General features: G+C 65.6%; 49 protein-coding genes and 1 tRNA gene (2 of these 50 running past the window's edge). 27 read left to right on the top strand and 23 right to left on the bottom strand.

Annotation, left to right across the window (positions count from 1 at the left end):
* Together flgK and ASF26_RS18500 are read left to right on the top strand one after the other, a co-directional pair.
* Positions 1-234: the 3' portion of a flagellar hook-associated protein FlgK gene (flgK, locus tag ASF26_RS18505; protein ID WP_056257404.1), read on the top strand. It extends 1,644 nt beyond the left edge of the window; 234 of the gene's 1,878 nt are visible here — the last part of the coding sequence; its start codon lies off the left edge, out of view; its stop codon occupies positions 232-234.
* Positions 235-382: 148 nt separating this feature from the next.
* Complete coding sequence (locus ASF26_RS18500) at positions 383-2,173, top strand: hypothetical protein (RefSeq protein WP_056257401.1); 1,791 nt, start codon at positions 383-385, stop codon at positions 2,171-2,173.
* Between the two features lies 1 nt (position 2,174).
* Here ASF26_RS18500 and ASF26_RS18495 read toward each other — a convergent pair whose 3' ends face one another.
* Entirely contained in the window at positions 2,175-4,238 is a 2,064-nt protein-coding gene (locus ASF26_RS18495) for a M3 family metallopeptidase (RefSeq protein ID WP_056257399.1), read from the bottom strand.
* Between the two features lie 170 nt (positions 4,239-4,408).
* Between ASF26_RS18495 and fliP the strand changes: the two genes are divergently transcribed.
* The gene (fliP, locus tag ASF26_RS18490; protein ID WP_056148808.1) at positions 4,409-5,173 is read left to right on the top strand and encodes a flagellar type III secretion system pore protein FliP; all 765 of its coding nucleotides are present in this window, start codon (positions 4,409-4,411) and stop codon (positions 5,171-5,173) included.
* An 8-nt stretch (positions 5,174-5,181) separates the two neighbouring features.
* On the opposite strand, the gene ASF26_RS18485 is transcribed toward fliP, so the two are convergent.
* The 4 genes from ASF26_RS18485 to ASF26_RS18470 all read right to left on the bottom strand — a co-directional run bounded on the left by ASF26_RS18485 (position 5,182) and on the right by ASF26_RS18470 (position 9,567).
* Entirely contained in the window at positions 5,182-5,487 is a 306-nt protein-coding gene (locus ASF26_RS18485; RefSeq protein ID WP_018044876.1) for a hypothetical protein, read from the bottom strand.
* A complete protein-coding gene (locus ASF26_RS18480; RefSeq protein WP_056257396.1) occupies positions 5,484-7,784 on the bottom strand; it encodes an FdhF/YdeP family oxidoreductase in 2,301 nt (766 codons plus the stop codon). Before ASF26_RS18480 ends, ASF26_RS18485 begins: the two co-directional genes overlap by 4 nt.
* 320 nt (positions 7,785-8,104) lie before the next feature.
* Positions 8,105-9,193, bottom strand: a complete 1,089-nt coding sequence (locus tag ASF26_RS18475) for a quinone-dependent dihydroorotate dehydrogenase (RefSeq protein ID WP_056257393.1) — start codon at positions 9,191-9,193, stop codon at positions 8,105-8,107.
* Positions 9,190-9,567: a DUF952 domain-containing protein gene (locus ASF26_RS18470; protein ID WP_056257389.1), complete on the bottom strand. Its 378-nt coding sequence runs from the start codon at positions 9,565-9,567 to the stop codon at positions 9,190-9,192. The genes ASF26_RS18475 and ASF26_RS18470 overlap by 4 nt, the downstream gene beginning before the upstream one ends.
* Before the next feature lie 204 nt (positions 9,568-9,771).
* Between ASF26_RS18470 and ASF26_RS18465 the strand changes: the two genes are divergently transcribed.
* The 3 genes from ASF26_RS18465 (at position 9,772) to ASF26_RS18455 (ending at position 12,729) form a co-directional block, all read left to right on the top strand.
* Complete coding sequence (locus ASF26_RS18465) at positions 9,772-10,404, top strand: helix-turn-helix transcriptional regulator (RefSeq protein ID WP_056148049.1); 633 nt, start codon at positions 9,772-9,774, stop codon at positions 10,402-10,404.
* 96 nt (positions 10,405-10,500) lie between these two features.
* Positions 10,501-11,613, top strand: coding sequence for an ATP-binding protein (locus ASF26_RS18460; protein WP_056257384.1), 1,113 nt, complete (start codon positions 10,501-10,503; stop codon positions 11,611-11,613).
* Positions 11,614-11,751: 138 nt separating this feature from the next.
* Positions 11,752-12,729: a TIM44-like domain-containing protein gene (locus tag ASF26_RS18455; protein WP_056257381.1), complete on the top strand. Its 978-nt coding sequence runs from the start codon at positions 11,752-11,754 to the stop codon at positions 12,727-12,729.
* 85 nt (positions 12,730-12,814) lie between these two features.
* Here ASF26_RS18455 and ASF26_RS18450 read toward each other — a convergent pair whose 3' ends face one another.
* Together ASF26_RS18450 and ASF26_RS18445 are read right to left on the bottom strand one after the other, a co-directional pair.
* On the bottom strand, positions 12,815-14,449 hold the full coding sequence (locus tag ASF26_RS18450) for a peptide chain release factor 3 (protein WP_056257378.1): 1,635 nt from the start codon (positions 14,447-14,449) through the stop codon (positions 12,815-12,817).
* Positions 14,450-14,554: 105 nt separating this feature from the next.
* The gene (locus ASF26_RS18445) at positions 14,555-15,307 is read right to left on the bottom strand and encodes an SDR family oxidoreductase (RefSeq protein ID WP_056257374.1); all 753 of its coding nucleotides are present in this window, start codon (positions 15,305-15,307) and stop codon (positions 14,555-14,557) included.
* Positions 15,308-15,396: 89 nt separating this feature from the next.
* On the opposite strand from ASF26_RS18445, the gene ASF26_RS18440 reads away from it, so the two are divergent.
* Positions 15,397-15,471, top strand: a tRNA-Gln gene (locus ASF26_RS18440).
* 1,016 nt (positions 15,472-16,487) lie between these two features.
* Here ASF26_RS18440 and ASF26_RS18435 read toward each other — a convergent pair.
* The 3 genes from ASF26_RS18435 to ASF26_RS18425 all read right to left on the bottom strand — a co-directional run bounded on the left by ASF26_RS18435 (position 16,488) and on the right by ASF26_RS18425 (position 20,890).
* The gene (locus ASF26_RS18435; RefSeq protein WP_244475986.1) at positions 16,488-17,342 is read right to left on the bottom strand and encodes an HAD hydrolase-like protein; all 855 of its coding nucleotides are present in this window, start codon (positions 17,340-17,342) and stop codon (positions 16,488-16,490) included.
* 98 nt (positions 17,343-17,440) lie between these two features.
* Positions 17,441-18,532, bottom strand: a complete 1,092-nt coding sequence (locus ASF26_RS18430; protein ID WP_056257366.1) for an alkene reductase — start codon at positions 18,530-18,532, stop codon at positions 17,441-17,443.
* Positions 18,533-18,742: 210 nt separating this feature from the next.
* A complete protein-coding gene (locus ASF26_RS18425; protein ID WP_056257362.1) occupies positions 18,743-20,890 on the bottom strand; it encodes a sodium-translocating pyrophosphatase in 2,148 nt (715 codons plus the stop codon).
* A 342-nt stretch (positions 20,891-21,232) separates the two neighbouring features.
* On the opposite strand from ASF26_RS18425, the gene ASF26_RS18420 reads away from it, so the two are divergent.
* From ASF26_RS18420 to ASF26_RS18405, 4 genes are read left to right on the top strand one after another with little or no spacing between them, the layout of a single operon-like run.
* Positions 21,233-21,823 (top strand): DUF1285 domain-containing protein, encoded by a 591-nt coding sequence (locus ASF26_RS18420; protein WP_056257359.1) that lies wholly within the window; start codon positions 21,233-21,235, stop codon positions 21,821-21,823.
* Positions 21,820-22,458, top strand: a complete 639-nt coding sequence (locus ASF26_RS18415; protein WP_056257356.1) for a CoA pyrophosphatase — start codon at positions 21,820-21,822, stop codon at positions 22,456-22,458. Before ASF26_RS18420 ends, ASF26_RS18415 begins: the two co-directional genes overlap by 4 nt.
* Before the next feature lie 33 nt (positions 22,459-22,491).
* Positions 22,492-22,749, top strand: a complete 258-nt coding sequence (locus tag ASF26_RS18410; protein WP_056257353.1) for a DUF6111 family protein — start codon at positions 22,492-22,494, stop codon at positions 22,747-22,749.
* Positions 22,746-24,014, top strand: a complete 1,269-nt coding sequence (locus ASF26_RS18405) for a CCA tRNA nucleotidyltransferase (RefSeq protein WP_056257350.1) — start codon at positions 22,746-22,748, stop codon at positions 24,012-24,014. Before ASF26_RS18410 ends, ASF26_RS18405 begins: the two co-directional genes overlap by 4 nt.
* A 14-nt stretch (positions 24,015-24,028) precedes the next feature.
* Here the strand turns inward: ASF26_RS18405 and atpC are convergent, their stop codons facing one another.
* The 7 genes from atpC to ASF26_RS18370 form a co-directional block, all read right to left on the bottom strand.
* Positions 24,029-24,430: an ATP synthase F1 subunit epsilon gene (gene atpC / locus ASF26_RS18400; RefSeq protein WP_056257347.1), complete on the bottom strand. Its 402-nt coding sequence runs from the start codon at positions 24,428-24,430 to the stop codon at positions 24,029-24,031.
* 76 nt (positions 24,431-24,506) lie between these two features.
* Positions 24,507-24,755 carry a hypothetical protein gene (locus ASF26_RS18395; protein ID WP_056257344.1) on the bottom strand — a complete coding sequence of 83 codons (249 nt, stop codon included), beginning with the start codon at positions 24,753-24,755 and terminating at the stop codon, positions 24,507-24,509.
* Positions 24,756-24,759: 4 nt separating this feature from the next.
* Positions 24,760-26,220, bottom strand: a complete 1,461-nt coding sequence (gene atpD, locus ASF26_RS18390; RefSeq protein WP_056257341.1) for a F0F1 ATP synthase subunit beta — start codon at positions 26,218-26,220, stop codon at positions 24,760-24,762.
* Positions 26,221-26,266: 46 nt separating this feature from the next.
* The gene (locus ASF26_RS18385) at positions 26,267-27,142 is read right to left on the bottom strand and encodes a F0F1 ATP synthase subunit gamma (RefSeq protein ID WP_018044915.1); all 876 of its coding nucleotides are present in this window, start codon (positions 27,140-27,142) and stop codon (positions 26,267-26,269) included.
* A 161-nt stretch (positions 27,143-27,303) separates the two neighbouring features.
* Complete coding sequence (atpA, locus tag ASF26_RS18380) at positions 27,304-28,833, bottom strand: F0F1 ATP synthase subunit alpha (RefSeq protein WP_018044916.1); 1,530 nt, start codon at positions 28,831-28,833, stop codon at positions 27,304-27,306.
* A 74-nt stretch (positions 28,834-28,907) separates the two neighbouring features.
* Positions 28,908-29,477 carry a F0F1 ATP synthase subunit delta gene (locus ASF26_RS18375; protein ID WP_056148001.1) on the bottom strand — a complete coding sequence of 190 codons (570 nt, stop codon included), beginning with the start codon at positions 29,475-29,477 and terminating at the stop codon, positions 28,908-28,910.
* Positions 29,478-29,763: 286 nt separating this feature from the next.
* Positions 29,764-30,459, bottom strand: coding sequence for a DsbA family protein (locus tag ASF26_RS18370; protein WP_056257338.1), 696 nt, complete (start codon positions 30,457-30,459; stop codon positions 29,764-29,766).
* 504 nt (positions 30,460-30,963) lie between these two features.
* On the opposite strand from ASF26_RS18370, the gene ASF26_RS18365 reads away from it, so the two are divergent.
* Positions 30,964-32,442, top strand: coding sequence for a PAS domain-containing methyl-accepting chemotaxis protein (locus ASF26_RS18365; protein WP_056257335.1), 1,479 nt, complete (start codon positions 30,964-30,966; stop codon positions 32,440-32,442).
* 135 nt (positions 32,443-32,577) lie between these two features.
* Here ASF26_RS18365 and ASF26_RS18360 read toward each other — a convergent pair whose 3' ends face one another.
* Positions 32,578-33,204, bottom strand: coding sequence for a 2-hydroxychromene-2-carboxylate isomerase (locus ASF26_RS18360; RefSeq protein WP_018044920.1), 627 nt, complete (start codon positions 33,202-33,204; stop codon positions 32,578-32,580).
* A 204-nt stretch (positions 33,205-33,408) separates the two neighbouring features.
* Here ASF26_RS18360 and ASF26_RS18355 point away from each other — a divergent pair, with 204 nt between their 5' ends.
* Positions 33,409-34,650, top strand: a complete 1,242-nt coding sequence (locus tag ASF26_RS18355) for an argininosuccinate synthase (protein WP_027172262.1) — start codon at positions 33,409-33,411, stop codon at positions 34,648-34,650.
* Between the two features lie 50 nt (positions 34,651-34,700).
* Here the strand turns inward: ASF26_RS18355 and ASF26_RS18350 are convergent, their stop codons facing one another.
* A complete protein-coding gene (locus ASF26_RS18350) occupies positions 34,701-35,270 on the bottom strand; it encodes a hypothetical protein (RefSeq protein ID WP_056257331.1) in 570 nt (189 codons plus the stop codon).
* A 129-nt stretch (positions 35,271-35,399) separates the two neighbouring features.
* Positions 35,400-36,086 carry a monofunctional biosynthetic peptidoglycan transglycosylase gene (mtgA, locus tag ASF26_RS18345; protein WP_339161556.1) on the bottom strand — a complete coding sequence of 229 codons (687 nt, stop codon included), beginning with the start codon at positions 36,084-36,086 and terminating at the stop codon, positions 35,400-35,402.
* Between the two features lie 124 nt (positions 36,087-36,210).
* Here mtgA and ASF26_RS18340 point away from each other — a divergent pair, with 124 nt between their 5' ends.
* The 4 genes from ASF26_RS18340 (at position 36,211) to leuB (ending at position 42,563) form a co-directional block, all read left to right on the top strand.
* Positions 36,211-37,170, top strand: a complete 960-nt coding sequence (locus tag ASF26_RS18340; RefSeq protein WP_026176129.1) for a polyprenyl synthetase family protein — start codon at positions 36,211-36,213, stop codon at positions 37,168-37,170.
* Between the two features lie 397 nt (positions 37,171-37,567).
* The gene (locus ASF26_RS18335; protein ID WP_056257327.1) at positions 37,568-39,052 is read left to right on the top strand and encodes a SulP family inorganic anion transporter; all 1,485 of its coding nucleotides are present in this window, start codon (positions 37,568-37,570) and stop codon (positions 39,050-39,052) included.
* Between the two features lie 344 nt (positions 39,053-39,396).
* Positions 39,397-41,031 (top strand): HAMP domain-containing methyl-accepting chemotaxis protein, encoded by a 1,635-nt coding sequence (locus tag ASF26_RS18330; RefSeq protein ID WP_082477698.1) that lies wholly within the window; start codon positions 39,397-39,399, stop codon positions 41,029-41,031.
* Between the two features lie 422 nt (positions 41,032-41,453).
* Complete coding sequence (gene leuB / locus ASF26_RS18325) at positions 41,454-42,563, top strand: 3-isopropylmalate dehydrogenase (RefSeq protein ID WP_056257319.1); 1,110 nt, start codon at positions 41,454-41,456, stop codon at positions 42,561-42,563.
* Between the two features lie 94 nt (positions 42,564-42,657).
* Here the strand turns inward: leuB and ASF26_RS18320 are convergent, their stop codons facing one another.
* Both ASF26_RS18320 and ASF26_RS18315 read right to left on the bottom strand, forming a co-directional pair.
* On the bottom strand, positions 42,658-43,062 hold the full coding sequence (locus ASF26_RS18320; RefSeq protein ID WP_056257314.1) for a hypothetical protein: 405 nt from the start codon (positions 43,060-43,062) through the stop codon (positions 42,658-42,660).
* A gap of 101 nt (positions 43,063-43,163) precedes the next feature.
* Positions 43,164-44,186: a hypothetical protein gene (locus ASF26_RS18315; RefSeq protein ID WP_244475984.1), complete on the bottom strand. Its 1,023-nt coding sequence runs from the start codon at positions 44,184-44,186 to the stop codon at positions 43,164-43,166.
* Between the two features lie 341 nt (positions 44,187-44,527).
* Here ASF26_RS18315 and ASF26_RS18310 point away from each other — a divergent pair, with 341 nt between their 5' ends.
* The 3 genes from ASF26_RS18310 to ASF26_RS18300 all read left to right on the top strand — a co-directional run bounded on the left by ASF26_RS18310 (position 44,528) and on the right by ASF26_RS18300 (position 47,647).
* Positions 44,528-45,559, top strand: a complete 1,032-nt coding sequence (locus ASF26_RS18310; protein ID WP_018044930.1) for an aspartate-semialdehyde dehydrogenase — start codon at positions 44,528-44,530, stop codon at positions 45,557-45,559.
* Between the two features lie 283 nt (positions 45,560-45,842).
* Positions 45,843-46,955, top strand: coding sequence for a hypothetical protein (locus tag ASF26_RS18305; protein WP_056257306.1), 1,113 nt, complete (start codon positions 45,843-45,845; stop codon positions 46,953-46,955).
* Positions 46,952-47,647 (top strand): hypothetical protein, encoded by a 696-nt coding sequence (locus ASF26_RS18300; RefSeq protein WP_056257302.1) that lies wholly within the window; start codon positions 46,952-46,954, stop codon positions 47,645-47,647. Before ASF26_RS18305 ends, ASF26_RS18300 begins: the two co-directional genes overlap by 4 nt.
* Positions 47,648-47,762: 115 nt before the next feature.
* Here the strand turns inward: ASF26_RS18300 and ASF26_RS18295 are convergent, their stop codons facing one another.
* Positions 47,763-48,410 carry a CatB-related O-acetyltransferase gene (locus ASF26_RS18295; protein ID WP_056257297.1) on the bottom strand — a complete coding sequence of 216 codons (648 nt, stop codon included), beginning with the start codon at positions 48,408-48,410 and terminating at the stop codon, positions 47,763-47,765.
* 239 nt (positions 48,411-48,649) lie between these two features.
* Between ASF26_RS18295 and rimP the strand changes: the two genes are divergently transcribed.
* The 7 genes from rimP to ASF26_RS18260 all read left to right on the top strand — a co-directional run.
* Positions 48,650-49,423 (top strand): ribosome maturation factor RimP, encoded by a 774-nt coding sequence (rimP, locus tag ASF26_RS18290; RefSeq protein WP_056257292.1) that lies wholly within the window; start codon positions 48,650-48,652, stop codon positions 49,421-49,423.
* Positions 49,424-49,508: 85 nt separating this feature from the next.
* Positions 49,509-51,110: a transcription termination factor NusA gene (nusA, locus tag ASF26_RS18285; protein ID WP_056257288.1), complete on the top strand. Its 1,602-nt coding sequence runs from the start codon at positions 49,509-49,511 to the stop codon at positions 51,108-51,110.
* Positions 51,111-51,307: 197 nt separating this feature from the next.
* Positions 51,308-52,126, top strand: a complete 819-nt coding sequence (locus ASF26_RS18280) for an RNA-binding protein (RefSeq protein WP_056257284.1) — start codon at positions 51,308-51,310, stop codon at positions 52,124-52,126.
* Positions 52,127-55,048 (top strand): translation initiation factor IF-2, encoded by a 2,922-nt coding sequence (gene infB, locus ASF26_RS18275; protein WP_018044937.1) that lies wholly within the window; start codon positions 52,127-52,129, stop codon positions 55,046-55,048.
* Positions 55,049-55,189: 141 nt separating this feature from the next.
* Positions 55,190-55,621 carry a 30S ribosome-binding factor RbfA gene (gene rbfA / locus ASF26_RS18270; RefSeq protein WP_056257280.1) on the top strand — a complete coding sequence of 144 codons (432 nt, stop codon included), beginning with the start codon at positions 55,190-55,192 and terminating at the stop codon, positions 55,619-55,621.
* 134 nt (positions 55,622-55,755) lie between these two features.
* A complete protein-coding gene (truB, locus tag ASF26_RS18265) occupies positions 55,756-56,781 on the top strand; it encodes a tRNA pseudouridine(55) synthase TruB (RefSeq protein WP_056257276.1) in 1,026 nt (341 codons plus the stop codon).
* 178 nt (positions 56,782-56,959) lie between these two features.
* Positions 56,960-57,038: the start of a TadE/TadG family type IV pilus assembly protein gene (locus tag ASF26_RS18260; protein WP_244475983.1), read on the top strand. Its footprint extends 1,463 nt past the window's final position; the window shows 79 of its 1,542 coding nt (coding positions 1-79); it begins with the start codon at positions 56,960-56,962; its stop codon lies off the right edge, out of view.

Here is a 57,038-nt window from a genome sequence, read left to right as displayed (position 1 = left end):
GACTTCACCCAGAAGATCATCGACGCCCAGGGCGCCGCCACCGCGACCGCACAGTTTCTCGACGAAGGGCAGAGCATCGCTCTGGCGACGGCGCAGAGTCGGTTCGCGGGCACATCCGGCGTCAAGATCGACGAGGAGATGTCGAAGCTCGTCGGGTTGCAGACGGCTTATACCGCCAATGCCCGCGTCCTCACGGCCGCGCGCGACATGCTGGACACGCTTCTCCGGATCTAGAGATTCCTCACGGACTTCCTGTCCGTGAGGTTGCTCCAGGTCTTCTTTCCGCATTTCGTTCTTCCGAAACGTGGGCTCCACGGTTCGGGTCACTTGTCCGGCGTCTTCCAACGGTCATACCCGTGAAGACCCTTTCGCCGAGGTCACGATGACGATCAGCGCCTTCACGGCAGGCACCTATTTTCAGGATCGCAACACAGCGAATCTGGTCAGCCAGAAGGCGCGCCTCGATGCGTTGACGACCCAGCTCAGCACCGGACGCAATGCGGAGACGTATGGCGGCATCGGTTCTGCGCGAACCACCAGCCTCTCTGCCCACGCCTCGCTCAGCGCGCTCGATGGCTACGATGCCGCGATCAACGCGAACACCACGCGGGTGACGGTCGCCAGTTCGGCGGTGACACAGCTCTCCAACCTCAGCGGCATCGTCCAGGGTTCGTTGAATAGCGGGTCGATCGCGTCCGGTTCGAATGCCGTGCAGGTAGCCAGGAACAGCCTGGACGCCGCCGTGGACGCCTTGAACCAGGACGTCGCCGGCAATTACATCTTCGGCGGTCGCGATTCGGACGCCCCGCCCGTCGCCTCGTCGGATGCGATCCTCAACGGCGTGCCCAGCCGCAACCTCGACGGCCTCAAGACCGTGGTGAGCGAACAGATCGCCGCCGATCTCGGCCCGAACGGCAATGGCCGCATCGCCACGAGCGTGTCGGGCTCCACCGTGACGGTCAGCGAAGAGGGTACCGGCGTCGGAGGCACGGAGGCGCGTGCGAATTTCGGCTTCAGCCTCGTCTCTGCGGCGAGTTCGAACCCGGCGGCCATCACGGCGGGGCCGATGACGGCGCGCACGAACCCGGACGTCACCTTCTCCGTGGCCAATGCGCCGGCGGAAGGCGACCGCATCCGCGTGGCGATCAACCAGCCCGACGGAACCCAGAGTTTCACCGACCTGATCGTCACCGCCAATCCTCCGGCGGATTCCACCAACACGATCCCGCTCGGTACGGCCGCCCAGACCGCTGCCGCCCTCACGAAGAGATTCGAGAACCAACCCGTTGCCAGCATCCAGGGCAAGGCCTCCCTTGGGCTCGCCGCGAATTTCGGCGCCGGCACGCCGGCCTCGGTGGAGCTCAACGTAAAGACCCCTCCGGCGGCGGGGGACACGCTGACCTTCAAGCTCGCGCTTCGTGACGGCACCACGCAGACGATCACGCTGACCGCGAAGGCGAATGCGGATGCGAAGTCCACCACCGAGTTCTCGCTGACCGGTGACGTCGCCGCCAACATCTCAACCGCCCTGTCGAACGCGCTGAAGGAGACGGCGGGGACGACCCTCTCGGCGAGTTCGGCGTCGCGCGCCACCCAGGATTTCTTCGCCGGGTCGAAGACCGAGGGTCTTGCGCCGCGCCGCGTATCGGCGGACGGGAACGGCTACGCGGAAGGAGCCAGCGCCACGACCGTCATCTGGTACACCGGCGACGATACCTCCACCGATTCACGGGCGACGGCATCGGTGCAGATCGGCTCGGACCGAAAGATCGGCATCGGAGCCCAGGCCAACGAGGAGCCGATCCGCGCGGTCCTCGCCGGGATCGCGCAGGTCGCGGTGCAGAGTTTCACCACCACGCAGACCGGAACGTCGGAGGCGGCACGCTACCTCGCCGTCGCGGAACGCTCACGCTCGGTTCTCACCTCCACCAACGGGCGCGAGGGATTACAGGCCATCGCCAGCGATCTCGGCCTCGCGGCCAAGACCATGACGGAGACGAAGGCCGACAACCGCGCCGCCAGGGCCACCCTTCAGGACAGTCTCGACGGCGTCGATACGGTCTCCCTCGAGGAAGTGACAGCGAAGCTCCTGGCGCTCCAGAACCAGCTTCAGGCGAGCTACCAGGTGACCTCGATGCTCTCGAAGCTGACGCTGACGAACTACCTCTCCTGAATCAGGCCGCCGCCAGGCCGCGCTGGCGCAGCAGCGGATCGATGCTCGGCAGGCGGCCGCGGAAGGCGGTGTAGGCCTCGCCGGGGTCGCGCAGGTTTCCGGCCCCGTAGACGAACTTGCGCAGGCGCGCCGCCGTCTCGGGGTGGAAGATGTCGCCGGCCTCGCGGAACGCGTCGAACGCATCGGCATCCAGCACCTCGGACCAGAGGTAGCTGTAATAGCCGGCCGCATAGCTATCGCCGGAGAAGATATGCGCGAAATGCGGCGAGCGGTGCCGCATGGAGATCTCCGCCGGCATGCCGATGCGCTGCAGGGCGTCGGCCTCGAAGGCCAGGACGTCGAGCCCGTCCTCGCCGCCGCTCGACAGATGCAGCGTCATGTCGACGATCGCCGAGGCGGTGTACTCGATGGTGGCGAAGCCCTGGTTGAAGGCCCGCGCCGCGAGCATGCGCTTGAGCAGGTCTTCCGGCATCGGCTCGCCGGTGCGGTAATGGCGTGCATGGGCGCGCAGCACTTCCGGCTGTTCGAGCCAGTGCTCGTAGAGCTGCGAGGGCAGTTCGACGAAATCGCCCGCCACCGCCGTGCCCGCGAGAAGCGGGTAGGTCACGTCGGAGAGGAGGCCGTGCAGGGCATGGCCGAACTCGTGAAACAGGGTGCGCGCGTCGTCGAAGGACAGAAGCGGCGTCTCGCCCGCCGGCGCCTTGGCGAAGTTCATCACGTTGACGATGATCGGCGTGATCGGGCCGTTGAGCCGCTCCTGCGAGCGAAAGGCACTCATCCAGGCGCCGCTGCGCTTCGACGACCGGGCGAAGTAATCGCCGAGGAAGATCCCGACCTCCGATCCGTCGGCATTGCGCACCGTCCAGGCCCGCACGTCGGGATGGTAGCGGGGGAAGTCGGTGAGTTCCTCGAAGCGCAGGTGGAACAGGCGCGAGGCCGTGTCGAAGGAGGCCGCGATGACGCCGTCCAGCGGCAGGTAGGGCTTGATCTCGCCCTCGTCGAGATCGTGCTCGGACCGCCGGAGCTTCTCCGCATAGTGGCGCCAATCGTGGGCGCGGATGGCGAAGTCGGCCCCTTCCGCCGTCGCCAGCGCCTGGAGCCGGTCGCGTTCCGCGCCCGCACGGGCATGGGCCGGCGTCCAGACGTTGCGCAGGAGTTCCATCGCCGCGTCCGGCGAGCCGGCCATGGTGTCGGAGAGCTTGAAATGAGCGAAGCTGTCGAAGCCCAGAAGCCGTGCCCGCTCGGCGCGGAGGGCGACGATCTCGGCGATGATCCCCTTGTTGTCGGTGCCGCCCCCGCTCTCGCCACGGCGGGTCCAGGCCTCGTAGGCCTTCTCGCGCAGGTCACGCCGGGTGGAGAAGACCAGGAACGGCTCGATCAGCGAGCGCGACAGGGTGATGACGTGACCGTGCTCGCCGCCCCGGTCCTTGGCCGCGCTGGCGGCAGCCGCCCTCAGGAATTCGGGCAGGCCGGCGAGGTCCGCCTCACCCTCGAGGGGGAGGATGAAGGCGCTCTCATCGGCCAGCAGGTTCTGGCTGAACGTCGTCCCGAGCTCGGCCATCCGCCCGGCGATCTCGGCCATCCGCGTCTTCGCCTCGGGAGCGAGATCGGCACCGGCGCGGCGAAAGCGTGTGCGGTAGCGGTCGAGGACGCGCCGCTCTTCCGAGCCGAGCGTCTCCGCATCCGCGTCGACGGCGGCGATGCGCGCCCAGAGCCGGGGATTGAGGTAGATGGCGCTGCCGTGGCGGGCGAGACGCGGCGTGATCGCCCGCTCGACGGCCTGGAGGTCCGGGCTGGTGTTGCTGCCGCTCAGGTTGAAGAAGACGGAGGCGACGCGGTCGAGATCGAGGCCCGCCCGCTCCATCGCCTCCACCGTGTTGGCGAAGGTCGCGGGCTCCGACGCCTCGGCGATGGCCGCGATCTCGGCATCGTGCGTGTCGAGCGCCGTCTCGAAGGCGGGCAGGAAATGCTCCGGCCGGATCCTGTCGAATGGCGGCAGGCCGAACGGCGTGTCCCATACAGGCTCAGCGAACGGTCCGATGTCCCGGATGGTGGTGCTCGTCATGGTCGTCCTTCGAAGTCGTGCGCCGCTGGCTCGGCCGGAACGTAGCCATCGGAGGGAACGAGCGCAAAGCCCCCGCGTGGTTTTGCGGTGACATGCGCGCGCCTGTGGACGGCATCTGCGGGACATCATCGCTTGCGCCCGCGCACGGCTCGACGCAGGTTGCCGCCGCCATGACACCCTCCCTCCGATCCGTCACCGTCCCGATCCGCACCGCCCGCCTCGTCCTGGCGGCGAGCGGTTTCCTGGCCGCCGGCATCGGTGCGGCCATGGCTCAGAGCCTCTCGGTCGATCTCGGCCAAGGCGGGGTGACGGAGCGGGCGCTCCAGCTCGTCGCCCTCATCACCGTCCTCGCGCTGGCGCCGTCCGTGCTGGTGATGGCGACTTCGTTCACGCGGATCGTGGTGGTCCTGTCGATCCTGCGCTCGGCCCTCGGCACGCAGAGCGCGCCCCCGAATGCCGTGATTACCAGCCTCGCCCTGTTCCTCACTGCCTTCGTCATGGCGCCCACGGCGCGGGAGGCTTACCGGACCGGCATCGAACCGCTGATCGCCGGGCAGATCACGCAGAGCGTGGCGTTCGAGCGGGCCTCGGCCCCGTTCAAGACCTTCATGCTGCGCAACGTGCGCGAGAAGGACCTAAAGCTGTTTCTCGACATGGCGAAGGCCCCCGCCCCTGCCGGGCCGGAAGCCATCGGCCTCGAGATCGTCACGCCGGCCTTCATGATATCGGAACTCAGGCGGGCCTTCGAGATCGGCTTCCTCCTCTTCATCCCCTTCCTCATCATCGACCTCGTCGTCGCCTCGATCCTGATGGCGGTGGGCATGATGATGGTGCCGCCGGCGACGGTGGCCCTGCCGTTCAAGCTGATCTTCTTCGTGCTGGTGGACGGCTGGACCCTGGTCGCGGGCTCGCTGATCCAGAGCTACGGAAGCTGAATGCGGGATCAGCCGTGCAGGTGGTCCAGGATGGCGAGCCCCGCCGGCGTCGCCTCGTAGCGGGTCCGCTGGGTGCGCTGGTTCCGCTCGGTGATCGCCAGAAGTTCCGCTTCCCCCGACAGGGTCTCCACGGCACGCAGGACGAGGGCATGCTCGACTCCGAACACCCGCGCGAAGCTGCGGCTATCGGCGGCGAGCTTCAGGTGCAGGCCCGCCAGCAACCCGGCCTCCAGGGTGGAGAGGCCGGGCTGGAGGTCTGCGATGGAATCCGTGACGGCGAGGAAGGTCTCGGCGTCGGCGGGCGGCTCGCTCACGCGGCGACCGCCGGGCGGCGGATCGAGACCATCACCGATTTCGAGGTCGGCGTGTCGCTCTCCTTGCCGAAGGACGACAGGGGAACGAGGACGTTGAGCTCCGGGTAGTAGCCCGCGAGACTGCCGCGCGGCATGTCGAAGGGCACGAGGCGGAAGCCTTCGGCCACCCGCACCACGCCGTCGTCGTGGGTGCCGACGATGTCCACCCGGTCACCCGCGACAGCACGGATCTCGGCCAGGTCGTCGGGATGGGCGAACAACACCTGACGCTCGCCGTAGACCCCGCGATAGCGGTCGTCGAGGCCGTAGACGGTGGTGTTGTACTGATCGTGGCTGCGGAAGGTCTGGAGCACGAAGGTGTCGCCCATCGCCCTCGCCTGCTGATGCTCGGTCGCCTCCGGCAGGGCATCGGCGGAGAAGTTCGCTTTTCCGTTCACCGTCTCGAAGTTGCGCTCGGCGGCGAGATTGCGCAGCATGAAGCCGCGCGGACGGCGGACGCGGGCGTTGTAACCGGTGAACCCCGGAATGGTCCGCTCGATCAGCGCACGGATGCCATCGTAATCGTCGGCGAGGGCCGCCCAATCGACCTTGTCCGAGCCGACGGTGGCCGCCGCCATGCCGGCGATGATGGCGATCTCGGAGCGCAGCTCCGGCGAGGCGGGCTTGTTGATGCCGCCCGAGCCGTGGACCATGCTCATGGAATCCTCGACCGTGACGATCTGGATCTTGCCCTTCGAATTCCGGTCGATCTCGGTGCGGCCGATACAGGGCAGCAGGTAAGCGACGCGGCCGGGCACGAGATGCGAGTGGTTGAGCTTCGTTGCGATGTGGACGGTGAGTTCGCAGGAGGCGAGCGCCTTGGCCACCAGCGCCGTATCCGGCGTGGCGCGGGCGAAGTTGCCGCCGAGCCCGATGAATGCCTTCGACGAACCGTCGAGCATGGCGCCAATGGCGCCGATGACGTTGTGACCGTGTTTGCGCGGGGCGACGAAACCGATCTCGCGCTCGAGGGCGTCGAGCAGCGCGGCAGGCGGCTTCTCGTTGATGCCCACCGTACGGTCGCCCTGCACGTTGGAATGTCCGCGCACTGGGCAGAGGCCGGCACCGGGACGGCCGATATTGCCGCGCAGGAGCATGACGTTCGTCATCTCGCGGATGGTGGCCACCGAGTGCTTGTGCTGGGTGACACCCATGGCCCAGGTGCAGATCACCTTGTCGGCGCCGAGATAGACGTCGGCAGCCACCTCGATGTCGGCGCGGGACAGGCCGGACTGATCCTCGATCGCCTCCCAGCTCGTCGCCTCCACGACGGCGCGATAGGCCTCGTGGCCCTCGGCATGGTGGCTGAGGAAGGCGCGATCCAGAACGGATGGACGGCCGGCGGCGCGAGCCGCGTCGTCCGCCGCGAAGACCGCCTTTGCGATGCCGCGGAACGCCGCCATGTCGCCGCCCGGACGCGGCTGGTAATAGTGGCTCGCCACCGGGGCACTGGCACCGCGCAGCATCTCCACCGTGTTCTGCGGGTCGGCGAAGCGTTCCAGCCCGCGCTCGCGCACGGGGTTGAACACCACAACGCGGGCGCCGCGGGTCGCCGCCTTGCGCAGGTCGCCGAGCATGCGGGGATGGTTGGTGCCGGGATTCTGGCCGACCACGAAGATCGCGTCTGCCTTCTCGAAGTCTTCGAGCAGCACGGTGCCCTTGCCGATGCCGATGGCCGCCTGGAGGGCGATGCCGCTGGCCTCGTGGCACATGTTGGAACAGTCGGGGAAGTTGTTGGTGCCGTAGAGCCGGGCGAACAGCTGGTAGATGTAAGCCGCCTCGTTGGAGGCGCGACCGGAGGTGTAGAACTCGGCACGGTCCGGGCTGTCGAGGCCGCGCAGCGTGGCGCCGATCTCGGCGAAGGCGTCGTCCCAGCTGACGGGCAGATAGCGGTCGCTGCCTGCATCGTAGCGCATGGGGTGCGTCAGGCGGCCCTCGCCTTCCAGCGCGTAGTCGGTCCAGCCACGCAGCTCCGACACGGTGTGCTTGGCGAAGAACTTCGGCGGCGTGCGCTTGTCCGTCGCCTCCCAGGAGACGGCCTTCACGCCGTTCTCGCAGAACTCGAACGACGAACCATGCGCCGGGTCACCCCAGGCGCAGCCGGGACAATCGAACCCGTCAGGCTGGTTGGCCTTGAGCATGGCGCGGGCCCCGGAGAGCGGGGCGCGGCTGCTCAGCAGGTGCTTGCCGCAGCTCTTCAGCGCGCCCCAACCGCCGGCGGCGGAGGAACGCTTGGGGGACGCGACCGGGTGATCCATGAACGATCCTGGTTCGGCAAAGTATGGATGGGACAGTGCCGTCGCAGGGCGGGGCCACCGTCAATTCCACCAGCGATATCGCACCGCACAAGGGTCACTCAATCAGGGGCAAACGCGGGCCAGTCATGCGCCTATGGACGTGGCATGGCACGAAAACGAGCAGTCTTACGGAGTTCTAAACTTACCCCTGATCCCAGCGCAGGAGCCGCATGCAAATGGCGCCGGGATCGGACCTGCCGGCATGGTCCGAAAATTGGCCTTGCCCAGGCTTCCATCGCAACGCGGGAGCACGTCTCGCCGCGTCCCTCGGCGCCCTTTGCCTACGTGGCGTCGAGGCCGAGCGTGGCCAGAGCCGCAGCGTCGCGGCCGACGATGGTGGACATGTCGCTGGCGCCCTCCGTGGCGAGCTTGCGCAGCAGGCCGGATTTGATCGTGCCCACGAGGCCGGGGCCGGCATAGACCAGGGCCGAGTAGAGCTGCAGGAGGCTCGCTCCGGCGCGGATCTTGGTCCAGGCCGCCTCGGCGGAGTCGATTCCGCCCACACCGACGAGCGGGATGGTACCGCCGACACGCAGGTAGGCCTCAGCCAGAAGGCGGGTCGCCGGTTCGAAAAGCGGGCGGCCCGAGAGGCCTCCGGTCTCCGTCGCCAGGGAGGCTTCGGTGAGACTGGTCGGCCGCGCGATGGTGGTGTTGGAGACGACGAGGCCCTGCACCTTGCGGCGCAAGGCTGTGGCGACGATGGAGTCGAGGGCTTCGAGCGAGATGTCGGGGGCGATCTTGAGCAGGATCGCGGTCTCGGGCGAGGCCTTGTCGCGGGCCTCCACCACGCGTCCCAGCAGATCGTCGAGGAAGGCTTCGCCCTGGAGGTCGCGCAGTCCGGGGGTGTTCGGCGAGGAGACGTTGACCGTGACGAAGGCGACATGGGGTGCCAGCGCCGTGGTGCAGGCCACGTAGTCGGCGATCCTATCGGTTGAATCCTTGTTGGCCCCGATGTTGATACCCACCAGACCGGTCCGGCCGCCTCTGGCCGCGAGGCGGCCACGCACGACGTCGAGCCCTTCGCTGTTGAGACCGAAGCGGTTGATGACGGCACCGTCGGCGCTCAGGCGGAACACGCGCGGGCGCGGGTTACCGCCCTGCGGCTTCGGCACCACGCCGCCGACCTCCACGAAGCCGAAGCCCAGGCCGAGCAGGGCATCGGGCACCTGCGCGCCCTTGTCGAACCCCGCCGCGAGGCCGACCGGATTGGGGAACCGGCGGCCGAAGGCGGTGACCGCGAGCCTCGAATCGTCCGGGGTGGGCTTTCGCGAAGGCAGAAGCCCCAGCCCGCGCAAGGTGAGGGTGTGCGCTGTCTCGGCGTCGAGACCGTGCAGGATCGGCTTGGCGAGGGGAAAGAGAGCGCCGATCATACCGATGCTCCGGTTGCGGGGCTGGCGGACGAGATAAGATCGGCGGGAAATACGTGCTGGCCGTCCGGCCCGATCGGAAGCACGGTCACGGATAAGACGGCGTCGAGGGGCAGATCGCCGTAGAGATGGGGGAACAGCGCGCCGCCGCGGGAGGGCTCGTAGCGCAGGGCCTCGCCCAGCGCCTCGGCTTCGATGCCGATCAGGAGGAGATCGGAGACACCCGCGAAGTGCCGGGCAGCCGTTTCCGCCACCTGGTCGGCGGTGGAGAAATGGATGAACCCGTCAGTGACGTCGACCGGCGCACCTGCGAACCGCCCTGCTTCCTGCGCCTCGCGCCAAAGGGCGCGCGGGCAAATCTTGTAGATCACGGGCATCGCGCGTTGCCTTCCGGTTCGACGGTCCACGCGATAGAACGGGTCGGCATCCGTCGCAACCACGATCGGTCGCTACCTCAAGTCGTCCATTCCGAGTTTCTACACCTTCAGGATAATGGCGGCGTGCCGTTGCTTCCGGCGTATTTTAGTTCTACTTTCCTAAAGCTAGGCTGGATGTCTTAGCCATTCTGATCGAGTCTCGCCATGCTGTCCCACGAGCAGATCTGGACCGCGATCGACCGCCTCGCGGAACGCCACGGCTTCTCGGCCTCCGGTCTCGCACGCCGTGCGGGCCTCGATGCCACCAGCTTCAATCGCTCGAAGCGGATCGGGCCGGATGGGCGCAAGCGCTGGCCCTCCACCGAATCCGTGTCGAAGGTGCTCGCGGCCACCAACGCGACGCTCGACGATTTCCTTCGCCTCATCGAGCCACGGGAAGGCATGCCGCGCGCCATGGTGCCGCTGATCGGCATGACGCAGGCCGGCGCGGGCCGGCTTTTCACCGAGGAAGGTATGCCCACGGGCGGCCCGGGCTGGGAGGAGATCGAGTTTCCCGATCTCGGCGAGGATCGCGCCTTCGCCCTCGAAGTGCAGGGCGATTCCATGGAGCCGCTCTATCGCGACGGTGACGTGCTGATCGTCTCTCCCACCGCCAGTGTCCGCAAGGGCGACCGCGTGGTGGTGCGCCTGGCGAGCGGCGAGGTGCTGGCCAAGGAATTGCGCCGCAAGACCGCCCGCACCATCGAACTGCTCTCACTCAACCCGAACCACCCCGAACGCATCGTCCAGGTGGCGGAGATCGCCTGGATCGCCCGGGTGATGTGGGTGCGGCAATAGCCATCGCCGGGAGCTGCCGTGCCGATCGATCCTGGCACCCGCACCCGATGCGACTCACGCTGGAGCCCGTTTCGCTCCGACAGGCCTGGATAGAGCATGGCGTTGCATGATCAGGACGGCGAACCAGGCGATCCTCCGGGCTCGCGCAACGATTTTCGTTCGGGCCTCGAAGCCAGCGCCATACCGGCCCTGTTGATCGACCCGGCGACGGCGAGGATCGTCTCGGCCAATCCCGCCTTCGCGCAACTCACCGGCCATGAGACCGGCGATCTCGCCGGACGCGACGTCCATCTCCTTCTCGGCGCCAATACCGATAAGGACGCCCGAAGCGCTTTCGCCGCGGCCTTGGCTGGGACGCGGCCGGAAGGGATCGAGGTACTGGCTTGGCGCCGAAACGGCTCGACCTTCTGGGCCGAGATCTTCGCGGTGCCCCTGCCGGAGACCGGTCTTCTCCTCGCGCAACTGATCGACGTGACCCGGCGCAGGGACGCGGAAGGGGCGCTCGCTCTGTCTCGCCAACGCGAGGCCCTCGGCTTGCTCACCAACAGCGTCGCCCACGAGTTCAACAACTTTCTGCAGATCCTCATCGGCTATATCGACGGGCTGAAGCGGCGTCTCGGCGACCGGGAAGAACCCTTCATCCAGCGGGCCGTGACCCGGTCCACCGATGCCGTGGAGCGGGCCACGATCCTGACGCGGCATTTGCTGACTTTCTCGCGGCGGATCGCGCCGGATGTCCGCCCCGTCGACATGAACGCTCTCATCACCGCCTTCGGCACGCGCATGCGCGGGACGCTTCCGCCCGGAGTGACACTGACGGTCCACACCGCGCCGGATTTACCCAATGGCCTCACCAACCCGACCCAGGTGGATCTCGCCCTCTCTCACATCGTCACCAATGCCTGCGAGGCAATGCCGGCCGGCGGCAGTGTCGAGATCGCGAGCTTCCTGGTGCCGTCGAGCGACCCGGCGATCCGCCGGCAGGGAGACGGCGCCATCGGCATCTCGGTGCGGGATACCGGGCATGGGATGTCGCCGGAGATGGCAGCGAGAGCGCTGGCTCCCTTCATCACCACGCGCGAGGCCGGGCGCGGCACCGGGCTCGCCATCGTCCACGGCCTGGTGAAGCGCCAGAACGGCACCGTCTCCCTCGACAGCAAGCCCGGCGAGGGAACGACGGTGCGGATGATCTTCCCCGCCGCCGGCTGAGGCGTCACGGCTCCTCCCATCGTCGTCCACGGAACAAAAGCGGCGCCGGAGACGGACTAAAACTTGTCGCCGGACGTCACCATATAAGGTCCGGCATTCCCGCCGGGACTCTCTCAGACTTCGTTCAGAGGCGTATTCATGTTCATCTCCTCCACGCGTCGCAACCGCGCCGCGACCATCTTCGCGCTCGCCGCGGTGCTGGCCGTCGCAGCGCCCGTTGCCGAGGCCCGTCCGGGCGGCGGCGGCGGCATGGGCTCGCGCGGCTCGAAGACGTACAACGCCCCCTCCTCCACGGCCACGGCACCGGGCGCGGCGCCGATCCAGCGTTCGCAGACGCAGCCCGGCTCGACCATGGGCAATCCCGGCATGACCAGCGCTGCCACGCAGCGTCCCCGCTTCGGCGGCGGCTTCATGGCCGGCCTGCTCGGTGCGGGCCTGCTCGGCGCGCTCCTCGGCGGCGGCTTCTTCGGTGGACTCGGCGGCATCGCCTCGATGATCGGCCTCCTCCTGCAGGTCGGCCTCATCGTGATGGTCGTGGCCTTCGCCGTGCGCTGGTTCCGCCGTCGCCAGGGCAATCCGGCTCCCGCCGGCATGTCCCGGTCCGCTCTCCAGGGCGACTCCACCCCGGGCAACTACCGCTCCGCTCCGGGCTCGGCCACCGGTCCTGGGCCGGCGATGGGGGCGACCCCGCGCGGCGCGCCTCAGCCGACCGTCGGCAAGGTCGATATCGGCCCCGGCGATTTCCAGAGCTTCGAGATCGCCCTCAACGACGTGCAGGCGGCATATGGCCGTGGCGACGTCGCCGCTCTGCGCAACCTCGCGACGCCGGAAATGGCGGGCTACTTCACCGAAGAACTCCGCGGCAACGAATCCCGTGGGGTCGTCAACCGGATCTCGAACGTGAAGCTGCTGCAGGGCGACCTGTCGGAAGCCTGGAGCGAAGGCCGGATGGAATACGCCACCGTGGCGATGCGCTACGCCATCACCGACGTGACGATCGACCTTCGGACCAACCAGACCGTCGAGACCGGCGAGCCGGAGGCGCTGGAGCTCTGGACCTTCGTGCGCGAGCGCGGCGGGCGTTGGATCCTCTCGGCGATCCAGCAGGGCCGCTGATCGCCTCAACGGCATCGGTTGAAACTAGATAAGGGCCGCGCGGTGCAAACCGCGCGGCCCTTTTCCATTCAGGCACCGCCGAGATTCAGACGGCGCGCTTCTGGTAATCCTTGATGTCGGTGAACCGTACCTTCGGCGCGCGCTCCTCCTCGTAGCGGAGGGAGAAGGCGGTGGTCGCCATGAAGACGGGCGCGCCGTCGAGATCGCTCGCCATGGCCGAGCCATGCGAGCCGATGAAGGAATCGAGGTCGGTTTCCACATCCGATTCGATCCAGCGGCAGATCGAGAAGCGCGTCGGCTCGTAATCGATGGGCAGGCCATACTCGGCCTGGAGCCGTTCCTTCAGCACGTCGAGCTGCAGCGCGCCGACGACACCGACGATGGCCTGCGAGCCGTCATGCGGGCGGAACACTTGGACGACGCCCTCCTCGCCCATCTGCTGAAGGGCTTCCCGCAGCTTCTTGGCCTTCATCGCGTCGGTGAGCTTGATCCGGCGCAGGATTTCCGGGGCAAAGCTCGGCACGCCGCGGAACACGATCTCTTCGCCCTCGGTGAGCGTGTCGCCGATGCGCAGGGTGCCGTGGTTGGGGATGCCGACCACGTCGCCGGCAAAGGCCTCGTCGGCGATGGCGCGGTCCTGTGCGAAGAAGAATTGCGGTGCGGAGAGCGACATCGGCTTGCCGGTGCGCACGAGCTTCGCCTTCATCCCGCGGCTGAGCTTGCCCGAGCAGACCCGCATGAAGGCGATGCGGTCGCGATGGTTGGGATCCATGTTCGCCTGGATCTTGAACACGAACCCCGTCATCTTCGGCTCGGTGGGCTCCACCAGGCGCTTGTCGCAATCCTGCCCGCGCGGCGGCGGCGCGAAGCGGGCGAGCCCGTCGATGAGATCGCGCACGCCGAAATTGCGCAGGGCCGAGCCGAAGAAGACCGGCGTGAGATGCCCCTCGCGAAACGCATCGAGATCGAAACGCTTCAGGCCGGATTCGGCGAGCTCCGCCTCCTCGCGCCACGTGGCGACCTCGCCCTCCTCGGTGAGCAACTGATCGAAGAGCGGGTCGTCCACGCCGGACACGGCCACGGTGCCGGCGTCGTCCGCCGCATCGAGCCGGCGCACGCGGCCGTTGCCGAGATCGTAGGTGCCGGCAAAGCTCCGCCCACGGCCGATAGGCCAAGTGACCGGCGCCACATCCAGCGCCAGGGTCTTCTCGATCTCGTCGAGCAGTTCGAACGGGTCGCGCGCCTCACGGTCGAGCTTGTTGATGAAGGTGACGATGGGAATGTCGCGCAGGCGGCAGACCTCGAACAGCTTGCGCGTGCGCGCCTCGATGCCCTTGGCGGCGTCGATCACCATGACCGCCGAATCGACGGCCGTCAGGGTGCGGTAGGTATCCTCCGAGAAGTCCTCGTGGCCCGGCGTGTCGAGCAGGTTGAAGACGCAGTCGCCGTACTCGAAGGTCATCACCGAGGTGACCACCGAGATGCCGCGCTCCTTCTCGATGCCCATCCAATCGGACCGGGTCGAGACGCGGTTGCGCTTGGCCTTGACCTCGCCGGCGAGCTGGATCGCGCCGCCGAACAGGAGCAGCTTCTCGGTGAGCGTCGTCTTGCCCGCATCCGGGTGCGAGATGATCGCGAAGGTGCGGCGACGGGCGACGGGATCCTTGGCCCTGTCGGCCTCCTTGCCGGTCGCGTCCTTGGGTTCTGTCTGCATCAACATCGCGGGCGGTTGCTTCTCTCGTCCGCCGGGGCGGGCTTGTCTGTACAAGGTCGGGTGCGTGCCCCGTCTGTAGTGCGAACGGGGACCGGGCGAAAGCGCCGGGCCTCAACCCCTCCCGATATAGGGCATCTTCGTCGCCATCACGGTCATGAACTGCACGTTGGCGTCGAGGGGCAACCCGGCCATGTAGACCACCGCATCCGCCACGTGACGGGCGTCCATCACCGGCTCGACCTTCAGCGATCCGTCGGGCTGCCGAATGCCGGCGGCCATCGGCTTGGTCATGTCGGTCTCGGCATTGCCGATATCGATCTGCCCACAGGCGATGTCGTGGTCGCGTCCGTCGAGGGAGGTCGACCGGGTCAGGCCGGTGATCGCGTGTTTCGTCGCCGTATAGGGCGCCGAATTCGGACGCGGCACCTGGGCCGAGATCGACCCGTTGTTGATGATGCGGCCGCCGCGCGGGTTCTGCGCCTTCATGATCCGGAACGCGCCCTGCGTGCACAGGAACGCTCCGGTGAGGTTTGCATCCACGACGGTCTGCCACTGCGCCAGGGTGAGTTCGTCCAGCGGCACGGAGGGCGCAAACAGGCCGGCATTGTTGAACAGGAGATCGAGGCGACCGAACCGCGCCTTCACCTCCGCGAAGAGATATTCGACTGCTGCGACATCGCCGACATCGGTCTCCACCGGCAAGGCCTCGACCCCGAGCGCACGCACGTCATCCGCGACCTCATCGAGAGGCCCCCGTCGACGCCCGGCCAGAGCCAGATCGAACCCGGCTCGCGCGAGCCCGAGCGACACCGCCCGGCCGATCCCGGACCCCGCCCCCGTGACGATCGCGATCCGCTTCGACATGCGCGCTCTCCATTTCTTGGTCGGCCGGAGCGAACAGGCTGTTGCAACGGGCCGACGCGGCGTCTAGACAACGCGCGGCCTTGCGTCGATGGGGCGTCGCCAAGTGGTAAGGCAGCGGTTTTTGGTACCGCCATTCGGAGGTTCGAATCCTCCCGCCCCAGCCATCTACGCAAACGAGCCGGCCTTCCGGTTGCACGAGACCGCTGGTCGTGACTTGTGCGCGGAATATCAACCACAATAATCCCCGCCGACTGACTTTGGGCATTCGAACAGCCCAAAAAGTCTGTTTTATTTCTAAAACAATTCAGCAATACATCACATCCATTTATTTATTTTAATACGGACTCACTTGTTTTGTATGTGACTATAACAGCTACGCATTTTTATTTACAAGAATATGTTTTACAATTTGCAGCAAAATTTGTCTTAGAAACTTATTATATATCTTGCTTATTGATATTACGCCTGAAGCGAATGTTGCATATCTTCAATTATATTATTGCGTTTTACTTACCGGCGGACAGATGTAGCACCTCATCGGCAGTGCTGCAAAATAAACCCCATGAGGCGAAGGAACTTATTGATCCATATTAAAATTAGAATTTTTCTGCTTGGTTGGGCATTATAAAGCAGATATCGTTGCGATGTTTCGCCAGCCAACGATAACGATATGTGAGTTCGCCATGGTGCCAGCCGCTTTCACCGCCGGCCTCGGAGTCGGTCTTTCGTTTCTTCTCGGACCCAATATTGGGGTCATCGCGCTGGTTCCGGTGCTCGTCCTGTGCATGATCCGCCTCTTTGGCGAACGTGTCCTTCGTATGATGGAAGATTGAAGGACTGGCGGGCGAGCGGAACTATCGTTCCAATGGCGCCGGATCTCTTACTGCGGTTGGTCATCGCCCCGGCGAAGGCGACCGATGATTTCGGCGAAATCCTCCACGGTCGTGGCCTGATCATCGAGTGGATAGGCTGACCGCAGGCCGCCAATCAGGCTCTCCACGGTCCTTTTGCCAGGTGAGCGACGCCGCGCCGCAATGTGGCTGGCCGCACCGCGACCGCCTTCGTCCGAGCCGTCGGAAGAGCACTGAACTGACATCGTGTATACCCGTTGCCGTAGACGGTATCGGAGGTTTGCGCGTCGCGCCGGTCCTGGGCACTGCATCGAGCCCGACCTCCCTGTTCATGACGAACTACCATACAATATCGATGCCGCCGGGTGAGATCCTCGAAGCTCGGTCGAACAAATCGCCTCCGCGACATGGCCGGGATGCTCAAAGAGAGCGTCCGGCCTCCCGGCAGCCAAAGCATCGCTTCGCGTATATCCCCATGATACGGCTCCGAAATTGCAACCGGCCGCCCTGGCCGCATCGTGGTCGCGCAATTCGTCACCGATGTAGATGACGCTTCCGCGCGCTCCGGCCTTTCGCATGACCGCCGTCAGGCGTTTGGTTTTGCCGAACATCGATGCGCCGCAGGCATAGTGGCGGAAACGAGCGGCACAGGGCCCCAGGACGTGCCGGATATTGGCCTCGCTGTTAGAGCTGACGATAGCGAGGATGATGCCGTCCTCATCGAGATCGCGAAGCATGTCGCGAATGCCGGGAAACAGCGAGATCGTCTCGATATCGCGGGCCGCGAGGCCGTGCATGTGCCGGGTGATGAAAGGCAGCTTCCATGCAGGCACGCCGAGTTCGCGAATGAGGGCACGGGCGGATAGGCCGCGAAGCGCCTCCGTCTCGGCGGGGTCGATGTGTCGGAAACGGTAGCGACGGGCGACACCGTTGATGACGCTACAGAACCACGGGAAGGTATCGGCGAGCGTTCCGTCAAAATCGAAGATGACCAGCCCGTAGGGTTTGCCCATCACGCAAAATCTCGTGCGGAAGAAGCCGTTGCCCCGGCCTCGCCCGCGGACGAAGTCCGCGATCGCCATGCCGGCACCGCCTAACCCCACCGGCAGTCGGAATTGCCAATGCGCCCGCGCCACGGCTTCGACACCAAAACCGTCGATGCGCCCCTCGATCCATGCGGTCATTCCACTCCATCGAGGAAGGACCGACGAACGGCATCGGCCCAAAGGATGGGTTATCCCCTCCGAGCCGATCGTTTCGCAAGTGAAGCGGTCTTGGGAAATCAGGCCGCTCGCGACTCATTGAGCGCCGGGTAGTCGATATAACCCTCAGGTCCCTGGCTGTACCACGTCGCCTGCACGTCCTTCTGCAGCGGAGCATGCGTCGCGATCCGCTCGACGAGATCGGGATTGGCGATGAAGGGCCGTCCGAAGGCGATGGCGTCGGCCTTTCCCTCAGCAAGGGCGGCTTCGGCAGCGGCGGGATCGTAATCCGAATTGAGGATTAGCGGGCCGTCGAAAGCCTTCCGGATTACGGGCGCCACGGGCGGGTGGTTCGGCTTGCCGAAGGTGCCGTTCGGGCCAGGCTCGCGCAGTTCGAGGAAGGCGATGCCGATCTTGTCGAGCGCGGCCGCGGCGGCGCCGAACAGGGCGTCCGGGTTCGAATCGTCCACCCCCTGGATCTCGCCGTTCGGCGAGAGACGCACGCCGGTACGATCCTTTCCGATGGCGTCGGCCACGGTCTGCGTCACCTCCGTCAGCAGGCGGATACGATTGTCGATGGAGCCGCCGTAGCGGTCCTCACGGTGGTTGGTGTTGTCGCGCAGGAACTGGTCGATGAGGTAGCCATTCGCCGCGTGGATCTGCACGCCGTCGAATCCAGCGGCGATCGCGTTGCGTGCGGCGCGGTCGTAATCCGCCAGGAGCCGCGGAATCTCGTCGATCGGCAGGGCGCGGGCCTCAGTATAGGGCTGCTTGCCCTCGTAGGTATGGGCCTGATCCGGCGCGGTCGTCGCGGAGGAGGAGATCGGCGCCTTGCCACCATTCAGGCTCGGGTGCACCACGCGCCCCATATGCCAGAGCTGGCAGACGATCCTGCCGCCGGCCTCGTGGACCGCCTTTACGATGGGCTTCCAGGCTTCCACCTGCTCGTCCGACCAGATGCCCGGTGCGTAGGGCCAGCCGAGCCCTTCCTGGCTGATACCCGTCGCCTCGGTGAGGATCACGCCCGCGCCGGCACGCTGGGTGTAATACTCGATCATGATCGGGGTCGGCACATGCTCCCTGGTGGCACGGCCACGGGTGAGAGGCGCCATGAAGACGCGGTTCTTTGCGTCGATCGCGCCGATGCGGATCGGATCGTTCAGTGAAGGCATGAAGGTCTCTCGTCAGACTACGATAATCGAGGCGCGACCGTTCTGGGGTGCGCCCGCTGAGCCCGTAGTTATGGCGCAGACGAGAGACCGTCAGGGGGAACGAGAGTGCGATGCGGCGCCAATTGTGCGGCGCCGCACGCGGCGGGCTGAAGCGTCGGTTCGATGCGGGAGATCGGAACGATGCCGCAGGCGACGGAGCAAATACGACCTTCAGAGATGCGCCAGCACTGCCAGCAGAAGCAGAGCGATGATGTTGGTGATCTTGATCGCGGGATTCACGGCCGGGCCGGCGGTGTCCTTGTAGGGGTCGCCGACGGTGTCGCCGGTCACCGCCGCCTTGTGCGCGTCGGAGCCCTTGCCGCCGTGGTGACCGTCCTCGATGTACTTCTTGGCGTTGTCCCACGCCCCGCCGCCGGACGTCATCGAGATCGCCACGTAGAGGCCGGTGAGGATCACGCCGAGCAGGGACGCGCCCACCGTGGCGAAGGCCTGGTTCTTCCCGGCGATCGCCTGGATCGCGAAGAACAGCACGATGGGCGACAGGACCGGCAGGAGCGAAGGCAGGATCATTTCCTTGATCGCCGCGCGGGTGAGCATATCGACGGCCCGCCCGTAATCCGGACGGTCGGTGCCCGCCATGATGCCGGGCTTCTCGCGGAACTGCCGCCGCACCTCCTCCACCACGGCGCCGGCAGCACGGCCCACCGCGGTCATCGCCATGCCGCCGAACAGGAACGGGATCAGACCGCCGAGAAGCAGGCCGACGACGACGTAGGGGTTCGACAGGGAGAAATCGACGGTGACGCCCTGGAAGAAGCGATACTGAGTCGGGCTCGCATTGGCGATGAAGTAGTCCAGATCGCTGGTATAGGCGGCAAACAGGACCAGGGCACCGAGACCGGCCGAGCCGATGGCGTAGCCCTTAGTGACGGCCTTGGTGGTGTTGCCGACGGCATCGAGCGCGTCGGTGGACTTGCGGACTTCCGGTGGCAAACCGGCCATCTCCGCGATACCGCCGGCATTGTCGGTGACGGGGCCGAACGCGTCGAGGGCGACGATGAAGCCGGCGAGCGCCAGCATGGCGGAAACGGCGATGGCGATGCCGAACAGGCCCGCCAGCGAGTAGGTGGAGATGATGCCCGCCACGATGACGAGCGCCGGCAGGGCCGTCGATTCCAGCGAGATCGCCAGGCCTTGGATCACGTTGGTGCCGTGGCCGGTCACGGAGGCGTCGGCGATGGACTTCACCGGGCGGAAGTTGGTGCCAGTATAGTATTCGGTGATCACCACGATGAGCGCTGTGATGACGAGGCCGATCACTGCGCAGCCGAACAAGCCGCCGGAGGTGAAGGTGACGCCGGCATTGGTCTTGAACTCGGTGGCGAAACCGCCGAACAGCGCGAAATTGACCAAGGCGATGGCGACGATGGAGAGCGCGCCGGCGGTGATCAGGCCCTTGTAGAGCGCCCCCATGATCGACTGGTTGGCCCCGAGCCGCACGGCATAGGTGCCGGCGATGGAGGTGAGGATGCAGGCCGACCCGATGGCGAGCGGGTAGAGCAGCATCGCCTCCAACACGTTGCGGCCGCCGACAGCGGTCTGGCCGGCGAAGAAGATCGCCGCGAGCACCATGGTGGCGACGACGGTCACCGCGTAGGTTTCGAACAGATCGGCCGCCATGCCGGCGCAGTCGCCGACATTGTCACCCACATTGTCGGCGATGGTGGCGGGGTTGCGCGGATCGTCTTCCGGAATCCCAGCCTCGACCTTGCCGACGAGATCGCCGCCGACATCCGCGCCCTTGGTGAAGATGCCGCCGCCGAGGCGGGCGAAGATCGAGATCAAGGATGCGCCGAAGCCGAGCGCCACCAGGGAATCGATGACTTCGCGGCTGGCGGGCGCGAGGCCCGAAACGCGGGTGAGGAAGGTGTAGTACAGAGCGACTCCGAGGAGCGCGAGACCGGCCACGAACATGCCGGTGACGGCGCCGGACTTGAAGGCGACGTCGAGCCCCGCTCCGAGGGAGGTGGAGGCCGCCTGTGCCGTGCGGACATTGGCGCGAACCGACACGTTCATGCCGATGAAGCCGGCCGCTCCCGAGAGAACCGCGCCGATGAGGAAGCCGACGGCGACCTTCAACCCCAGGAAATAGGCGAGCGCCACGAACAGGACCACGCCGACGATGCCGATGGTGGCGTATTGCCGGCGCAGATAGGCCTGTGCCCCCTCCGCGATCGCCCCGGCGATCTCCTGCATCCGCTGGGTGCCGGCATCGCGTTTCATCACGTCGTTGATCGTGACGATACCGTAGGCGACGGCGCACAGCCCGCCCAGGATGATAAGCAACAATGCGGTCATTCTACCGTCCTTGCGTTGTTATCGTGATGACGAAGCTCGGCTGGCTGGCCGTGGGACGAGGCGCTTGATGCGTTTTAGGCATTCCCTCCCTGGGATGCCTGCTCTGAGTGCCAAACTTCCGAGACAAGAGCAAATGCTGTCTAGCTATTTTTGCAGCGAATATTTTTGCATTGCACAAATCACTAAGCATTTGATTGAACTCATTCGTATTAGCATGTGCTCGCATTGAGTCTGGAGCAGGATGCAACGCAGCGAAAATTTAAGTGCCAACACTCGCTTCGGCATCGATTCCCAAATTGAGGGCAGTTTCAAAATCTCGGAAACGCGGTATCTCCTGAGACCATGACTCAGGCGGAACAGCAGACACCGGACCCGGCTCTCGCCAGGCTGAGCTTGGCGCTCGACGGGATACCCCAACGCGGGTTGCCGCCGGTGGAACGCTGGCATCCGCCATATTGCGGCGAGATCGACATGCGGATCGCCGCGGACGGAACCTGGTTCCACAACGGCTCGCCGATCCGCCGCCCGGCCCTCGTCAAGCTGTTCTCCTCCATCCTGCGGCGGGAGCCCGATGGCCGCATCGTCCTGGTGACGCCGGTGGAGAGCGTGGGCATCGTCGTGGACGATGCGCCTTTCGCTGCCGTGGAGATGGCGGCGGAGGGGGAAGGCGAGGCCCGGCGCATCGCGTTCCGCACCAATGTCGACGATCTCGTCACCGTCGATGCCGACCATGCCCTTCGCTTCGAGGAAGGCGGCGACGGAGGTTTGCGCCCCTATGTCCATGTGCGCCGCGGCCTCTGGGCGCTCCTCACCCGCGCCACGACCTACGACCTCCTTGCGCTGGGAGAGGAACGCCTGATCGATGGCGTCTCGTGGTTCGGCATCGCCGGCGGCGGCGGCTTTCACACAATCGCGCGCAGCGAAGGCGCATGAGCTTCGACGCGTTGTCCGACCTGCTCGACAGGGCCGGGCGGGGCCTCTCGCCAACTCCACCCAAAACCGACGACCCGATCTCGAACCCGCGCGGAGACCACGACCTCGATCCCATCGGTATCGCGATCCGTCCGGGCAGACCGCACCGGCCGGCGGCGGTGCTGGTCCCCGTCATCGTCAGGGACGGGGAACTCTCCGTGCTCTTCACCGTCAGGGCCTCGCACCTGCGGGACCATTCCGGCCAGATCGCCTTTCCCGGCGGCAAGATCGAACCCTCCGACAGGAGCCCGGCCGATGCCGCCCTTCGCGAAGCCCGGGAGGAGATCGGCCTTCGCCCCGACGACATCCGGATCCTCGGCTATCTCGACCCCTATCTGTCGGCCACGGGCTTCCTCGTGGTGCCGGTGGTGGGGCTCTGCGCGGGAGGGACACCGCTCGATCTCGATCCGGCCGAGGTGGCGGACGTCTTCGAAGTCCCGCTCGCTCGCCTGATGGACCCGGTTCGCCGCCGGCTCGGCGTCGGGGTCTGGCAGGATCGCCCGCGCCGCTACTACGCGATCCCTTTCGGCGACCGCATGATTTGGGGTGTGACGGCAGGGATCGTGAACAATCTCCACGAACGCCTGTTTCCGTGACATGACGGGCTTCCACCACCCCGTGAAAGCCACATGATCCGTCGCCTTTTCGAAGAAGCCCTCATCTTCCTGCTGCCCTTCGTGCTGTTCGGCCTCTATCTCGCGATCAGGGGCCGCAACCCGCGTCATGGCGCCCATTGGGAAGGGTCGGTGTTCCGCCTGACCATGGGAGGGCTCGTTCTGGTGATCCTGTCTCTCATCGTCGTGGGGTTGACCGGCGAGAAGCATCGCGGCGGCTACGTTCCGCCGAGGATCGAGAACGGCCAGGTCGTTCCCGGTCATTTCCAATGACGAGCCGTGATCTTCAGCGGGATGGGCTGAAAGCTCTTCTTGCGGATCCGGCCATCTCGCACGTGCTTTCCGTGCTGAAGGCGGCGGGAGAGGAAACCCGGATCGTCGGTGGGTCCGTCCGCGATGCCCTGCTCGGGCGGGTCGGGTCCGACATCGATCTCGCCACCACTCTGCTGCCCGAGGATGTGATGCGGCGGGCAACGGCCGCTTCCCTGAAAGCGATCCCCACCGGGATCGAGCATGGAACGGTGACGATCCTGTTCGACGGCCGGGCGTTCGAGGTGACGACCCTCCGGGAGGACGTCGAGACCGACGGGCGGCATGCGGTGGTGAGGTTCGGGCGCGATTTCGCCCGCGATGCCGAGCGCCGCGATTTCACCATCAACGCCCTGTCCCTGAACGGGGACGGCGCCTTGCACGACACGACGGGAGGCGAAGCGGATCTTCACGCGGGCCGCGTCCGCTTCATCGGGGATGCGGCGACCCGAATCCGCGAAGACGCTTTGCGCATCCTGCGCTTCTTCCGCTTCCATGCCCGCTACGGCATCGGAGCACCCGACGAGGAGGGGTTACGGGCAGCGGCCGACGCGGCAGAGGCCCTCGACGGCCTGTCGCGCGAACGGGTCCGTTCGGAACTCCTGAAACTTTTAGAAGCGCCGGGCGCCGTCCAAGCCATCGCAGAAATGAGGGGAGCCGGGCTGCTGACGCGCGTCATCGGGACCGAGGGGCGTCTCGACCGCCTCGAACGGGCCGTTTCGGCGAATGCGGATCATCGCTTGCCGCTGGGGGCTGTCGCACGGCTCGCCGCCCTGGCGGTCGATTCCGACGCCGATGCCGAGCGACTGAGACAGGCGCTGCGATTGTCTAACGAGGAGCAGGCCTGTCTTCAGGCGTATGCGGCGGCGAGGCGGGCGATCGAGCGTCTGCCCGTCATTGCGGCGGCAGATATACGGCGGCTCGTCGCGACGCAGGATTTGGGCGGCTTGGCCCTTGTCGTCGCCGTGATGGACGACCACCGAAAGGGTCAGATGAGCGTGGAGGCCCGCCTGGCCTTCGAGCAGTTCCTCGAAGGCACCCAACCCGTACCCGTCTTTCCCCTAAGCGGGGGTGACCTCATCGCGGCGGGCATCCAACCGGGCCGTTCGATTGGGAAGGGCCTCGCAGCGAGCAATGCTCTCTGGCTTGGACGGGGATGTCCCTCTGGAGAGGAGGAGCGCGCCCTCCTCCTCGACCATGCCGTCTCCATCGCCCGCTCAAACGCCTAAGCGCGGCGACGGAATTAGAAGTTGAGGGCGACCTTGGCGTCCTGAAGCTGGACAATCTGGCCGGTGATCTCATCCTTCTTGGCGAAATCCTCGGTGGCATCGCGCTGCAATTCGAGGGCGGCGATATCCTTGTCGAGGGAATCGGGAGTGATTTCCTCGAACGGGTTAGCTCGCTCGGCGATCACGGTGACCATAGTCGGACCGATATCGGCGAAGCCACCGCGCACCAGCACGCGCTTGCCGGCATGCCCCGCCTCGTTGATGACGATGACGCCGACCTTGAGGGCGGTGAGAACCGGAGCATGACCCGGCAGCACGGTCATCTCGCCCTCGACGCCGGGAAGCTGCACGGCCTCGATCTGACCGGAATAGACCGTCCGCTCGGGGCCGACGAAATCGAACTGGAAAGTGGCCATGACGTCGCGAGTCCCGATTCGGGTTGTCATTTAGAACCGATGGCGCAGCGGCCTGAGCCCTGCGCCATAATGTGTTTCAGGCGCGTGCCCGACCGGCGACGAAGCCAACCCCCAGGCCGAGGGCCGCACCGATCACGGCGAAGATGCCGATGTGCTGCATCTGGCCGGTGGTCAATGAGCCGCCGTTGGTACCTGCCGGCTTGTCGCCCTGAACCTCAAGGCTGAAGTCGCCGATCTTGATCTCGGCAGCCTGAGGCCGGGTAAGATACCCGGCCAGGGCGCCGACCACGAGTCCGACGAGGAGAAGGCCAATCTTGGCGTTCATGCGCTCAGGCCGCGGCGGCGATCTTCTTCGCCTTTTCCTTGGCGTCCTCGATCGTGCCGACCATGTAGAACGCCGCCTCCGGCAGATCGTCGTAATCGCCGTTCACCAGGCCCTTGAAGCCCTTGATCGTGTCAGCCAGGGGGACCTGGATGCCGGGCGAGCCGGTGAAGATCTCGGCCACCGAGAAGGGCTGCGAGAAGAAGCGCTCGATCTTGCGGGCGCGGGCGACGGTGAGCTTGTCCTCTTCCGAGAGCTCGTCCATGCCCAGGATCGCGATGATGTCCTGCAGGGCCTTGTAGCGCTGCAGGGTCTGCTGGACGCGGCGGGCGACGTCGTAATGCTCCTCACCGAGAACGGCGGGGTTGAGCATGCGCGAAGTCGAGTCCAGCGGATCGACGGCCGGGTAGATGCCCTTCTCAGCAATGGAGCGGGACAGCACGGTCGTTGCGTCCAAGTGGGCGAACGAGGCGGCGGGGGCCGGATCGGTCAGATCGTCGGCCGGCACGTAGATGGCCTGCACCGAGGTGATCGAGCCCTTGGTGGTGGTGGTGATGCGCTCCTGCAGGGCGCCCATGTCGGTGGCCAGCGTCGGCTGGTAGCCCACGGCGGAAGGGATGCGGCCGAGGAGAGCCGACACTTCCGAACCGGCCTGGGTGAAGCGGAAGATGTTGTCCACGAAGAACAGCACGTCCTGGCCCTGGTCGCGGAAATCCTCGGCGATGGTGAGGCCGGTCAGCGCGACACGCGAGCGGGCGCCGGGGGACTCGTTCATCTGGCCGTAGACGAGCGCACACTTGGAGCCTTCGGCCGAGCCGTTGTTCTCCTTCGGGTCCATGTTGACCTTGGACTCGATCATCTCGTGGTAGAGATCGTTGCCCTCGCGGGTGCGCTCACCGACGCCGGCGAACACCGAGTAGCCGGAGTGCACTTTGGCAATGTTGTTGATGAGCTCCATGATCAGCACGGTCTTGCCGACGCCGGCGCCGCCGAACAGGCCGATCTTGCCGCCCTTGGCGTAAGGGGCGAGGAGATCGACCACCTTGATGCCGGTGACGAGGATCTGCGACTCGGTTGACTGCTCTGCGTAGGACGGCGCGGGCTGGTGGATGGCGCGCAGGGTGTCCGACTGGATCGGGCCGGCCTCGTCGATCGGCTCGCCGATGACGTTCATGATGCGGCCGAGGGTGTTGAAGCCGACCGGTACCTTGATGGCTTCGCCGGTGTCGGTGACTTCCTGGCCACGAACGAGGCCTTCCGACGTGTCCATGGCGACGCAGCGCACGGTGTTCTCACCGAGCTGCATGGCCACTTCGAGAACGAGGCGGTTGCCGTTGTTCTTGGTCTCAAGGGCGTTGAGGATCTCCGGCAGGTGGCCGTCGAAGTGAACGTCGACCACGGGGCCGATGACCTGGGTGATCTTGCCGACCTTGTTGGAGCCGGCGCCGGGGAGAGCGGTGTTCGCCATGTTACGGGTCCTTCGAATATGTTGCGGTCAGGGCGACAGGTAGCGCTTAGAGCGCTTCGGCACCCGAGATGATTTCGATGAGTTCCTTGGTGATCATGGCCTGACGCGTGCGGTTGTAGATTTGCGTCTGCTTCTTGATCATCTCGCCCGCGTTGCGCGTGGCGGAATCCATGGCGCCCGTGCGTGCGCCCTGCTCGGAGGCCGCGTTCTCCAGGAGAGCACGGAATACCTGGACGGTGAGGTTGCGCGGCAGGAGCGTGTCGAGGATCGCTTCCTCGCTCGGCTCGAACTCCAGAGCGGCATCCGGAGCTGTACCCCCGGCTGCGGGCAGCTCGGCCGGGATGAGCTTCTGGGCGGTCGGCACCTGGGCGATGACGGAGCGAAAGCGCGAATAGAACAGCGTCGCTACGTCGAATTCGCCGTCGTCGAAACGCGAGATGATGCTCTGCGCGATCTCGGCGGCGAACTCGTAATCCACCGGCTTGTTGCCGCGCAGGTCACGGCTCTCGATGATCTGGTCGCGATACTGGCGACGCAGGAGATCGTAGCCCTTCTTGCCGACCGTGACGATCTTCACCGTCTTGCCCTCGGCCGTCAGCGTGCGGATGTGCTCGCGGGCCAAACGCACGATCGACGAGTTGAAGCCGCCGCAGAGGCCGCGGTCAGCCGTGCAGACAACCAGCAGGTGAACCTTATCGGCTCCCGTGCCGGACAGAAGCTTCGGACCCTGGACGCCACCGACGAGGTTCGCGGCGAGGTTACCGAGCACCTGGGACATCTTCTCGGCATAGGGGCGTGCGTTCTCGGCGGCATTCTGCGCCCGCCGCAGCTTTGCGGCGGCGACCATCTGCATCGCCTTGGTAATCTTCTGCGTGCCCTTCACCGAAGCGATGCGGTTACGCAGATCCTTCAAACTCGCCATGGGGTGACTTCCAGATCCGTTCGGTGCAGTTCGACGCCATCTCTCTTCCCCTCGAGTGAGGAAGAGCCGGAGTTGGGGGTGGTGTCGAAGAGGTCTCGGCCGGTCCGGCACACCTCCACCCCAGTCCCCTCCCCGCTAAGGGAGGGGATCATCGACTGGCTTTAGGCCAGCGACTTGGCGACGCTCTCGACGACGCCCTTCAGCGTCTTCGCGCTGTCGTCGGACAGATCCTTCGAGTCACGGATCTTGGTGAGCAGGTCGGCGTGCTTGGTGCGCAGGGTCGAGAGCAGCGCGTCCTCGAAGGGACGGACCTTCGACACGGGCAGAGCGTCGAGATAGCCGTTCACGCCGGCATAGATCACCGCGACCTGCTCTTCCATCTTCAGCGGCGAGAATTGCGGCTGCTTCAGGAGCTCGGTGAGGCGCGAGCCGCGGTTCAGGAGCTTTTGGGTCGAGGCGTCGAGATCCGAGCCGAACTGCGCGAAGGCAGCCATCTCGCGGTACTGGGCGAGCTCGCCCTTGATCTTGCCGGCGACCTTCTTCATCGCCTTCGTCTGTGCCGACGAGCCCACGCGGGACACCGAGAGGCCGACGTTCACCGCCGGACGGATGCCCTGGTAGAACAGGTCGGTCTCGAGGAAGATCTGGCCGTCGGTGATCGAGATCACGTTGGTGGGGATGTAGGCCGAGACGTCGTTGGCCTGGGTCTCGATGACCGGAAGCGCGGTCAGCGAGCCGTTGCCGGCGGCGTCACCCATCTTGGCGGCGCGCTCGAGCAGGCGCGAGTGCAGGTAGAACACGTCGCCGGGATAAGCTTCGCGGCCCGGCGGGCGGCGCAGCAGCAGCGACATCTGGCGGTAGGCCACGGCCTGCTTGGAGAGATCGTCGTACACGATCACGGCGTGCATGGCGTTGTCGCGGAAATACTCACCCATGGCGCAGCCGGCGAAGGGGGCGATGAACTGCATCGGTGCCGCGTCGGAGGCGGTGGCGGCGATGACGATGGAGTATTCCAGCGCGCCGTTGTCCTCGAGGGACTTCACGAACTGCGCGACGGTGGAGCGCTTCTGGCCGATGGCGACGTAGACGCAGTAGAGCTTGGCGTTCTCGTCGGTGCCCGCATGGGCCGGCTTCTGGTTGAGGATCGTATCGAGGGCGATGGCGGTCTTGCCGGTCTGGCGATCGCCGATGATGAGCTCGCGCTGGCCGCGGCCGACGGGTATCAGGGCGTCGATGGCCTTGAGGCCGGTGGCCATCGGCTCATGCACCGACTTGCGCGGGATGATGCCGGGCGCCTTCACGTCGACGCGGCGACGCTCGGTGGTGGCGATGGGGCCCTTGCCGTCGATGGGGTTGCCCAGCGCGTCGACGACGCGGCCGAGGAGTGCCTTGCCGACCGGTACGTCCACGATGGCGCCGGTGCGCTTGACGGTCTGGCCTTCCTTGATGTCGCGATCGGACCCAAAGATCACGATGCCGACGTTGTCCTGCTCGAGGTTGAGAGCCATGCCGCGCACGCCCGACTCGAACTCGACCATCTCGCCGGCCTGGACGCTGTCGAGGCCGTAGGCGCGGGCGATGCCGTCACCTACGGAGAGCACTTGGCCTACCTCGGTGACTTCGGCGTCCTGGCCGAAATTCTTGATCTGCTCTTTCAGGATCGCGGAGATCTCGGCAGCGCGGATGTCCATCGTCTGGCCTCTTTAAATTCGGAACGAAGTTGCTGTGGAGAAAACGGGAGCGGTCGTGCGCCGGGGCGCCGACCTCAGGCTTCCCGCATCGCGAGTCGAATACCGTTGAGCTTGGTCCGCAGGGACGCATCCACCATCCTGCTGCCGATCTTGACGATGAGACCGCCGATCAGGGCCGGATCCACCCGCAGGTCGAGATCGATCTCGGACCGGGCGACATCGCGCAAAGAAGCCTTGATCTCTTCAAGGACGGCGTCGGAGGGGCGCTCGGCCACCGTGACTTCGGCCCGCACGATGCCCTTCGAAGCAGCCACGAGCCGATTGAAGCAGCGGATCATGTCCGGCAGCACGAACAGGCGCCGGTTTGCGGCGGCGAGACGGATGAAGTTGGCGCCGAGCCCAGTGATCCCGGCCTTGTCGAGGATGGCGCCGATGGCGGCTTCCTGCTGCTCGCCGGTGAAGACCGGGCTGCGCACGAGGCGCATCAGGTCGGCGCTCTCGTTCAAAAGGCCGTCGAATTGCTGAAGGCTCGCGGCCACCGCATCGATCTGGCGCTCGTCGCGGGCCAGCTCGAACAGTGCGGAGGCATAGCGACCTGCTACGCCTGCAACCGGGGAACCCGCCTCGGAACTGGTCTGCGCCACGCGCCACTCTCTCTTTTAATCCGGCCCGAGGTTCCGGCCCATGACACCGTTCTCGGCGTCGGCTCTGAAACCGTCAGGAATGGGAACCGCCTCGAAATACAGGTCTGAAACCCGTCCTCCCGGCGCGGCGAGGGCCTAGCATGCGTGTTGGGGAGGCGCAAGACGAAGACGGCTCTGCATAAGCTTGTGCGGCGCGCGGTCATGCGATCATCCCCAATCCGCGCAAACGATGGCGAAGGTGAGGCGCGGACCGGGTGGCATCGGTCGGGGCCTACGACGAGGACCGTCAACAGGCGATCTGGTCGCAACGGCGCATGGCGCCGATCATCCGGGCGAGGGATTTCGCTCCCGGATGCCCGAGCAGGCCGGTATTGCCGAGGACGTAGGAGGGAGTCGCCACGAGGCCGAGGTCGGCGGCCATCCGCATCTGCGCCCTCAGGGCGAGTCGCACCTCGTCGCTGTCGGCGATCGTCTCGATCTCGGAAGCGGAAACACCCAGGGGGGCGGCAACCTGAAGCGCGCCGCTGCCGTCGATCTTGCCCGGCTTGGCGAGGAGCCTCTGGTAGAGCGTCCAGGCTGCGGCTGAGCCCAGCTTGCGCTGGATCGCCAGGGCGACCTTCGCCGCCTGCGCCGATTGCGGCGAGAGAATCGGATTGTTGACGAGCCCGATCCGCAAAGCGGCATCGCTTGCGGCGAGCGACACCATGTCGACCGCCGCCTTCCGGCAATACGGGCAATTGTAGTCGAAGAACTCGTAGAGCGTGATTTCCGCCTCGCGGGCGCCCACGTATGTGACACCCTTCAACGCTGGGATTTCTCCGACGATCTCGCCCGGGAGCCGCGTGTTCGCGATGGGTCGGCCGTCGTCGTTATCGACCTTGAAGGTCTGGCCGTATCCCTGGGCCACACTCGTGCCGGAGGAGGCGACGAGAGAGGCTAGGCTCACGGCCCCGGTTAGGAAAGTTCGACGGTCGATGGTCATGGGAACCAAGCCTCGAATGTGCGCGGCTTCCAATCATTCGGCACCGCAGGTCGCGCCTCTTAATCCCGGTTCGTGACCGTATCCAGTCCGCCGGTACCCGCAACGGGGATCGTTCCGGCACAACCAGTCCGTCCGTCAATGAGATATCGTTCCATGTCCCAGAACTGGGCACCTAAAAGGGCCTCCGCTTCGTCTTACCAAATATCAAAATAATCCGAGAAACAGTCGACATTGTATAATCCTGAAGGCAGAACTGACATAGATTTATACGGAAATATATAGTTCTATTTGAGAAATACTAAACTCAATGGCGAGTGCACTCACCTGATTTGAAATACAAATACATCTTGTTCACTTTTTATAACGCTATCGTGATGGGCGATTTCTGATTTTTGCGATCCATTGATGATCTCGTTAACTTGGCAGATAGAAACGCGTGCGTATCAAAGATTGCAGGGTCGAGCGCGGCGATCCACCCCCAACCCTTACGCGTCAAATAGGGTGATGAACTTCTTCACGAACAACGATCGCCGGTCCAAGATCGACGCACTGGATCGCTCTCAGGCGGTCATCGAATTCGATACCGATGGCAAGGTACTGACGGCCAACGGGAATTTTCTTGCTGCAATCGGCTACGAACTGTCCGAGATCCAGGGCAAGCACCACAGCCTGTTCGTCGAACCGGCGTTCCGGGAGAGCCAGGATTACCGTGCCTTCTGGACCGCCTTGGCCGCCGGCACCTTCCAATCCGGCGAGTTCAAGCGCATCGGCAAGGGCGGGCGCGAGATCTGGCTGCAGGCCACCTACAATCCCATCCTCGGACGCGACGGCAAGACCACCAAGATCGTCAAGTTCTCGTCCGACATCACCGAACGGGTGATGCAGTCGATCAACAACGAGGGTCAGATCAAGGCCCTCCACCGCTCTCAGGCGGTGATCGAGTTCGCCCTCGACGGCACCATCCTCACTGCCAACCGGAACTTCCTCGACGTGATGGGCTACGACCTGTCCGAGATTCAGGGGAAGCATCACAGCCTGTTCGTCGATCCCGCTCTGCGCGCCGGCGCCGAATACAAGAGCTTCTGGGACGAGCTCGGCCGCGGCGAGTATCAGGCCGACGAGTACCGGCGGATCGCCAAGGGCGGCCGCGAGGTGTTCATTCAGGGCACCTACAACCCGATCCTCGACCGTGCAGGACGCCCGCTGAAGGTCGTCAAATTCTGCATCGACGTGACGCGGCAGGTGCTGGAGCGCAAGCGCCGCGCCGACATCCAGATCTCGATCGCTACCGACCTCAACGCCATCGCGGGATCCGCCTCCGGTGCGTCGCAGCAGGCCGGTCAGGCCGCGCTGGCTTCGACGCAGGTCTCCGCCGACATCCAGACCGTGGCGTCCGGCGCCGAGGAGCTTGCGGCCTCGGTGTCCGAGATCAGCATGCAGGTCACTCACGCGTCCGAGATTTCCGGTCAGGCGGTCAGGCAGGCTCAGGAAACCGGCACCATCATCGCCGGCCTGTCCGGTGCGGCGACCCGGATCGGCGAGGTCGTCGCCCTGATCCAGGGCATCGCGGCACAGACCAACCTTCTCGCACTCAATGCCACGATCGAGGCGGCACGGGCCGGTGAGGCGGGGCGGGGCTTCGCCGTGGTCGCCACCGAGGTGAAGGCGCTGGCCGCCCAGACTTCCAAGGCCACCGAACAGATCACCGCTCAGATCGCGTCGACCCAGCAGGCGACGCAGGACGCGGTGGGGGCCATCACCTCGATCCAGGACACGATCATGACTCTGAACGAGGTCGCGAGCGCGATCTCGGCCGCGGTGGAGGAGCAGAGCGCCGTCACCCGTGAGATGTCGGCCAGCATGCAGACCGCCTCGAACGGCGTCACCCTCATCACCGGTAGCCTCAGCGAAATCGCCCGCTCCACCGAAGAGGTCGACGAGGCCACGCAGAAAGTCAGAACGGCCTCACAAGAGGCTGCCTGAAGCTTCACCGGTCCTGATTCTATCGAAGCGAGAAATGCGGTCGCGGCCCGACAAGGCTCGCGACCGATCTTTTTTCATGACGCCGCCTCGCGGCCTCGAATTAACCCGGCCGTTTCGGAGAGGGATCAGTGGCGCCTATCGCATCGCCCCCGGCCGGTCCCCGGTCGCCCAGGCGAGAGCCTGCTCAAGCCGGTCGTTGCCCCAGAACAATTCGCCGTCGCCGGTCAAAAAGGTCGGGGCGCCGAAGATGCCGCGCGAGCGCGCCTCCTCTCCGTTGACGCGCAGACGCCCCTTGTTGCCCTCCAGAGCCGCGGCCTTGAGGATCACGGTGCCGTCGAGACCGAGCCGGTTGAGGATTCCGGCCACGGCCTGGGGTTCGGCGATGGAGTGCCCAACGGCGAACTGGGTCTCGTAGACGGCTTTCGAAAACGGAACGAGCCAGTCGTGATCCATGCCATAGGTGGCTGCGCGCGTGGCGCTCAGGCTGTTCTGCGGGAACGGGTCGGGCCGTTTCAGCGGCGGCAGGCCTTGCCGCGCCGCCTCACGCTCTACGTCCCGCCACATATGCCGTCCCTTGGCGGGGAAGAGATTGAACGGAGAGGAATTCCAGCCCTGGCTGGCGAAGATGGGCCCCAGGAGAAACGGCCGCCATCGCAGGTCGACGCCGGCGGCCTGCGCCATCGCATCGATCCGCATGGCCGCCAGGTAGGAGTAGGTGGAGGAGAACTCGTACCAGAATTCGAGGGTCGGCCGTCTCGGCATTCGTCGAATCTCCGGCGTGGGATCAAGAGTGGGGTCGGATTACGCAGTTTCGGCTGTCGCGCCCAGGGCGGCAACAGGGTCCGCTGCCGCGGCCGTGGAAAGCGGGGCCGATACCTCTGCAACGTCTCCTGCGGCATGCCGGTTGCACGACGCGGCTCTCGGCTGATAAGTCGCCCCCACGTCACGAGAACCGAAGCGAGCCCCATGTCAGACGCGAATCCGAAGCCCGTCAACAAGGTCGTGCTCGCCTATTCCGGTGGCCTCGACACCTCGATCATCCTGAAATGGCTGCAGACCACCTATGGCTGCGAGGTCATCACGTTCACGGCCGATCTGGGCCAGGGCGAGGAACTCGAGCCCGCGCGAAAGAAGGCCGAACTGCTCGGCATCAAGCCGGAAAACATCTTCATCGAAGACCTGCGCGAGGAGTTCGTGCGCGACTACGTCTTCCCGATGTTCCGTGCCAACGCGGTCTACGAGGGCGTCTATCTCCTCGGCACCTCCATCGCCCGCCCGCTCATCGCCAAGAAGCAGATCGAGATCGCCGAGCGTCTCGGCGCCGACGCGGTCTGTCACGGCGCCACCGGCAAGGGCAACGATCAGGTCCGGTTCGAGCTCGGCTATTATGCCTTGAAGCCCGATGTGACCGTCATCGCCCCCTGGCGCGAATGGGACCTCAAGAGCCGTGAGCAGCTGATCGCTTTCGCCGAGCAGCACCAGATCCCGATCTCCAAGGACAAGCGCGGCGAGAGCCCGTTCTCAGTGGACGCGAACCTTCTCCACGCCTCCTCCGAGGGTAAGGTCCTGGAAGATCCGGCCGATGAGGTGCCGGATTACGTCTACTCGCGGACCCTCTCGCCGGAAGAGGCCCCCGACACCCCGACCATCGTCACGATCGGCTTCGAGAAGGGCGACGCGGTTTCCATCGACGGCGAGGCACTGTCACCTGCCACGCTTTTGGCCAAGCTCAACCAGCTCGGCCACGACAACGGTATCGGCCGCCTCGATCTCGTGGAGAACCGCTTCGTCGGCATGAAGAGCCGGGGCATGTACGAAACGCCGGGCGGCACGATCCTGCTGCCGGCCCACCGCGCCATCGAATCGATCACGCTGGACCGGGGCGCGGCGCACCTCAAGGATCAGATCATGCCGCAATATGCGGAGCTGATCTATAACGGCTTCTGGTTCTCGCCCGAGCGCGAGATGCTCCAGGCTCTCATCGACAAGAGCCAGGAAATGGTCACCGGCGAGGTCCGGCTGAAGCTCTACAAGGGCGGCATCCACGTCATCGGCCGCACCAGCCCGAACTCCCTCTACGATCAGGACCTCGTTACCTTCGAGGAGGGCGCGGTGGCCTACGATCACCGCGACGCGGCGGGCTTCATCAAGCTCAACGCCCTGCGCCTGCGCACCCTGGCCCAGCGCAAGAAGAAGCTCGGGGCATAGGCCTGAAGAATCCACCCCTCCCCCGTCGCGGGGAGGGGTTCAAGCGGCGCTCAGACCGCGGCCCAGCGGTTGCCGGCCTTGCCAAAAAGGCCGGGGGCGAGATCGCCGTACCGCAGGAAGATCTGCAAGACCGGCTGCATCTCGTGATGCACGGAGGGAAGTTCTGTTCCCACCCCATAGGGCTCTGCCGTGTCGAAGGCGGGGACGTCGCGGGCCTCGTCCCAGAGCAGGTTGAGCTTCGGAATCAGAGCCAGATGTTCGGCCGTGACGTCGAAGGTGACGTGCTCGGGCGTCTCCCCCGTCGCCTCGTCGCGAAACACGTCGCCGACATCCTCCGAAGACAACTTGGCCAGGGTGTTGTGGTAGGCGTAGCGCCCCGGCTTCAGAACCGCGTTGTGGAGGAAGACCGCGAGCGCATCGCCGAGCGCCCGATGTTCCTCGTCCGCCCCGTCATCGTCCCCGGTGACGTTGAAGATGTCCCCGTCGCGGTCGGTGCTGCCATAGGGTGCGTCGGGATGCACGATGGGCGCGCCCTGCCCGGCCGGGTTCCAGGCCACCACCATCCGGCGGATCAGGGCGATCCGCTCGAGGGTGAGGTCGAAGGTTGTGCTGTCGGCCATGTCGTGTCCGCTACCGATGTGGTGTTCGTCTTGCCTCGTATCCGCCCCATCACGGGCCGGCCCCGGCCGCCTGCCGGGCAATGGAGGGCTCTATGGCACGAGTCGCGGTGAGCCTCCACGTGTTCGGATTCAGCGAAGGCAGCCCATCAATCCGCCGACACCGTTCATTCTTGCCTGGATGCGGGCGGCGACTGCGCGCACGCCCCGCGACGGCAGGGCCGGGTTGCGCTGGATCGGATTCGGCAGAACGGCGGCGAGGAGGCTCGCCTCGCTGCGACTGAGGTTCCGCGCGCCTTTTCCGAACCAGCGCTGCGAAGCGGCTTCGGCGCCGTAGACGCCCTCCCCCCATTCGGCGATGTTGAGATAGACCTCCATCATCCGCCGCTTGCCCCACAGGGCGTCGGCCATGACCGCGAGGGGAATTTCGAGGCCTTTCCGGATGAAGGAACGGCCCGGCCAGAGAAACACGTTCTTCACGGCCTGCATGGAGATGGTCGAAGCCCCGCGGCTCGGCCCCTCGTCATCATCCACCACGTCGCGGAGGGCGCCCCAGTCGACGCCGTTGTGAAGGCAAAAGCGCTGGTCCTCGGACGCGATGACAGCCTGGACGAGAAACGGCGAGATCGCATCGAGGGGGACGGCCTCCCGGCTGACGGGCTTACCGCTCACCCATCGCGCCAGCATCAGGGTTGAGGGCGGCGTCAGCGCACTATAGACGAGCCCCAGAACAAGAATCAGGGCCAGCAACATGACGGGGAGCAGCATGACGAGGCCGACGAACCGCCTCACCCAATGTTTCCTTCGTCCTTGGCGGATGGAATCGAGATCGCGCGCATGGCGTGATCGCGAATCGCTGTCTTCCGCCGCGCCGTCGCGCCGTTCCTGAATCCGTACCTCCCGCACAACGACGCGCCCATTCTTGACCAAGGCCCTTCTTACGATGACCTCACCAAAAGCATCCCACGCTTCGGTCAAGGCGGACGCTTCCCAGGCGTTTTCCCACAAGCTTTCGAGCGTGGCCGACGCCGTCGAGGCGTTTCTGGCCGAACGCCTCGGTCCCGAGACGCAGGCGGGCGAGATCACGCGGCCCGTTCGCCTGATGGAGGCCATGCGCCACGCCGTTCTCGGCGGCGGCAAGCGTCTGCGCCCGTTCCTGGCGGTGGAGACCGCCCGGATGCTGGGCGGCTCCGAGGCCGGGGCGCTGGCCGCCGGTTCGGCCATCGAGCTCGTCCATTGCTACTCCCTCGTCCACGACGACATGCCGGCCATGGACGACGACGACATGCGGCGCGGCAAGCCCACCGTCCATAAGGCCTATGACGAAGCCACCGCCATCCTCGTCGGCGATGCCCTCCAGACCCTCGCCTTCGAAATCCTGGCCGATTCCGCATGGCAGCCGGACCCGTCGATCCGCGCGGACCTCGTACTGGGCCTCGCCAAGGCCTCGGGCCTCGGCGGCATGGTCGGTGGGCAGATCCTCGATCTGGGCGCGGAAGGACGCTTCGGCGCCGTCTCCCTGGACGTCGAGGACACGCTCCAACTCCAGGCGATGAAGACCGGCGCCATTCTCGCATTTTCGGTGGATGCGGGAGCCCTCGTGGGCGGAGCGACACCCGACCAGCGCGCCGCCCTGTGGCGCTACGGGCTCGCCCTCGGCCAGGCCTTCCAGATCGCCGACGACATCCTCGACCGCGAGGCCTCGCCGGAAGCCATGGGCAAGGCCACCGGCAAGGACAAGGATGCCGGCAAGGCGACCCTCGTCGACCGGCTCGGCATCGACGGAGCCCGCGCCGAATGCGACCGCCTCGTCGGCATCTGCGAGGAGGCTGTCTCCGCCTGGGGCGACAAGGCCCAGACTCTGCGGGAAGCGGCGCGGTTCACGGTGGCGCGTAAGGTCTAGAAACAATCCCGCGAAGCCCGAGGGCCTCGAAACTCCCGGTCGCAGTGTCTCCTTGCTGTGAGGGGTTGGGCCGGCTCCAAGACATCCCTCGTCATTCGGGGTCTGCGTAGCCGCGCTCGGAATGACGGCGTGATACCCTGGGCGTCGTGCGGGACCGGCAGCGGCGCGAATGTAAGCCGTGCCCCGACCCGCCGCGATGTTGCATCGCGGCGGGTCCATGCTATCAGGCGTCCATGCATCTCAAGCGGTTCATCGATTTTCTTGGCCTGACTCCGCCGTAGGCGGAGGCTGAGCAGATCGTGTTCCGTCCATGCCCGATGAGCGCTGAAGCGCCCGGGCCTCCAGATGCCTGTCCCTGCCGACGCTTCGCGCACGGGGACGCTCGAAAGCTTTATCCATGAACCGTCAGCACCTCCGGAGCGAGTGGGCTCCCGACGTCACGCGTGAACTCCTGGCCGGAACGGTGGTCGCGCTCGCGCTGATCCCCGAGGCCATCGCCTTCTCGATCATCGCGGGCGTGGACCCCAAGGTCGGTCTCTACGCATCGTTCTGCATCGCGGTGATCTCGGCTTTCGCCGGCGGACGCCCGGCCATGATCTCGGCGGCCACCGGCGCCATGTCCCTGGTCATGGTGACCCTCGTGAAGGAACACGGGCTCGGCTACCTGTTCGCCGCGACCATCCTCACCGGCCTCCTGCAGATCGCGGCGAGCCTGATGCGCCTCGGCAACCTGATGCGCTTCGTCTCGCGCTCGGTGGTCACCGGCTTCGTCAACGCCCTGGCGATCCTGATCTTCCTCGCGCAGATGCCGGAGCTCATCGGGCGAGGGCCGGTCGTCTACGCGATGACCGCCATCGGCCTCGCAATGATCTACGGCCTGCCCTACCTGACGAAGGCGGTCCCCTCCCCGCTGATCACGATCCTCGTCCTCACCGGAATCTCGGTCTGGTTCGGGTTCGACATCCGGACCGTGGGCGATATGGGCGCCCTACCGCGCGAATTGCCCGTCTTCGCCCTGCCCCAGGTCCCGTTCACCCTGGAAACCCTGCGGATCATCCTGCCCTATGCGCTCACCCTGGCAATGGTCGGCCTGCTGGAGAGCATGATGACGGCGGCCATCCTCGACGAGATGACCGACACGACCTCCGACAAGAATCGCGAATGCGCCGGCCAGGGCCTCGCCAACGTCACCTCCGGCCTGTTCGGCGGCATGGCCGGCTGCGCCATGATCGGGCAATCGGTCATCAACGTCTCGTCCGGCGGGCGGGGCCGCCTCTCGACGCTGTGGGCGGGCGCGTTCCTGTTGTTCCTCATCGTCGTGCTCGGTCCCTACGTGGCACGAATTCCCATGGCGGCCCTGGTGGCAGTGATGATCATGGTGTCGATCAATACCTTCCAGTGGAACTCCGTCCGCACGCTGCTGACCCATCCGAAGAGTTCGAGCGCTGTCATGCTGGGCACGGTGGCCGTCGTCGTCACCACCCACGACCTCGCCAAGGGCGTCCTGTTCGGCGTCATCCTCTCGGGCCTGTTCTTCGCCCATAAGGTAACCCGGTTCTTCCGCGTGTCTTCGGTGCGGGACGAGGGGAGCCGGATGCGGACCTACCGGGTGAGCGGGCAGATCTTTTTCGCCACGGCCGAGGCCTTTCACTCCGCCTTCGATTTCCGCGAGGACGACCTGGATTCCGTCATCATCGATCTCGCTGCATCGCATTTCTGGGACATCACCAGCATCAACGCATTGGACCGAGTGGTGCTGAAATTTCGCCATCACGGCGTTCCGGTCGAGATCTCCGGAATGAACGAAGCGACGGCAATGCTCGTGGACCAGGTCGGCACGCATCAGAAGCCGGGTGCCGCGCTCGCCGGCTCGGGACATTGAGCGTCACGATCCGATCGAGCCGGAGAACCACCGACTGATTTGCAGGACCGCACTGAGCCGTCCCCGGAGCCGCAGCGCCGGGAACGCTGCCTGGAGCCTCAACTCCGACATGCCGTAAACGCATCGGTCCGGTGCCGGACAGACCCGTTCGACTCCCCGATGTTCCGTTCATATCCCGCATGTGGTGGACAATCGCTGTAACGCAGCGCCGCTTCACGCTCTATATTAAAAAAACAGAAATTTAATTATCGGATGATAAGTACGGGGCACGGCATAGCGGAAGAGCATCGGCCATGATAGAAAATCTTAAGATAATAAATAAGCTTATGCTTGTTATTTCATTGATGGCGGCAATCATCGGAGGTTGCATCTGGTACGCGACTTCGCAGATGGCGGCCATTGATGATGCTTATACTGTCTATCTTGACAAAAATGCGAAAGGGGCGACTTCAGGCGTTCGGCTCAATCGCACCGTGTTCCAGATGAGCTATATTGCATTTCGCATTCTCGCGGAGCCGGAGCTTGGCGAGAGAAAGCGTGTCAGCGCCACTTTCGAGGTGCTTCCCGCCAATGCGGCACAGTTGATCGAGAACATCCGGGAAACGGCACCATCGTTCCAAGCCCAGACCGACACGGTGGCGGCACTCCTCGGTGAGTTCATCCGGAACATCGAGGAAATGCGCGGGCTCGCCGATAAGGACATGGGCGCAGCGGCGCTCGCTGTGGCGCATACGAAAGTCGATCCGGTTCAGCAGAAGCTGTTCACCGCGTGTCGGCAGCTGGTGGAGGACATCGACGCGATGATCCAGAAGGGCTCCAACGATCTGACCCTTCAGACCACGACGACCCGCCGTTTCACCATGATCCTGTCCACCGTCGGCGTGGCCATGGGCGTTCTCGCCGCGCTCTTCGTCGTCGTCTTCGGCATCACACGCCCGCTCCGCAGACTGACCGATGTGCTGCAGCGCATGGCCCGGGGAGAAATCGACGCCGAGATCGCCGAAACCCGCCGCCGCGACGAGATCGGCATGATCGGCAAGGCCGTGGAAGGAATCAAGGCCATGGTCGCGCAGAAGGCGGCCGAGCAGGCCGAGATCCGCCGCATCGCAGACGAGGCCGCGGCGACCGAGCGCCGCCGGACGATGGTCGAACTCGCCGATTCCTTCGAAGGCGCCGTGGGCGGCATCATCGGCATACTGTCATCGTCGTCCACGGAGCTTCAGACCACCGCCCAGACCATGACCGCCACAGCCACGGAGACCGCGTCCCAGTCCACCACGGTGGCTGCCGCCGCGGAGGAAGCGGCGACGAATGTCGGAACGGTGGCGGCCGCCGCCGAAGAACTGGGCGTTTCCGTCCAGGAGATCGGCCGTCAGGTCACTGGCTCGGCCACGCTGGCCCAGAGAGCGGTCGCTGAGGCGGACCAGACCGCCGCCTTCGTTCACACCCTGTCACAGGCGGCGACCCATGTCGGCCAGGTCGTCGGTCTGATCGCCAACATCGCCGCGCAGACCAACTTGCTGGCCCTCAACGCGACCATCGAGGCGGCCCGTGCGGGCGAGGCGGGACGCGGCTTCGCGGTGGTGGCCACCGAGGTCAAGGAACTGGCGAGCCAGACCGCGCGAGCCACCGAGGAGATTTCCAGCCAGATCGCGCAGATCCAGGAGGCGACCGGTCAAGCGGTGGCGGCAATCGCCGGCATCACGACCCGTATCCGCGAGATCGATGTCGTGGCCACCGCCATTGCCGCCGCTGTGGAGGAACAGGGAGCGGCGACGCAGGAGATCGTGCGCAACGTCGCCCAGGCGGCGACGGGCACCGGCGAGGTGACCCGCAACATCGCCGGTGTGGCCGGCGCGGCCGAGGATACGGGTGCGGCGGCGACCCAGGTGCTGTCCTCGGCCTCCGAACTATCTCGCCAATCCGAGCATCTCAACGCCGAAGTGGCACGCTTCCTCACCACCGTGAGAGCAGCCTGATCCACCCGCACGGGTGAGAGGCCGCATCGATGTCTTTCGGCCGGCCACCCGGTCGAGGATGCAAGCAGGTGCCGGGGCGGTGATCGTCGTCCCGGCTCGCCCACCGGCTTCGGTTGGATCTCGCGATCCCGTCGCCCGTCGTCTTGCGCGAACAGCCGATTCTGGCCGCGACCGAGCAAATCGCAGTGTCGTGCGAGCCGTGCCCATTCTGATGATCCCGGCAGCCCACAGCTCCATCCCCTCGAGAGATGGAGCCCCAAAAGACCTGAAGCGATTGCCTCGTATGGCGTGAGACCGAGCAAGGTGCTCAGGCCGCGGACGACCTCGCGAGCACTGCCGGTCCCTACCGCGAACACTTGCCAAGCGCCCGGGCCCCTCGCTACAGCCGCCCGACGGATTACCTCTGGCCCGCGAGTGCTCCCATGACCGCCTACAAGCTCCTTCTCCTCCCCGGCGACGGTATCGGCCCGGAGGTGATGGCCCAGGTGACCACCGTGATCGGGGCGCTGGCCGAGACCGGCCTCGCAAGTTTCGAGACCGAGACCGACCTCGTCGGCGGGTCGTCCATCGACGCCCACGGCGTTCCGCTCACCGATGCAGCCCTGGCACGGGCGGACGCGGCCGATGCGATCCTGCTCGGGGCGGTGGGCGGCCCGAAATGGTCCGGTGTCGCCTACGACATCCGCCCGGAGGCGGGGCTCCTGCGTCTGCGCAAGGATCTCGGCCTGTTCGCCAACCTGCGCCCGGCAATCTGCTACCCCGCGCTCGCCGATGCCTCTGCCCTCAAGCGCGAGCTGGTGGAGGGCCTCGACATCATGATCGTGCGCGAGTTGACCGGCGGCGTCTATTTCGGCGAGCCGAAGGAGATCACCACCCTCCCCGACGGCACCAAGCGCGCCGTGGATACCCAGGTCTACACCACGGGCGAAATCGAGCGGATCGCCCATGTGGCCTTCGATCTGGCGCGCAAGCGCTCGGGACGCGTGGCCTCGGCCGAGAAGCACAACGTGATGAAGTCCGGCGTCCTGTGGAAGGAGGTCGTCACCAAGGTCCATGCCGAGCATTACAGCGATGTCGAGCTGGAGCACGTCCTCGCCGACAATTGCGCCATGCAGCTGGTGCGCCGCCCCAAGCAGTTCGACGTCCTCGTCACCGACAACCTCTTCGGCGACGTGCTGTCGGACGTGGCGGCGATGCTCACGGGATCCCTCGGCATGCTACCCTCGGCCTCTCTCGGCGCGGTGGACGAGAAAGGCAGTCGCAAGGCGCTCTACGAGCCCGTTCACGGCTCGGCCCCGGACATTGCCGGCCAGGATCTCGCCAACCCCCTGGCCATGATCGGCTCGCTTGCCATGGCGCTGCGCTACTCGTTCGGCCTCGGCGAGGCGGCGGACCTTCTCGACGGCGCCATCACCGATGCCCTCGCGGCGGGCGCCCGCACCAAGGACATCGCGGGAGACGGCGTGACGCCTCTCGGGACCGCCGGTATGGGCGAGGCGGTGGTGGCGGCTCTAAAGTCGCGGGTGCGGTAGGCGCCGCGGCTCTGCCGCCTCCGTCTGGGCATAAAGAAAGGCGCCGACCCGTCCGGGTCGGCGCCTTTCGCTTCTTCTCGTTCGACGGTGGGGCTTAGTATGGGCTGCCGTTGCGCGACACGTAGGAAGTCGGGTCGATCGCGTCGACACCGGAGAAGTCGATGTTGTGGATCGCGCTTGACCGGGCTCCGATGAACGGGCCGTTGGTGATCGGATCGGGTAGGATCGCACCGCCGAAGCGATCGTTGCGGCCGTAGGGCGGCGAGTTCAGGTAGCTCGCGGTGATGAAGTGCGGATTCGTGGCCGGGTTGCTGATCGAACCATTATTCGCCTCGACGACGTTACCGGCATCGAGCCAGCTGCGCGGACGGATGCGGATCGGCAGCGGCTGGCTGACGCGGATACCGGGGGCGTAGCGACCCTGCGCCTCGGCGGCGGTGTTCGCGGCGACGGCGGTAAGGGTGAGCGCGCCCATCAGGGCAATCGTGGCAGTGCGCATGACGGACCTTCGTTGAACCTGTGTGAGGGTAGACCTGATTTCCTTAAGAAACTCGGCCATTCATGGTGAGTAGACGTGCCAGCGGCGCCGTTGTTCCCGGCTTACGGCCGCGCTTGTTCGGTACGCCGCAGTTTCGCCTCATTATGTCGAATTCGCCGCTTCGAGATCGAACCGGTTTCCCCGGCGGCCTCTCGATTGGGTGCGGCTGCGACCGGCGGTGCGCAGCCATCCACCCGCCTCGCCTCGAACACACGATACGCCGCTTCGAGGTCCGGGGAAGCTTGGCCATTCAGAACGATCTTGTCCAGGGCGCAGACGATGGCGCGCGGCTCGGGAGGCTGGCTCAAGGGAGCGCAGAGCCAACCGTCGATGCGCGGAGCGAGTGGCACGAGCCCGTTTTGCCCAGCATTGGAGAAGCCAGTGCAGACCCGTGTCACCGGACCGCTCAACGTGGCTTCCAGGGTCTCGAATGAACCGAACTTGGTCACGATCAAGCCGCGCTCGCCGGTTCGCACCACGGCGAGGCCCTGCCCCTCGGCGGCACGCCGGGCGATGGTGACGAACAGGCTGGCGGGAGGATTGGGACCCTCCCCGATGGTCAGTCTCAGATAGGGCGCCTCGCTGGCGTCGAAGCGCCCCTGGGAGAAACTGTCCTCCCGCTGTCCCGTGACCGGGTTGATACGCGCGGGCTCGATCTTCGCCTCGTCGAGGGCATCGGGGTCGTCGAGCCGGTATCGCGGCGCTGACGCGGCCATGGGAAGGGCCTGACGAACGTTCGAGGCGATGGACGGACCATATGCCGGAGGATGCGCGTCCACTGCCCCGGCTATGCCTGCTTTCGGACCGCGGGGCGTCGGCTCACCGCCGACGAATCGTCCGACGGCGGCAAAGCAGACCAGGATCGCGAGACAGGGCACGGCGAACCGCACCAGCGGGCGGCTGGCTAGCCTGACCGGCAGTTCGTCGATCTCGTCCTGAACAGCGATGCGATGCATGAAACCCTGAAACCGGCGGCATTTCTCACGGCTCGCGCCGCTCAGGCGGCGACCATGCCGTCGAGGATGCGCAGATCGGGTTTCCCGCAGGGTTTCTGGTCCGAGGTTTCGGAATTCGCGGTGAATCAATCCTTGCCGGAGGCTAGGCGCGGCTGCTGTTGCAATCCGTTTGTCACGCCGCGAAAGTCTCGCGTGCAGCGCAACCCTTGACAGCCACGAAGACGAAGCGTCTTGCTCCGCGGCTTACGGGATATCCGGTTTCCTTGAGGGGCCGGACGAGACGGGGCGTGCTGGCATATCTGCGGTACGGCGCGTTTTCGCAGCCGGTCGGTCCGGTCGAGACCGGGAACCTCTGCGAACCCCACTGGCAACGGTACACGGATACGTGCCCGGAAATCCTGCCGGCGGTGCCGAGGCGAAGAGCCCGGCCACGGCGGAGAGCCAGGGCATCACGAAGCGGAGTTGGAGAGATGGGTTACAAGGTCGCCGTCGTCGGTGCCACGGGCAATGTTGGACGCGAGATGCTGGACATCCTGTCGGAGCGGGCATTCCCCGCCGACGAGGTCGTGGCTATCGCCTCGCGCCGCAGTGCCGGGCAGGAAGTTTCCTTCGGTGACAAGATCCTGAAGGTGAAGGCGCTCGACACCTACGATTTCTCCGACACCGACATCTGCCTGATGTCCGCCGGCGGCGAGACCTCGAAGGAATGGTCGCCGCGGATCGGGCAGACCGGTTGCGTCGTCATCGATAACTCGTCGGCCTTCCGCTACCATCCCGACGTGCCGCTGATCGTGCCGGAAGTAAATCCGGAGGCGATCACCGGCTTCTCGAAAATGAACATCATCGCCAACCCGAACTGCTCCACGGCGCAGCTCGTCGTCGCGCTGAAGCCCCTGCATGACGTGGCCAAGATCACCCGTGTGGTGGTCGCGACCTATCAGTCGGTCTCGGGCGCCGGCAAGGAGGCCATGGACGAGCTGTTCCAACAGACCCGTTCGGTCTTCACCGCCGGTCAGATGACCATGGAGAAGTTCCCCAAGCGCATCGCCTTCAACGTCATCCCGCAGATCGACGTGTTCCTCGACGACGGCTCCACCAAGGAAGAGTGGAAGATGGTCGCCGAGACCAAGAAGATGCTCGATCCCAAGATCAAGCTGACGGCGACCTGCGTCCGCGTGCCGGTGTTCATCGGCCATGCCGAAGCGGTGAACGTCGAGTTTGAGCATCCGATCTCACCCGAGGAGGCGACTGCTCTCCTGCGTTCGGCGCCGGGCATCCTGGTCGTCGATAAGCGCGAGCCCGGCGGCTACATGACCCCGCACGAGGCGGCCGGCGAGGATGCGACCTACGTTTCGCGCATCCGCGCGGATTCGACGGTCGATAACGGCCTCTCATTCTGGTGCGTCGCCGACAACCTGCGCAAGGGCGCGGCCCTGAACACGGTGCAGATCGCCGAGATGCTGATCAACCGGAAGCTCCTGAAGGAGCGGGCAGCGGCCTGAGGGGGTTTCCTTCGAGCGGCACATCGATGACCGGAGGGCTCGCCCAAAGGGCAAAGCTCTGGTCTCTCTCTTGGAAAAACAGGGAGACCGGCTGGGGTACTCGATCTCAGGGTATCAGACGGACATCGTGCGAAATTCCTCAGACTGAAAGGAGAACGCCGTCCCGCTCGCGGGGCGGCGTTCTCCGTTTGCGCGCAGTCTCACCCAATGACGAAATGAGTTGAATATTTTCCCATAATTGCCTATTCAGGACCAGAACATACCATGAACTAAGGTACTCGCGATGTCGGAGATTGAGCGTCGGGACCCCTCCAGGAACATCGCCGAGGTACGCGATCTACGCCTCCTCCTCGCGGTGCTGCGGACGGAGACCAAGCTGGTCCGCCTGCGCCGCGCGTTGAGCCAGAAGTACAGCCCGGATCAGCCCCGCGCGCCGGCGGGCCAAAGCGATGGCGGGCGCTGGGTTTCGGGTGGCGGCGCCGGAGGTAATCCGGCCGACCAGTCGTGGGACGGTGGCCGAGCGTCCCTCGACGCGGCGGATCCGGAGACGGAGGCACCGAAACGTACCCTGCTGGACGGCGGCGGCGAGGTTCTGACCTTACGTATCCGATCCGGACGGGGCGACTGGGACGAGCAGCACACCGTCGTCACGCCGGACGGCGACAGCCGCGTCTTCGAGAACAACGGCGACATCCAGACGATTCGCGACGGGCAGACGGATGAGGTTCTGTCCCGCTCGACCTTCGCCACCGCAGGCTCCGCGCCGGAGGCGACGCTGCAGCCAGCATTCCTGCCGGCAGTGGCCGCCGTCGCACCCGCCATCGCACCGGCCGTCGCCGCAACGCTCGAAGCTGCGGCGATGTTGTTGACGGTTCTCGCGGCGCGATCCGCCGGCTTCGGGAATGAACCGGGCTCGATTGCCCTGCGATATGATTTCGAGCCGGACGAAGACAACAAGTTCCCGATTGTATGGGTCGGACCGGTCGATCAACCGACGCTCGTTCAATTCTGCCCGCACAGCGAGGAAGTTCAGGCCGTAACAGACGAGGCCACGCGGCGGCTGACGGCAGCGAACCCAAATCTCGACAAAACAAGGCTTGGAAGTCTTATTCATCTCGATATTGGAAAAACATTCAAGGCGCGGGGCTATCCTGAAATCAGAGTTGAGTATTCTCTGGACAGGGCCAGTGGCAATTCAGCACGATACGGCGCAGGAAATTCGGTGCGACTTGATCTCTACGAGCTGGCGCCGGATCAGATGGTCTGTGTGTACGATCCTAAGACGGGTAGGGAGGGCCTCCACCCAGAGCGAGCCGTTGACTTGGCCAGAACCGCAAAGCGGCATTTCCCCACCTCCCGAGGTATCATCATGATTCAGGTCCGGCCGCGCCCATGACGACCGCCCGCCAGATCAAAGGCCTGTCGGCTCCGCTTCTTGCGCGGAACGCCGATCTCCTAGATGCCGGAAAGAACACTTTGTGGCTTACGCCGATCGATCACGTCGGGCGGTTAATCTTAATCGATCGAACTTCTGATGCGGACAGTTGTGCCGTCAGTTGGCATATCGTCGAGTTCTTCACACCTGAAACAACATCGTGGTTCGGCCTGGGGCGCTACGGCGATCGAATTGGGCGATCCAAGCATTTCCCGGGGGGATGGGGCTGGCGCTGGTCCGATCCGACGATCTACGAGGATTTTATCGAACGCGTCGAGACCGATATCTTGCCGCTGTTTCGGTCCCTGGACACGACGCGCAAGTGTCTCGAATTTAAGCGCGGCGATCCGGAGCGAAGCGGGTATTTGAATCGTTACTGGCATCTCGGTGCCTGCGTCGCGCTCGGCGAGATTGAAAGGGCGCGGGAACTCCTGTCTCGGTTGAAAGCTCACCGTATCGGGGGACAGCCTGCGGAAAGCCCGGCGCAACAGCGCATGTACGAGCGTCTTCGTGCGCTGGACCAGCCCCTGAGCTCCGGCGACCGCGCTGCGCTTTGTACCCTCTTGGCGCAATGGGAGGCGGAAAACCTCGTCGGGAGCCCCCTAGAGCCGTACTGGCAGCGGAATGCGTTTCCGCTGGAGGGTGTTTGCTAGATCATAGTGCAAATTGACGGTTCGAGCGGGATGACGGTGATAGCGGGTTTAGCGGAGCTCAAGACGTAACGCGGCGTTTTTCGTCAGGCGTGGCAGCCCACCGGTCGGTTAGACCTCAAACCGCCGCTTCCAACGCCGCCACATCCCCACCAGAGATCGCCGGCAGGCACCGAGTGATCCGCTCGGCATCCCAGTTCCACCATGCCACAGCCTGGAGTCGCGCGGCGATGTCGGGCGGTACGCGCATACGCACCACCGTGGCCGGGTTACCGGCGACGATGGCGTAAGGCGGCACGTCGCGGGTGACCACGGATTTGGCCGCCACCACGGCGCCGTCGCCGATGCGGATGCCGGGCAGGATCGTGCTGTCGTAGCCGAGCCAGACATCGTTGCCGATCACCGTGTCGCCCCGGTTGGGAAAGGTCATTTCTTCGGGGAAGCGTCCGGCCCAGGCGCCGCCGAAGATGAGGAACGGGTAGGTGGAGGGCGCCTCAACGCGGTGGTTGCCCCCGTTCATGAGGAAGCGCGTGCCCGCCGCAAGCGCGCAGAAGCGACCGATTCGCAGGCGGTCGCCGAGGAAGGCGAAGTGGTAGAGGATGTTGTCGAGGAAAGACTCCGGGCCGGCAGGGTCGTCATAATAGGTGTAGGCGCCGACCTCGACATTCGGCGGCAGGGAGAGATTGCGGATGAAGGTGATTCGGCTGTGGCCCGCAACCGGGTGAAGGCAATCCGGGTCGGGGCCGAATGACGAAGCGGCGGTCATGGGCGAGGCTCCCTGGAACGAGTTGACGGCGACGGAGCGACCGGGATGCGCTCCGCCGGGGAACGGCTCGCGAAATCGCTTGAAACGATCCGACGATGGGACTACTCCTAGCACATCAGTTCTGGTTGCAGTCTTGAGGCTGCGGTTCGGGAGTGGGCCCCACCGGGTCCGCTCTTTTTTATTGCCGCAACGCCTCTCTCACCGGATCGCCTCACGCAAGGCCGGACGTACAGCGCAGCATGGCGGACACTTCCGAAAAACGTCTGATCACCGAGACCGGCGTCGCCGCACGGGTCGTGCAGGTCATCGAGGCTTCGATCGAGGGCCTCGGCTATCGCGTGGTCCGGGTGCGGGTGTCGAGCGCCAACGGCTGTACCGTGCAGATCATGGCCGAGCGGCCGGACGGCACCATGACGGTGGACGATTGCGAGACCGTGAGCCGGGCGATCTCGCCTCTGCTCGATCTCGACGACCCGGTTGGCAAGGCCTATTATCTCGAGATCTCCTCCCCCGGCATCGACCGGCCGCTGGTACGGGCCGTCGATTTCGAGCGTTGGGCCGGCTACGAAGCCAAAATCGAGCTGGCGATTCCCCTCGACGGCCGGAAGCGTTTTCGCGGGATCATCCGAGCCCCCAACGCGGATGGCCTCACGGTGCCGATCGATCTGCCCGACGTGAAGGAGGGGCTGCCGAGCCGCATCGACCTGCCCCTTCGCGATCTCGGCGATGCCTACCTCGTCCTCACCGACGATCTCGTACGTGAATCGCTGCGACGCGGTGGCGGGCCACCGCCGATGCTGGACGATGAGGCCGAAGACGAGATCGAAGAGGGCGCCAAGGCCGAGATCGAGCCCCCCGCCCCTCTCAAGAAGAAGGTCGAGCGGCCGCTGAAGCCAAAGGCGTCGGCCAAGCCCAAGCCCGAGAAGATCGAAACCGAGGCGAGCCGGGCCAACAAGGCCAAGCCAGTCCGCACCAAGGCGGTGCGGGTCAAGGACGACGGCAAGCTTCACTAGAACACCGGCCCGGAGCCCAGGCGGATGCCCGATGGCACGCCGGGGTTTCCGAAAAAACACATGACGAAGAGAGGGACGAAATCCGATGGCTGTCGTCAGCGCCAATAGGCTCGAACTCCTGCAGATCGCCGAAGCGGTCGCCCGTGAGAAGGTGATTGACCGCTCCATCGTCATCGACGCCATGGAGGAGGCCATCGCCAAGGCCGCCCGCTCGCGCTACGGCGCCGAGACGGACGTCCATGCCGAGATCGACCCCAAGACCGGGGCGCTCCGCCTGTCGCGCCACCTCGTGGTGGTGGACGAGGTCGAGAACGACGCCCGCGAGGTCACCCTCGACCAGGCCCGCCGCTACAATCCCGGTGCCCTGGTAGGAGACGTGATCTCCGATACCCTGCCACCCTTCGATTTCGGCCGCGTCGCCGCCCAGTCGGCCAAGCAGGTCATCGTCCAGAAGGTGCGCGACGCTGAGCGCGACCGCCAGTTCGACGAGTACAAGGACCGCATCGGCGAGATCGTCAACGGTCTGGTCAAGCGGGTCGAGTACGGCAACGTCATCGTCGATCTGGGACGCGGTGAGGGCATCGTGCGCCGCGACGAGATGATCCCGCGCGAGACCTTCCGCCCCGGCGACCGTATCCGTTCCTATCTGTTCGACGTGCGTCGCGAAGTGCGTGGCCCACAGATCTTCCTCTCACGCTCCCACCCGCAATTTATGGCCAAGCTCTTCGGCCAGGAAGTGCCGGAGATCTACGACGGCATCGTCGAAGTGAAGGCGGTGGCCCGCGATCCGGGCTCGCGCGCCAAGATCGCCGTCATCTCGCGGGACGGCTCCATCGACCCCGTCGGTGCCTGCGTCGGCATGCGCGGCTCCCGCGTCCAGGCGGTGGTCGGCGAACTGCAGGGCGAGAAGGTCGACATCATCCCGTGGTCGGAAGACCAGGCGACCTTCATCGTCAACGCGCTCCAGCCCGCAGAGGTGGTCAAGGTGGTCCTCGACGAGGAGGCCGACCGCATCGAGGTGGTGGTGCCCGACGACCAGCTCTCGCTGGCCATCGGCCGTCGCGGCCAGAACGTGCGCCTCGCCTCGCAGCTGACCGGCTGGGACATCGACATCCTCACCGAGGCCGAGGAATCCGAGCGGCGCCAGAAGGAATTCGCCGAACGCACCGCTGTCTTCATGGCGGCCCTCGACGTCGACGAAACGGTGGGTCAGCTCCTCGCTGCGGAAGGTTTCCGGAACGTGGAGGAAATCGCCTATGTCGAACCGGGCGAGCTCGCCAACATCCAGGGCCTCGACGAGGAAAGCGGCACGGAAATTCAGGCCCGCGCCCAGGATCACCTCGCCCGAGTCGAATCGGAGTTCGACGCCAAGCGCCAGGAACTCGGCGTCGCCGACGACCTGCGCGAGATCGACGGCGTGACCACACCGATGCTGGTGGCGCTGGGCGAGAACGACGTAAAATCGGTCGAAGATCTCGCGGGCTGCGCCACGGACGATCTCGTGGGCTACACCGAGGGACGCGGCCCCGAGGCCACCAAGCATGCTGGCTATCTCGACGGGTTCGAGATCTCCCGCGCTGAAGCGGAAGCCATGATCATGGCGGCCCGCGTGAAGGCCGGATGGATCGAGGCGCCGGTCGAGGCGGATGAGGCCGAGACCACCGACGGAGAGTCCGAGGCGGTCTGAGCACGGCGTTCCGGGCGAGTCAGGCGCTCCCATCCTAAGGCACTCGCCTAAGGCGGGCCTTAGGAATCGCAGGGCCGACCGGATAGTGCCTTCGCGACATTCCGGCATCTCACGTCGAAGATGCCAGTGGGTTGCGAGGCGAGAGGGCCGCGAATTGTTGCGGTCCATGCGACGATCAACAGGGATCTGACCGCCGCATGACAGGCGAATACGCAGATGTCGCGGACGATGCCGCCGAGCCGGAGCCGAGCACGCTGCTCGATCCCGGTCTCGGGCGCGGCCGGCGCAATGCAATGCGCACATGCCTCGTTAGCCGGGTCTCGCAAAATCCCGATGGGATGATTCGGTTCGTTCTGTCGCCGGACGGCGAGGTGGTGACCGATCTGAAAGCGAAGCTGCCGGGGCGCGGTGCATGGCTCACCGCCGATCGCGTCACGGTCGAGTTGGCTTTAAAGAAACGGCTGTTTCAGCGCGCTTTCAAGACCAGGGATGCCGTGGCACCGGTGGATCTGGCCGACCGGATCTCCGCTATCCTGCGCGAGGACCTGCGCCAATCCCTGTCGCTCGCCAACAAGGCAGGTTGCCTCGTGGCCGGCTTCGCCAAGGTCGAATCCGCGATCGGCGACAAGGCAGGCGTAGCCGCCGTGATACAGGCCTCGGATGGCAGTGCGGATGGCAGGCGGAAGATCGCTGCGGCATTGCACCGGAGGCATGGCGATGCCATATCCCGTGTCCCGGTCATCGATGATTTGTCCAATGAAGAATTGGACATGGCCTTGGGTCGGGATCATGTGATACATGCGGCGCTTGTCGCAGGAGTCGGAAGCACCGGCTGCCTTGCGCGTTGGCGTCGGCTACGCTCTTTCGAGGGCAAGCCTACGACGGCTGAGGGGGCCGGTTACGCCCGAACAGGGCAGACCGCTCCGACTCTGCAGGACGACGACGAGACGGATTTACCCGGCGCACAGCAGTTTGCCGGTTCACGGGACGATGGAAACCCTCAGGGTTTGGACTGAATGAGCGATACGAATAATCCGGGCGACAAGACGCAGGCACGACCCCCCTCGAAGCCGCTGTCCTTGAAGCGCCCGATCGAGCAGGGAACGGTGCGTCAGAGCTTCTCCCATGGCCGCTCCAAGCAGGTCGTGGTCGAGACCGTGAAGCGGCGCGTCATCGGGGCGGCACCGGCCGCTCCCGTTCGCGAAACGCAACCGGTCGCCCCGGCGTCACGCGTGGCGCCTCCCGCACCTGCAGCTCCGCGCCCCGCCCAGCGGGCGGCGGGTGGCGTCGTGCTGCGGACATTGAGCGAGCAGGAGCGTGACGCGCGCGCCGCAGCTCTAGCCGACGCCCAGCGCCGTGAGCAGGAAGCACGCCGCAAGGTCGAAGAAGAGGCCGCTGCTCAGCGTGCTCGGGAGGCTGAAGAAATCCGTCAGCGCGAGGCCGAAGAGCGTCGCCGCCAGGAAGAGGAGCGTCTTCGCGCCGAGGAGCAGGCTCGCCTGCGTGCCGAGGAAGAAGCTGCTCGTGAGGCGGCTCGCGCCGCTGAGGCCGCTGCGAAGGAGGCAGCTGCGGCAGCCCCCGCAGCTGCGCCCGTTCCGGCAACGCCACCGAAGCCCGTCTCCAAGACGGTGCCGATGGCGCCCGTCTCGGCTCCGATATCCTCCACCCCGAAGCCTGCTCCGGCAGCACCTGCTCCCGCTCCGCAGGCTGCGGCCCCGGCTCGTCCGGCGGCCCCTGCCGTGCGTCAGCCCCTCACGGCACGCCCGACACCGGCCGAGCCGCGCAAGACCATCACCGCAGACGTGCGCAAGCCGCGCGACCTGAACTTCATGGCCAAGCCGGCGCCCGCGCCCGAGCCAGAGGCGGCTCCGACCGCTTCCACGGCCGCACGCCCGGCCGGGGCGGCGGCTCCCACCGCCCGCGCGCCGGGACGGCCACAGGCTGCCGAGGAGGAGAGCGAGCAGAAGCGCGTGATCCGCCGTCCCGGCATGCCGCTCAAGATCATCACGCCGCCCAAGACCCCCAAGCAGCCGGGCGGCGACCGCAACCGTGGGCGTCTCACGATCGCTACCGCCACGTCGGGCGAGGACGAGCGCACGCGTTCCGTTGCCTCGTTCCGCCGCCGTCAGCAGCGCATGAGCGGCAACCGGCAGGTTGAGCAGAAGGAAAAGCTTTCCCGCGAGGTGACGATCCCCGAGACGATCACCATCCAGGAACTCGCCAACCGCATGTCGGAGCGGGCCGTGGACGTGATTCGCCTGCTCATGAAGCAGGGCGAGATCCACAAGATCACCGACGTGATCGATTCGGATTCCGCTCAGCTCATTGCCGAGGAACTTGGACACACCGTGCGCCGCGTCGCCGAGTCCGACGTCGAGGAAGGCCTGTTCAACGACGAGCCCGATCTTGAGGAGGATCTCGATCCGCGTCCGCCCGTCGTGACCATCATGGGTCACGTCGACCACGGCAAGACGTCGCTCCTCGACGCCATCCGCAAGACCGCGGTGGTGTCCGGTGAGGCCGGCGGCATCACGCAGCATATCGGCGCTTACCAGGTGGCCTCGCCATCCGGTGACATGGTCACCTTCATCGACACCCCCGGTCACGCGGCCTTCACCTCCATGCGCGCCCGTGGCGCCAAGGTGACTGACATCGTCGTGCTCGTGGTGGCAGCCGATGACGGCGTCATGCCGCAGACGGTGGAAGCGATCAGCCATGCGAAGGCGGCCGGCGTGCCGCTCATCGTGGCGATCAACAAAATCGACAAGCCCGAGGCGAACCCGCAGCGGGTCCGCACCGAGTTGCTGCAGCACGACATCCAAGTCGAATCGATGGGCGGTGAGACCCTGGAATTCGAAGTCTCCGCCAAGACCGGCGACGGTCTGCCGGATCTCCTCGAGGGTCTGCAGCTCCAGGCCGAAATCCTGAACCTTCGCGCCAATGAGGCTCGGGACGGCGAAGGCACGGTCATCGAGGCCAAGCTCGATCGCGGTCGTGGTCCCGTCGCGACGGTGCTCGTGCAGCGCGGAACGCTCTTCACCGGCGACATCGTCGTCGCCGGCGCCGAATGGGGTCGCGTCCGCGCCCTCATCGACGACAAGGGAGAGAGCATCCCCTATGCCGGCCCGTCGGTGCCGGTGGAGGTGCTCGGCTTCAATGGGACTCCGGACGCGGGTGACCGCGTGGCCGTGGTGCCGAACGAAGCCCGTGCCCGTGAAGTCACTGAGTATCGCGCCCGTCAGAAGCGCGAGCGCATCGCCGCACGGACCGGCGGCGCGAACCGCTCGCTCGTTGACATGATGCGCGACCTCAAGGAAGGCCTGGGCCGAAAGGAACTCGCCATCGTCGTCAAGGGCGACGTGCAGGGCTCGGTGGAAGCCATCATCGGCGCGCTGGAGAAGCTCGGCAACGACGAGGTATCGGCGCGCATCCTGCTCGCGGGTGTCGGCGGCATCACCGAGTCGGACGTTACCCTGGCGGAGGCCTCCAAGGCTGTCGTCATCGGCTTCAACGTGCGAGCCCACAAGGAAGCGCGCGAATCGGCCGAGAACAAGGGCGTTGAGATCCGCTACTACAACATCATCTACGACCTCGTGGATGACATCAAAGCGACCCTTTCGGGCATGCTCCCGCCGACTCTGCGCGAGGAGCGCCTCGGCGAGGCGCAGATCCTGCAGATCTTCGATGTCTCGAAGGTCGGCAAGATCGCCGGCTGCCGCGTCACCGACGGTGTCGTGCAGCGCGGTGCTCATGTCCGCCTGATCCGCGACAGCGTGGTAATCCACGAGGGCAAGCTGTCCCAGCTGAAGCGCCTCAAGGACGACGCCAAGGAAGTCGGGTCTGGTTACGAGTGCGGTATGTCCTTTGAGAACTTCCAGGACATGCGCGCCGGCGACACGATCGAGTGCTACCGGGTCGAGGAGATCCGCCGCACGCTCTAGCAGCGACGCGGCCAGACGAACCCGGCGGCTGCAGCGCGCGCTGCAGCCGCCGTTTTGTTTTGAAGAGGGCCGGCACGTCGATGCGCCCCCGCAAGGTGGGCTGCCCCCTCCAGGCGATCCCGGATCCGAGACCAAGCGATCATGGCTCAGAAACCCAACCCCAGCGGTCCCTCGCAGCGACAGCAGCGCGTGGCCGAGCTCGTCCGGCACGCCATCGCCGAGGTGCTTCAACGTGGTGACATCCAGGATCCCGTCCTCGGCTCGCACGTCATCACCGTGCCGGAAGTGCGGATGTCCCCGGATCTCAAGATCGCGACGGCCTACATCATGCCGCTCGGCGGGCTCGACGAGAAACCTGTCATCGCGGCCCTGGAGCGCAACAAGAAGGCGCTGCGCCAGGAAGTCGCCAGGCGCGTGAATCTGAAATTCGCCCCCGATCTGCGCTTCCTCCGTGACGAGACGTTCGACGAGGCGGATCGCATCGACGCCCTTCTCAGGAGCGAGAAGGTCAGGCGCGATCTAGAATCCCAACCCCAGGATTCGGACGATCGGGACGGCGATACTCAGAACTGACCATCGTGGCCATACAGATCGGCCCCAACGACCCGAGCCCTCCGTTACACCCCATCACGAACTGACCCTGGCGTAGAGTAAGCATTTCCGGCTGCAGTGGCCGCTGCTTCCATCTCGCCGCCGACGAGGACATCATGATCAACGATCCGACGATCGAGCATTCCGACGTCGCCTCCCCGCCGCACCACCGTTCCGGCGAGGAAAGCCCTTCCAAAGGCCGCCGCCAGCAGCGGGGCCAGGGCTCCGATCGGCCCAAGCGCCGCGACGTGAACGGTTGGGTGATCCTCGACAAGGGCGTCGGCATGACGTCGACCCATGCGGTCGCCGTGGTGAAGCGTGCCTTCAACGCCAAAAAGGCGGGCCACGCCGGCACGCTCGATCCGCTGGCCTCCGGCATCCTGCCGATCGCCCTCGGAGAAGCGACCAAGACCGTTCCCTTCGTCATGGATGGCCGCAAGGCCTACATCTTCACCGTGACCTGGGGCATCGAGACGGATACCGACGATGCGGAAGGTCGTCCGGTTGCTACCAGCGACACGCGGCCGGATCGCGCCCTCGTGGAGGCAGCCCTCCCCGCCTTCATCGGCGCTATCGAGCAGGTGCCGCCGCGCTACTCGGCGATCAAGATCGCCGGAGAGCGCGCCTACGATCTCGCCCGTGACGGCGAAGTGGTGGAGCTGGTCGCGCGCCCAGTCCAGATCGACCATCTCGCGGTGGTGGAACACACGCCCGATCGCACCGTCATTTCGGCCGAATGCGGCAAGGGCACTTATGTGCGCGCCATCGCCCGTGATCTCGGCCGCGTGCTCGGATGTTACGGCCACGTCTCGGCGCTTCGCCGCACCCGCGTGGGCCCCTTCGCGGAAGCCGAATCTTGCCTTGTGGCCACTCTCGAAGAGGGCGGTCCGGACGGCAACGCCGCTCATCTCCGGCCCGTCGAGACGGCCCTCGACGCAGTCGTCTCGGTGGCCGTCTCGCGTGACATGGCGCTTCGTCTGATGAGGGGCCAGCCGGTTCTCCTCCGGGGGCAGGACGCACCCACGGAGGGCAAGGCTTTTGCCACCTGCGGCGGCATCCTCGTGGCCGTGGGCGACGTCGAACGCGGCGAGCTCGTTCCGCATCGCGTATTCCACCTCGGCGGAACGGCACGTCAGGGTTGAGGGGATTGTCGCTTACCAGTAGTAGCGATACCTTGCTGGTGCTGGCCTGCAGGAACACAACGAATGTCTTCCGTTTGATTTACGGGTTGTTGACAATCACAAACCTTGCCTCCCGCCGACTGCCGAGGGCCGGCGGGATTTAGTATTCCGTTAGAAGGTTCATCCTACGCCTCGGTGCATGACCACCCGCACCAAACAGTCAGCGATGAATCTACTCGGTCGGTTTCGCAAGGAGACCGACGGTGCCATCGCCATTC

This window comes from Methylobacterium sp. Leaf93 (genome assembly GCF_001422345.1).
In the GTDB taxonomy this organism is placed as follows: domain Bacteria; phylum Pseudomonadota; class Alphaproteobacteria; order Rhizobiales; family Beijerinckiaceae; genus Methylobacterium; species Methylobacterium bullatum.
The sequence above is the reverse complement of the archived record's forward strand: the minus strand, read 5'-3'. Positions and strand labels throughout refer to the sequence as shown.

Excerpts from the sequence above, each read along its gene's own strand:
- leuB (WP_056257319.1), top strand. The coding sequence starts at position 41,454 with ATGACCGCCTACAAGCTCCTTCTCCTCCCCGGCGACGGTATCGGCCCG.
- ASF26_RS18495 (WP_056257399.1), bottom strand. The coding sequence starts at position 4,238 with ATGACGAGCACCACCATCCGGGACATCGGACCGTTCGCTGAGCCTGTA.
- infB (WP_018044937.1), top strand. The coding sequence starts at position 52,127 with ATGAGCGATACGAATAATCCGGGCGACAAGACGCAGGCACGACCCCCC.
- ASF26_RS18420 (WP_056257359.1), top strand. The coding sequence starts at position 21,233 with ATGACTCAGGCGGAACAGCAGACACCGGACCCGGCTCTCGCCAGGCTG.
- atpC (WP_056257347.1), bottom strand. The coding sequence starts at position 24,430 with ATGGCCACTTTCCAGTTCGATTTCGTCGGCCCCGAGCGGACGGTCTAT.
- ASF26_RS18450 (WP_056257378.1), bottom strand. The coding sequence starts at position 14,449 with ATGTTGATGCAGACAGAACCCAAGGACGCGACCGGCAAGGAGGCCGAC.
- nusA (WP_056257288.1), top strand. The coding sequence starts at position 49,509 with ATGGCTGTCGTCAGCGCCAATAGGCTCGAACTCCTGCAGATCGCCGAA.
- ASF26_RS18430 (WP_056257366.1), bottom strand. The coding sequence starts at position 18,532 with ATGCCTTCACTGAACGATCCGATCCGCATCGGCGCGATCGACGCAAAG.
- fliP (WP_056148808.1), top strand. The coding sequence starts at position 4,409 with ATGACACCCTCCCTCCGATCCGTCACCGTCCCGATCCGCACCGCCCGC.
- ASF26_RS18415 (WP_056257356.1), top strand. The coding sequence starts at position 21,820 with ATGAGCTTCGACGCGTTGTCCGACCTGCTCGACAGGGCCGGGCGGGGC.
- ASF26_RS18365 (WP_056257335.1), top strand. The coding sequence starts at position 30,964 with ATGAACTTCTTCACGAACAACGATCGCCGGTCCAAGATCGACGCACTG.
- rbfA (WP_056257280.1), top strand. The coding sequence starts at position 55,190 with ATGGCTCAGAAACCCAACCCCAGCGGTCCCTCGCAGCGACAGCAGCGC.
- atpA (WP_018044916.1), bottom strand. The coding sequence starts at position 28,833 with ATGGACATCCGCGCTGCCGAGATCTCCGCGATCCTGAAAGAGCAGATC.
- ASF26_RS18500 (WP_056257401.1), top strand. The coding sequence starts at position 383 with ATGACGATCAGCGCCTTCACGGCAGGCACCTATTTTCAGGATCGCAAC.
- ASF26_RS18435 (WP_244475986.1), bottom strand. The coding sequence starts at position 17,342 with ATGACCGCATGGATCGAGGGGCGCATCGACGGTTTTGGTGTCGAAGCC.
- ASF26_RS18355 (WP_027172262.1), top strand. The coding sequence starts at position 33,409 with ATGTCAGACGCGAATCCGAAGCCCGTCAACAAGGTCGTGCTCGCCTAT.
- atpD (WP_056257341.1), bottom strand. The coding sequence starts at position 26,220 with ATGGCGAACACCGCTCTCCCCGGCGCCGGCTCCAACAAGGTCGGCAAG.
- ASF26_RS18300 (WP_056257302.1), top strand. The coding sequence starts at position 46,952 with ATGACGACCGCCCGCCAGATCAAAGGCCTGTCGGCTCCGCTTCTTGCG.
- ASF26_RS18410 (WP_056257353.1), top strand. The coding sequence starts at position 22,492 with ATGATCCGTCGCCTTTTCGAAGAAGCCCTCATCTTCCTGCTGCCCTTC.
- ASF26_RS18370 (WP_056257338.1), bottom strand. The coding sequence starts at position 30,459 with ATGACCATCGACCGTCGAACTTTCCTAACCGGGGCCGTGAGCCTAGCC.
- ASF26_RS18305 (WP_056257306.1), top strand. The coding sequence starts at position 45,843 with ATGTCGGAGATTGAGCGTCGGGACCCCTCCAGGAACATCGCCGAGGTA.
- ASF26_RS18475 (WP_056257393.1), bottom strand. The coding sequence starts at position 9,193 with ATGATCGGCGCTCTCTTTCCCCTCGCCAAGCCGATCCTGCACGGTCTC.
- ASF26_RS18455 (WP_056257381.1), top strand. The coding sequence starts at position 11,752 with ATGTTCATCTCCTCCACGCGTCGCAACCGCGCCGCGACCATCTTCGCG.
- ASF26_RS18295 (WP_056257297.1), bottom strand. The coding sequence starts at position 48,410 with ATGACCGCCGCTTCGTCATTCGGCCCCGACCCGGATTGCCTTCACCCG.
- ASF26_RS18385 (WP_018044915.1), bottom strand. The coding sequence starts at position 27,142 with ATGGCGAGTTTGAAGGATCTGCGTAACCGCATCGCTTCGGTGAAGGGC.
- ASF26_RS18360 (WP_018044920.1), bottom strand. The coding sequence starts at position 33,204 with ATGCCGAGACGGCCGACCCTCGAATTCTGGTACGAGTTCTCCTCCACC.
- ASF26_RS18470 (WP_056257389.1), bottom strand. The coding sequence starts at position 9,567 with ATGCCCGTGATCTACAAGATTTGCCCGCGCGCCCTTTGGCGCGAGGCG.
- ASF26_RS18465 (WP_056148049.1), top strand. The coding sequence starts at position 9,772 with ATGCTGTCCCACGAGCAGATCTGGACCGCGATCGACCGCCTCGCGGAA.
- ASF26_RS18460 (WP_056257384.1), top strand. The coding sequence starts at position 10,501 with ATGGCGTTGCATGATCAGGACGGCGAACCAGGCGATCCTCCGGGCTCG.
- ASF26_RS18350 (WP_056257331.1), bottom strand. The coding sequence starts at position 35,270 with ATGGCCGACAGCACAACCTTCGACCTCACCCTCGAGCGGATCGCCCTG.
- ASF26_RS18425 (WP_056257362.1), bottom strand. The coding sequence starts at position 20,890 with ATGACCGCATTGTTGCTTATCATCCTGGGCGGGCTGTGCGCCGTCGCC.
- ASF26_RS18335 (WP_056257327.1), top strand. The coding sequence starts at position 37,568 with ATGAACCGTCAGCACCTCCGGAGCGAGTGGGCTCCCGACGTCACGCGT.
- truB (WP_056257276.1), top strand. The coding sequence starts at position 55,756 with ATGATCAACGATCCGACGATCGAGCATTCCGACGTCGCCTCCCCGCCG.
- ASF26_RS18320 (WP_056257314.1), bottom strand. The coding sequence starts at position 43,062 with ATGCGCACTGCCACGATTGCCCTGATGGGCGCGCTCACCCTTACCGCC.
- rimP (WP_056257292.1), top strand. The coding sequence starts at position 48,650 with ATGGCGGACACTTCCGAAAAACGTCTGATCACCGAGACCGGCGTCGCC.
- ASF26_RS18280 (WP_056257284.1), top strand. The coding sequence starts at position 51,308 with ATGACAGGCGAATACGCAGATGTCGCGGACGATGCCGCCGAGCCGGAG.
- ASF26_RS18330 (WP_082477698.1), top strand. The coding sequence starts at position 39,397 with ATGGCGGCAATCATCGGAGGTTGCATCTGGTACGCGACTTCGCAGATG.
- ASF26_RS18480 (WP_056257396.1), bottom strand. The coding sequence starts at position 7,784 with ATGGATCACCCGGTCGCGTCCCCCAAGCGTTCCTCCGCCGCCGGCGGT.
- ASF26_RS18445 (WP_056257374.1), bottom strand. The coding sequence starts at position 15,307 with ATGTCGAAGCGGATCGCGATCGTCACGGGGGCGGGGTCCGGGATCGGC.
- ASF26_RS18405 (WP_056257350.1), top strand. The coding sequence starts at position 22,746 with ATGACGAGCCGTGATCTTCAGCGGGATGGGCTGAAAGCTCTTCTTGCG.
- ASF26_RS18340 (WP_026176129.1), top strand. The coding sequence starts at position 36,211 with ATGACCTCACCAAAAGCATCCCACGCTTCGGTCAAGGCGGACGCTTCC.
- ASF26_RS18310 (WP_018044930.1), top strand. The coding sequence starts at position 44,528 with ATGGGTTACAAGGTCGCCGTCGTCGGTGCCACGGGCAATGTTGGACGC.
- ASF26_RS18395 (WP_056257344.1), bottom strand. The coding sequence starts at position 24,755 with ATGAACGCCAAGATTGGCCTTCTCCTCGTCGGACTCGTGGTCGGCGCC.